This window comes from Georgenia sp. Z1491, from assembly GCF_057652395.1.
In genome coordinates this window covers 2906991-2961344 of record NZ_CM172729.1, presented here as the reverse complement: position 1 = coordinate 2961344, position 54354 = coordinate 2906991, and the positions used below count along the sequence as shown (strand labels likewise).

The window sequence follows — 54354 nt, the reverse complement described above, 5'->3', positions numbered from 1 at the left end:
GTCTGTCCGGTCATCGGACGCTCCTTGGTCGTCGAGCGGCGTCGGGTTGTCCGGCCTGCCGGTGAGCGTCCTCGAACTCTACGGGCGGTAGGTGCGCGATCGCGGGCGGGTCGATGGTGGGCGTACCCGGGGATCCATCGGGCGATTCGCCAGGGCTCTCACCCGGGGGGCCGATCATCAAACCGCGAGGCGCCGAACGTTCAGAGCCCGGCTAGCCCCGCCGGGCCGTCGGGACCTGCCACTGCAGGAGTGTCCCTCTGCCCGTCTCGGTCCGGCCCACCGAGAACGTGCCCCCGTGCCGGCGAGCCCGCTGGGCGAGGTTGCCCAGGCCGGAGGACCGGGTGCGGTCGGCGGGTATGCCGCGTCCGTCGTCGATCACCTCGACCAGCACGGTGCCTGCCGGGCCGGAGCCGCGCACGCGCAGGTGCACCGACACGGAGGAGGCGCCCGCGTGCCGGGCGGCGTTGGACACGCCCTCGCGGACGACCGCCACGACGTCGTCGGCGACGTCGGGGTCGACACGCTCGCGGAGGGTGTCGGACATCGGTCCGCCGAGGTCGTCGTCGGCGAGCAGCCTGCCGTCGACCTCGACGAGCAGCGACGGCGCGAACCCGAGCGTCGTGCGCGCGAGCGAGGCCTCCCGGCGCAGCCGCTCGGCCAGCAGGACCGCCTGGTCCGGCTCGCGCAGGTTGTGGACGATGGACCGGATCTGTCGCACCGAGGAGTCGACCGCGTCGACGGCGGAGTCGATGAGCTCGGTGAGCTCCCGCGCCCCGGTCGATGCGTCGGCCGGCCCGGATCCGTGGGCTGCCCCGGAACCGCTCGCCGTCCCGGATCTGCCGACGCCCCTGTTCTCCAGGTCCTCGGCCCGTGCCCGCGCCTGGGTGAGCTGCATCCCCGTGGCGAAGAGCTGCTGGATCGCGAGGTCGTGCAGGTCCCGGGAGATACGGGCTCGCTCCTCGACCATCGTCGCGACGTCCTCGACGTGCCGGGCCCCGGCGATCTGCAGTGCGAGCACGGCCTGGGAGGCGACCTGCTGGGCGATCTCTAGCTCGAGCTCGGTGAACTCGGGCCGGCCGTGGTGGCGCAGGAGCAGCAGCACGCCCTCGGCCTCGCCGCTGAGCAGCATCGGCGCGTACAGCGCAGGTCCGAACGACGCGAGCTCGGGGACGCGCATCGTGCGCGACCGGGTCAGGGAGTCGACGATCAGGCCGGAGCGCTCCCGGATGACGGTCTGCGCGCGGCCCTCCGACGGGAAGACGACGCCGAGCAGCTCGCCGGCCCGGTCGCCGCGGACGATCTCGGCCACCCAGGTGTCGCCGACCGACGGCAGCACGAGGATCACCGTGTCCGCCTCGGCGACCTCGAGCAGGCGCGTGGCGACGAGCTCGAGCGCCTCGTCCTCGTCGGACCCCTCGAGCAGGGCGGTGGTGATCTCGTTCGCGACGGCGGTCCACCGAGCGCGGGTCTGCGCCGCCCCGTAGGTGGTCGCGTTCGCGACGGCCACGCCGGTGGCGCGGGCGAGGGTGATCGCCGTCGTCACGTCGGCGGGCGTGAAGTGCCCACCCTCCTTCTCCGCCAGGTAGAGGCGCCCGTAGAGGCGGCCGCCGGCGCGAACGGGTACCCCGAGGAAAGAATGCATCGGGGGGTGCCCGGGCGGGAACCCGCCGAAGTCGGGATGCTCGGTGAGGTCGTCGAGGACGAGCGCGCCGTGCGCGGGGATCGCGCCGAGCACGCCCGTTCCGCTGGGCGGGTGCCCGAGCGCGCGCATCTCCTGCTCCGACATCCCTACCTGGATGAAGGTCTGGGTCTCGCCGTTGGAGTCGAGCACGCCGAGCGCCGCGTAGCGCGCACCCGTGAGGGCGGCCGCCGAGGCGACGAGCCCGTCGAGGGCGCCGCGGACCTCGAGGTGACCGGTGAGGGTCAGGGCGGTGCCGAGCACCTCGTCGTCGAGCTCGTGCACCGGGTGCTCCCTCCTCAGGTCGTGGCGCCCGCTCAGGTCGTGTCGCCCGCTCAGGTCGTGGCGCCCGCGTGGGCCGGGCGGTCCCCACGCTCGGCCCGCCACGCGTCAGCGTACGGCGGGTGGCCGGCGATCAGCTCGGCGTGGGTGCCGCGGGCGAGCACCCGCGCGGGTGCGGCCGGCGCGCCGGCATCGTGCGCGCCGGGTTCGCGTCCGAGGACGATGACCTCGTCGGCCGCGGCGAGCGGGGCCAGCCGGTGCGTGACGAGCAGGACCCCGCGCGGACCTCCCGCGTCCGTCGCCCCGGTCCGCGGGGTCGTCAGCAGGTCGGTGACGAGCTCGTCGGCCAGCTCGGGGTCGAGATGCTCCGCCGGCTCGTCCAGCAGGACCAGCGGTGCGCGCGACGCGAGCGCGCGGGCGAGCAGGAGGCGGCGGCGTTCGCCGCCGGAGATCGTCGTCGCGTCGCTGCCGAGCCGGGTGGCGAGCCCGTCCGTTAGCCCCGCGAGCCACTCGCCGAGGCCGACCTGCGTCAGCAGTGCGGCCGCCTCGGTCGCGGTGACGTCGCCTCGGCCCACGCGCAGGTTCTCCAGCACGCTCGTGGCGAAGACGTGGGCGTCCTCGGCGGTGAGCGTGACGGTCGCGGCGCGCAGGTCCGAGGTCAGGCCGGCCGGGTCGCGCCCGTCGATCGTCACGGCGCCCGCCGTCGGCTCGAGCAGGCCGGCGAGCGTGGCGAGCACGGTGGACTTGCCGATCCCGGAGGGGCCGACGACGGCGACCGACCGGCCCGGGGTGAGGTCAAGGTCGACGCGCGCGACCGTGGGTCCGCCGGGCCAGGCCACCTCGAGGTCCTGTGCGAGCAGCCGGGGAGCGGGTGCGCTCCTCGTCGCGGTGGTGGCCGAGGGCGCGGCTGTCGGGGGAGCGCCGGTCAGCGCCGACCCACGAGCCTCCACGGTCGGCGACCCGCCCGCCGGTGCGGACGCCGTGGATGTGCCCGACACACCGGTGGGCGCCCCCGCCGCGTCCACGAGGGAGAGCACCCGCCGGGCGGCGGCCGCGCTCGTCACCCGCTGGACGGCCGCCTGGCCGAGGATCGCGGTGCCCTCGAAGCTGGCGAGCGGCGTGAGCACGACGACGCACAGCCCCACCTCGGACAGCTGCCCGGCGCCGACGGCCGGGATGCCCAGGACGAGTGCCCCGACGACCGCCACGGCCATCCCCACGAGGTCGAGCCCGGCGGCGACCGCCCGGGCGCGGCCGATCACGTCGCGCTCGCGGGCGAGGCGGTGCTCGGTGACCTCCAGCGCGGCCATGGCCGCCCCGACCCGGCCCGCGGTCTGCAGCTCGACTGCGCCGTCGACGAGCGCGCCGGCGTGCGCCGTGAGGTCGGCCCGCGCGGCGACCTGCGCGGTGGCCGCGCGCCGTGCCGCGGTGGCCGTGATCGCCGGGGAGACCACGCCCGCGAGCAGCAGCCCGGCGGCGAGGGCCGCGCCGGCTGCGGGCAGCAGGAGGCCGACGATCGCCACGGACACGAGGCCGACGCCGAGGGCGACCGCGCGGGGGACGGTGGAGCGGACGACGAGGTCGCCGATCGCGTCGACGTCCTCGCCGGCGCGGGCCAGCAGGTCGCCGCGCCGCAGCCGGGCGACGACCTCCGTGCGGCCGCCGGCGAGCGCGCGGTAGGTGCGCTCGCGGAGCGTGGCGACGCCGTCGAGGGCGACCCGGTGGGAGGCGAGGCGCTCGAGGTAGCGGAACAGGGCCTTGGAGATGCCGAACGCGCGTACCCCGACCGCCGCGACGGACAGCGTGAGCACGGGTGGGTGCTGGGAGGCCCGGGCGATGAGCCATGCCGAGACGGCGGTGAGCCCGACGCCGGCGCCGACGGCGAGCACGCCCAGGAGCACGGCCCAGGCCACCCGCCACCGCCGGACGCCGAGCATCGCGGTCGCGCGCCGCAGCACGGTCCGGTCGCTCCTGGTCATGCCCACGTCCCGACCTCCGCCGAGGCGACCTCGACCACCTGGTCGGCGACCGAGACGAGCGCGGGCCGGTGGGCGACGACCAGCACGGTGCGCCCCGCGTCCCGCAGCGCCCGCACGGCGTCGAGGACGTGGCTCTCGGCGTCGGCGTCGAGGTGGGCCGTGGGCTCGTCGAGCACCACGAGCGCGGCGCCGGTGACGAGCGCGCGCGTGAGGGCGAGCCGCTGGCGCTGCCCGACCGACAGGCCGACGCCGCCGTGGCCCACGACCGTGTCCCAGCCGTGCGGGAGTCCGGCGAGAACCTCGTCCAGGCCGGTGGCGCGGGCGGCGGCCGCGAGCGCGTCGGCCTTCGCGCCCGGGGCGACGTTCTCGGCGACCGTGCCGGGCAGGATCGTGGGGCGCTGCGGCACGTAGGCGACCTGCTCCCACCACGAGTGCCGGTCGACGTCGGCGAGGTCGGTCTCCGTGCCGTCGGCCGACCGTACGAGGGCCCGGCCGGCGTCGGGGGCGAGGACGCCGAGGGTGGTGAGGGCCGTCGTCGTCTTGCCCGACCCCGACGGGCCGACGAGCGCCGTGACCTCCCCGGGTGCGATCTCGGCGTCGAGGTGGGCGGGGGCGAGACGGTCGCGGTCGCCGGCACGCACGCCGAGGCCCCGCAGGAGCAGGGTCGCGCCCCGCAGGTCGGGGGCGGGGGCGGTGCCGGACCCGGCGGCCGGGGCGTCGAGCACGGCGAACGCCTTCTCCGCGGCGGCGACACCGTCGGACGACGCGTGGAACTGGGTGCCGACCTCGCGCAGCGGCCGGAAGACCTCGGGCGCGAGCATGATGCACACGAGCGCGCCCTCGAGGCCGACGAACCCGTAGACGAGCCGCATGCCGACGCTGACGGCGACGAGCGCCACGCAGATCGAGGTGAGGAACTCCAGCACGGCGCCGGACAGGAACGCGAGCCGCAACGTGCGCATGGTGGCGGCCGACCATGCTCGTCCGAGCTCCCGCACGCGACGCGCCGGCCCGTGCTCGCGGCCGAGCGCGGCGAGGGTGGCCAGGCCGGCCATGAGGTCCACGAGCTGGGCGCCGAGGCGGGACATCGCGGCCAGGCGGGCGTCGGCGAACTGCTGCGTGAGCCGCCCGATGAGGATCATGAACACCGGGATCAGGGGGATCGTCACGGCGAGGAGGATCGCGGAGGTGAGGTCCGCCCCGAGCACGACGGCGAGCGTGGCGGGCGTGACCGTCGCGGCCAGCAGCAGCTGGGGCAGGTAGCGCACGAGGTAGGGCTCGAGGTCGTCCAGGCCCCGCACGGCGAGCGTGACGGTCTCGGCGCCGTGCTCCGCCCGCCAGCGGGGCCCGAGCGCGAGCGCGCGGGTGAGCACGCTCGCGCGCAGCTCCGCGACGACGTCGGTGGCCGCCCGGTGCGCGACTGACTCCTGGGCGCCGTGCACGAGCGCGCGGGCGACCAGGACGACGCCGAGCCAGATCAACGGCGTGCGGACGTCGGTGAGGGTGGCGCCGCCCTCGATCGCCGCGGCGAGGATGCGCGCGAGGAGGAGGACCTGCGCGATCACCAGCGCCGCCGTCGTGGCCCCGGCCAGGGCGACGACGACGACGTAGCGCCGCGCCGCACGGGCGTGCGCGAGGAGGCGGGGGTCGAGCGGCTTCACGCTGTCGGCGCAGCGTCGTCGTCGGACCCGGCGTCGGACCCGTCGTCGGACCCGGCGTCGCCCCTGTCCGACCTGGCGGCGACCCGGACCGGGACGGTGACCCGCCGGTCGAGGCCGGCGGGCGTGTCGGGCAGGACGTCGGCGTTGATCCGGCGGCGGAAGACCCAGTACGACCACGCCTGGTAGGCGAGGACCAGGGGGACGAAGACGAGCGCGACGATGCTCATGACGACGAGCGTCGGCCCGGTGGCCGCGGCCTCGCGGAAGGTCAGCGAGTACGCGGGGTCGACCGAGGAGCGCATGACGTCGGGCGCCATGGCACCGAAGATCAGCACGACGGCGGCGACGATCGTCACGGCGGAGCAGACGAACGACCGCCCCTCCTGCTCGCGGTGCGCGAAGAACGCGGCGCCGACCAGGCCGACCGCGGCGACGACCAGCGGTGCCCACGTCCACACGTGGGCGGAGTGGGCGAGCTGGGCCCACAGCCCCCAGGCGGCGCCGACCACGAGGGCGATCAGCGAGAGCGGCTTGGCGGCGGCGACGGCCTGGTCGTGCACGGTTCCGGCCGTCTTCCAGGCGAGGAACACCATGCCGTGGGCGAGGAACAGCACCGCTGTGAGCAGGCCGCCGAGGAGGGTGAACGGGGTGAGGAGCGAGAGCAGGCCACCGGTGAGCTGGGCGTTGCCGGCGTCGTCCCGGACGATCTCCATGCCCTGGACGAGGTTGGCGAACGCGACCCCCCACAGGACGGCGGGCACCCAGGCGGAGATCGTGTGGAGGAGGTCCCAGCGCCGGCGCCAGGCGGGGTCGGTGACCTTGCCGCGCCACTCGATGGCGCAGATCCGCACGATGAGCGCGACGAGGATGACCAGCAGCGGCAGGTACATGCCCGAGAACATCGTGGCGTACCACTCGGGGAACGCCGCGAACATGGCTCCGCCCGCGGTGATCAGCCACACCTCGTTGCCGTCCCAGTGCGGGCCGATCGCGGACAGCATGGTGCGCCGCTCCTTGTCGCGGCGCTGCGCGTCGCCGCGGGGCAGGATCGTCAGCAGCATGCCGACGCCGAAGTCGAATCCCTCAAGCACGAGGTAGCCGGTCCACAGGACCGCGATGAGGACGAACCAGACGAGGGGAAGCGCCTCGGTCATGTCGATCGGTCTCCTTGTCGGGTCGGGCGGTTCAGTAGGCGAAGGACAGCGGCTGGTCGTCGTCGGCGGGGTCCGGCTCGGGCGCGGGGGCGGGGTCGATCCCCTCGCGGACGTACCGGCGCACGAGCCAGAACCAGACGACGCCGAGCGCCGCGTACAGCAGGGTGAACGTCACCAGCGAGGTGAGGACCGTCGTCGAGGTGACGACCGTGGACACGCCGTCCGCCGTGCGCAGCCAGACCTGGTCGACCGGGTTGTCCGGGTTCGGGTGGACGACCCACGGCTGTCGGCCCATCTCGGTGAAGATCCAGCCGAACGAGGAGGCGAGGAACGGCATGGGCAGCGAGACCAGGCACAGGCGGGAGAACCAGCGCGAGCCGGTCACCCGTCCTCCGCGCAGCGCCCACAGACCCCACACCGCCAGGGCGGCGGAGAACACGCCGAGCCCGATCATCAGGCGGAAGCTCCAGTACGTGACGACGAGGTTGGGGCGGTAGTCGACCCCCTCCCCGTAGAGCTCCTCGTACTCGGCCTGGACGTCGTTGACGCCCGGCAGGTAGCTCTCCTCGCCGGCGAAGCTGTTGGTTCCCATGAACGAGGTGACGCCGGGCAGCTCGAAGAGGTGGATGGCGTTCTCGCAGTCGTTCGACAGGTCGCCGATCGCGAGGATGGACAGGGGGACGGACTCGCCGCCGTCGCAGACGGCCTCGGCGGAGGCCATCTTCATGGGCTGTTGCTCGTACATGAGCTGGCCCTGGTGGTGGCCCGTGAGGATCACGGCGACGCCGGAGATCACCACCGTGATCAGGCCGACCATCGCGCCCGGTCGCCACACGTGCCGCGCCTCGGCCTCGGCCTGGTCGCCCTCGTGGGCGAGGCCGGAGGCGGGGGAGCCCGCGCCGCGGACGGTGCGCACGATCCACCAGCCGCACACGCCGGCCACGAGCGTGCCCGCCACGAGGAAGGCGGCCGCGACGGCGTGGCCGAACGCGGCGATCGCCGTGTTGTTCGTGATGACCTCGAGAAAGCCGCCGATGCCGTCGAGCTCGGCGCGGCCCGTCTCGGCGTTGTAGACGGCCCCGACGGGGTGCTGCATCCACGAGTTCGCCGCGATGATCCAGTACGCCGACAGGTTGACGCCGATCGCCACCATCCAGATGCACGCCAGGTGCAGGCCCTTGGACAGGCGTTCCTTGCCGAAGAGCCACAGGCCGAGGAACGTCGACTCAAGGAAGAAGGCGGCCAGCGCCTCGATGGCGAGCGGGGCGCCGAAGATGTCGCCGACGAACCGCGAGTACTCCGACCAGTTCATGCCGAACTGGAACTCCTGGACGATGCCGGTGGCCACGCCGAGCGCGAAGTTGATGAGCAGGATTTTGCCGAAGAAGTTCGTCAGCTTGAGCCAGTGATCCTTGCCGGTGCACCACCAGAACGTCTGCATGAGCGCGACGAGCGGGGCCAGGCCGATCGTCAGCGGGACGAGGATGAAGTGGTAGACGGTCGTGATGCCGAACTGCCACCGGGCGAGCTCGAGGGCTTCCACTTGGCTGTCCTTCCGGGCAGGGCTGTCGCACGGGTGAGCGCGGCTGCCGCCACGGTAGGAAGCGACACCGCGTCAGTGCCGGGACCAAGGTCCTGCGAGGTGACGCGACGTCGCGATCTGTGGGCGGGGGCGGGCGGTGCGCTGGGATGCGGGACGTGGGCGAGGTTGCAGGGTCCGGACGGCCTCCGTGTGGGATACTCGCCGGGACCCTGCCGCGGGGCCGTTCCCCCGCGCGGGGTCCGACGACGAGTTCCACGTCGGTGAGCAGGACCGGTTCGCGCCGCCTCAGAGCGCCGCCGCGACCGTACTGCGCAGCCGACAGGCCGCCGGGCGCCACCGTCCGCGCGGGTGAGGGGCGCGCCGTCGGTGCGCCGGCCGTTCTCCGGTAGGTGCGCGACCCAGGACTTCCGTCCGCGCACGCCGCGGACGAACCGAAGGCCCGCGAGCCGAGGGACGGCCGGCGCGTCGGGCGGAAGGAACTGCATGACCGAGAGCTCCGAGCCCACGGCAGAAGCAGCAGAGCAGACCCCGGAGGTCCCTGCGACCACGACCCCGCGTAGGCGCTCGTCCCGCCGGGCCACCACGGCCGCGGCAGCCCCGGAGGCGACCGCGACCGAGGACGCCGGCACTGCTGCGGAGGGCACTGCCGCGGAGGGCGCGGTGGTCGCCGACGCCCCCACGACCACGGATGCCGCCTCGTCCGTCGACGGCACCGCGTCTGCCGATGCCGCCACGTCCACCGACGACGTGGCCGCCGCACCCAAGACCACGCGCACCCGTGCGCCCCGCACCCGCGCCACCTCCACGCGAGCGACCGGCACCAGGTCGACCACGGCCCGCACCTCCCGGACGCGCAAGGCCGCGCCCGCCACCGACGCCGCGGGCCCGGCCACCGCCGACGCTGCGGACCTGGCCGCCGACGCTCCCGGCGAGGCTGCCACCCCCGCGGCCACGGGCCCGTCCGCCTCCGCCGACGAGCCGGCCGTCACGGGCTCCGCCGCGGGCTCGAAGGACGCCGCGCCCACCGACGCCGCGCCCACCGACGCCGCGACCACCGACGACCCGGACGGCGGGCCCGTCGCGGAGACCACCGACCTCACGGCCGACCTCGAGGCGCTCAGCGCGTCCCGTTCCGACGCACCGAGCGACTCCGGAGCGTCCGGTCGCGGCTCGAGCACGACCCGCGGCTCCGGGCGTGGTTCCACCTCCGGTACGCGCCGTGCGACGACGCGCCGACGTGCCGCTACCAGCGCCCCCACCACTCCGGAGCCCACCGAGGCACCCGCGTCCGCCACCACCGCTCCGGCGTCCACCGCGCCCGACGCCGTCGCGGCCGAGGCCGCACCGGCACAGACAGGTTCGGCCGACCTCGCGGACGCCGCCAAGGAGAGCTCCGCCTCGGCGCGCAAGCCCCGTCGGAGCCGCCGCGCGACCGCCCCGACCCGCGAGCCCGACCAGAACCTCGACGTCCTCGCCGAGCTCGGCGTCGCCGGCGACGAGCCCGCGGCCACGACCGGCGGGCCCGGCGAGGGCGCTCCCGAGGCCGAGCGCCCGGGCATCTCCGAGCAGGACGACGAGCGCACGGACGCCGGCCAGAACGACGACGCCGACCAGAACGACGCTGCCGGTCGCACGGACGAGCGCCGGCAGGCGGACGGCACCGCGGACGACGCGACGGACGAGAGCGCAGAGGCCGACGAGGACGAGGACGACGCGACGGACGCCGAGCCCGGCGAGCCTCGCCTGCCCGCGGCGGCGCTCCTCTTCCAGGCACCGGACCCGGCTCGCGCGCGGCCCCGGCGTCGCGCCGTCGCTCCCGCCGGCACGCCCGAGGTCCGCTTCGGCGGACCGGACACCGGTGACGACTCCCAGGCCGACCACGACCAGGCCGACGACGATGTCGCGGATCAGGCGGACGACGACGAGTCCGACTCGTCGACGGGCTCGGGCGGGCGCGGCGGCTCGGGCCGGCGCGGCTCGGGACGACGCTCGGGCAGCCGCCACGGCGGCGCTCAGGCGCAGGACGACTCCTCCCGGGACCGCGCGGACGACAACGGTTCCGAACCGGGCGACGGCAACGACTCCGACGACTCGGACGACTCGGACGACTCCTCCGACGACGGGCAGAACGGCGAGGGTGGCGGCAACCGACGCCGACGCCGGCGGGGCGGCCGCGGCCGACGCAACCGGTCCGGCTCGCGGGGCTCCGGCGACGGCTCGAACGACTCGGCCGACGACGGCTCGGACGACTCCGCCGGTGGTGACTCGTCCGGGTCCCGCCGGGGCGGCCGCGGCAGCCGGGACGACGCCGACGGCGACGACACCAACGGTGACGTCACCTCCGGCGACGACGCGAACGGCAACGGCTCCAACGGCGACGACGGGCACGACGACGAGCACCAGGACGGCTCGAGCTCGCGCCGCAGGCGTCGTCGGCGCCGCTCCGGCGGTCAGGGCGACGACGACGGGGGTGCGGCGCGCGCCCGCAACGAGGTCACCGCGCTCAAGGGCTCGACGCGGCTCGAGGCCAAGCGCCAGCGCCGCCGCGAGGGACGCGACGCCGGACGGCGTCGCACGACGATCTCCGAGTCGGAGTTCCTCGCCCGCCGCGAGTCCGTCGAGCGCACCATGCTCGTGCGCGAGCAGGACGGCCTCAACCAGATCGCGGTGCTCGAGGACGGCGTTCTCGTCGAGCACTACGTCGCCCGCCACACGCAGACCTCGATGGTCGGCAACGTCTACCTCGGCCGCGTGCAGAACGTCCTGCCCTCGATGGAGGCCGCCTTCATCGACGTCGGGAAGGGCCGTAACGCCGTCCTCTACGCCGGTGAGGTCAACTGGGAGGCCGCCGGGATGGAGGGCCAGCCCCGGCGCATCGAGCAGGCACTGAAGTCCGGCGACCACGTGCTCGTGCAGGTCACCAAGGACCCGATCGGCCACAAGGGCGCCCGCCTGACGTCGCAGATCACGCTCGCGGGCAGGCACCTCGTGCTCGTCCCGTCGGGCGCCATGACCGGCATCTCCCGCAAGCTCCCCGAGGGTGAGCGGAACCGGCTGAAGAAGGCGCTCAAGGAGATCGTTCCCGCCGGCGCCGGCGTCATCGTGCGCACCGCCGCGGAGGGCGCGACCGAGGAGCAGCTGCGCAGCGACGTCGAGCGACTGACGAAGATCTGGGACGACATCACGAAGAAGTCCTCCGGCAACGCCAAGGCGCCCGCGCTGCTCAAGGGCGAGCCCGAGCTCGCGCTGCGCGTGGTCCGGGACGTCTTCAACGAGGACTTCAGCAAGCTCGCCGTCTCCGGCGACACCGCATGGCGGACCATCAGCGAGTACGTGGGCGACATGTCCCCGGACCTCGCCGAGCGGCTGCACCACTGGACCGACGAGAAGGACCTGTTCGCCGAGCACCGCGTGGACGAGCAGCTCGCCAAGGGCATGGACCGCAAGGTCTGGCTGCCGTCGGGCGGCTCGCTCGTCATCGACCGCACCGAGGCGATGACGGTCGTCGACGTCAACACCGGCAAGTTCACCGGCTCGGGCGGCACGCTCGAGGAGACGGTCACCAAGAACAACCTCGAGGCCGCGGAGGAGATCGTCCGCCAGCTCCGGCTGCGGGACATCGGCGGCATCATCGTCATCGACTTCATCGACATGGTGCTGCCCGCCAACCGGGACCTCGTCGTGCGCCGCCTGCTCGAGTGCCTCGGGCGCGACCGCACGCGCCACCAGGTGGCCGAGGTGACGAGCCTCGGACTCGTCCAGATGACGCGCAAGCGCGTCGGCCAGGGCCTCGTCGAGGCCTTCTCGACGCCGTGCGAGCACTGCCACGGACGCGGGTTCGTCGTCCACGACCATCCGATCGAGCGCGGAGACGCCGCCGAGGCGCAGATCGCCGACTCCTCCGACCAGGGCGGCAGGCGACGTCGTGGGCGCGGCGGTTCCGGCCGCGGCTCGGGCGGCGGCTCCGGCAACGGGGGCGGCAACGGCGGGTCCGGCGGCAAGGGATCGGGCTCCAACGGCTCCGGCAAGGGACAGGGTGAGAGCTCCGAGGAGTCGAAGCCCGAGCCCGATCGCGAGGCGGTCCGGCTCACGCTCGCGCAGATCGCCGCCGCGGCGGCCCACGCGCATGAACGCGAGGGTTCGGCGTCGTCGGCACCGGAGGCGGACGGCGGCGCGTCGGACGACGCGGCCTCGAAGGGACGAACCGAGGCGGACGGCGAGTCGCCGATCGGCGAGGCGTCGGAGAGCGCGACGTCGACGAGCAGCCAGGAGGACGCCGCGTCCTCGTCGGCCGACGACGGTACCGGCTCGCCGGAGCATGCTGCAGCGGTCGCCGAGCCGGCCGAGGACCCGAGCGACGCACCGGCCACCACGCCGGCACCGCGGCGTCGTCGGGGCTCGCGCCGCGCGACGAGCGCACCGGTGAGCGATCCCGCGACGTCGGAGTAGCCGCCGGCGTCGACGAGTGAGGGGGCGGTGGTCGCGAACTCGCGACTGCCGCCCTCGCTCGTGGGCCACGACCCGCACGCTCGACGAGCTCGGGCGGAGTCAGCGGACGAGCGGGTGGTAGCGCAGGGGATTGGGCCGGCACTCGGCCTCGGTCGCGATGCGCATGTCCGCGGCGATCCTCCCGTCGTCGCGCAGGGTGTAGAGCCGATCGACGATCCGGTCGCGCAGCGTCCACGGGTCGATGGTGTTGAGGTAGATCTTCGTGCCGCCCTCGAACCCCGCGAGGGTCGAGACGCGCCACTTGAGCATGATCCGCCACGGCATCGGCTGGTCGACGTCGGCGGGCTGGTGGTGCCACTCCTCGTTGGAGGGCACGAGCGTGCCGGTCGCCGCGTGGGCGGCGTGCACGAGGTCGGAGACCGCGCGGAGCTCCTCGTCGGAGTGCTCCCAGGGCGCGGTGCGTGCCGAACGGGAGTAGATCTCGACGGTGGGGTAGCGGTGGCCGAACCCGGCGAACGCGATCGCGTGGTCGTTCTCCGCCACCACCAGGTTCTGGTACTGGGCGTAGTTGACGGCCGCCTCGTTGAAGAGGTTGGGGTTGGCGCGCAGCCGCTGGAGCTCGAGCTCGGCCTGGGTGCCCCGCTCGTCGATGGCCACGAGCTGCTTGTGGAGGTGGTCGAACGATGCGCCCGCGGGCTTCAGCCAGTTCTGGAACACCGCGACGTAGCGGGCATACCGGTTGGCCTCGTAGAGCGAGTGCAGGGCGTCGACCGTGAACGCCGTGTACCGGTGGTGCTCGTCGGGGGTGAGAGTTCCCGAGGAGGCCAGGTCGGCGTCTGTCGTCGCGTCGTCGGTGAAGTGGCGCCTCGCGACGACGACGTCGTGCCCGCCCCCGAAGAACGCCGTGGCGTGCCTGAGGCGCTCGGCGGCGTCCATCGACTGCCAGGTCGTCGTCGTGTCCCCGGCGGCCCGGAGGCGCTGGCCGACCACCCGGGCGACGTGCTCCTCGCCGTCGGGCGTCGCGAGGTACGCCTCTCGACGACGCGCCACGTCCTCGGGCACCTCGTATCCGTAGTTCTGGTGCCAGTAGTCGAAGGAGAGGATCTCGAACAGGTTGGGGATGCGGCGCAGCTCCGCGACGGTGTCGAACATCCGTGCCGCCGGGAGGCCGCGGAGGAGCTCCCAGTCGTCAGGGTTGCCGCCCTTGTTTCTCCTGGCGCCCGCGGCGCCCGGCCCCGCTCGACGCACGAGCCGGGCCTTCTCGGGCGGCGTCTCGTCGTAGCGCAGGTGGCAGAACGCGCAGTGCCGACCGTGCAGGTCCGGGTCCAGCGCGACCGGCTCGGTGGCCGGCTGCCCGACCGGCCGGTGCGCACGTCCTGGGACGGTCCAGACCTCGGTGCCCGTGAACGGGGAGACCTGCTTGATCGTCCCGTCGGTCATCCTGGTCAGCGGTGCCGCGCCGGGTGCGTAGGGCTGGGGCATCCCTCCACGGTAGTGCGGCGGGCAGGCGCCTGTGCGGGATCACACAGGCGGTACGGGCCGTCGCCGCACGTCTCAGCCTTGCCGCCGGGCGGGGCGGTGCGTAACCTGGGGCGTCGGCGCGCGCTGCGCCGATCGAGAAGAACCCCCGAGGCCGACAGGCCGAGGCGCGCCCGCCACCGGTGGGCGGCAGGTTCCCCCAGCAGCGATACAGAGATGAGCAGCAACGTGGTCTACGCGATCGTCAAGGCCGGCGGCCGGCAGGAGAAGGTGTCCGTCGGCGACATCGTCGTCGTCAACAAGATGGCCGGTGCGCCCGGCGACACCGTCGAGCTGACCCCGATCCTGCTCGTCGACGGCGAGAAGGTCACCACCTCCGCCGACGGCATCTCCGCCAAGGTCACCGCCGAGATCGTCCGTGCCGAGAAGGGCAAGAAGGTCACGATCCTGCGGTACAAGAACAAGACGGGCTACAGCCGTCGCCAGGGCCACCGCCAGTCGCTCACGCGGCTCAAGGTCACCGGCATCAGCTGACCCAGCGACCGGCCCCGGCCGGTCACCCCACCACGACGCACGCGCGCGAGCGCACCACCTCTACCGAAGAGAGAGCAGACGAGATGGCAACGAAGAAGGGCGCCAGTTCCTCGAAGAACGGCCGCGACTCCACCGCGCAGCGACTGGGCGTCAAGCGCTTCGGCGGTCAGGTCGTCAAGGCCGGCGAGATCCTCGTCCGCCAGCGCGGCACCCGCCTCCACCCGGGTCTCGGCGTCGGCCGTGGCAAGGACGACACGCTGTTCGCCCTCGAGGCCGGCACCGTGCAGTTCGGCCGTCGTCGCGACCGCAGCGTCGTCAACATCGTGCCCGTGGAGGCCTGAGCACCACCCATCCACGTCGACGAGGGGCGGACGGCATGATGCCGTCCGCCCCTCGTCGTACCCGGCCCGCCCGGCCGACCGCACGTCGTCCCTCGTTCCTCGCCCGCTCCCGTCCCATCCGGAGGACCCCATGGCCAGCTTCGTCGACCGGGTCGTCCTGCATGCCGCCGGCGGCAACGGCGGGCACGGCGTCGCCTCGATCCGCCGCGAGAAGTTCAAGCCCCTGGCCGGGCCCGACGGCGCGAACGGCGGCAACGGCGGGGACGTGGTCCTCGTCGTCGACCCCCAGATCCACACGCTGCTCGACTACCACCACTCGCCGCACCGGCGCGCGCCCAGCGGCGGCCAGGGCGCGGGCGACATGCGCCAGGGCGCGAACGGCGCGGACATGATCCTCGGCGTCCCCGACGGCACGGTCGTGAAGTCCGCCGACGGCGAGGTCATCGCTGACCTCGTCGGCGCCGGCACGTCGGTCGTCATCGCCGCCGGCGGCCGCGGTGGACTCGGCAACGCCGCGCTGGCCTCCCCGCGCCGCAAGGCGCCCGGCTTCGCCCTCCTGGGCGAGGAGGGGGAGGAGCGCGACGTCGTCCTCGAGGTCAAGTCCGTCGCCGACGTCGCGCTCGTCGGGTTCCCCTCCGCCGGCAAGTCCTCCCTCATCGCGACCGTCAGCGCCGCGCGGCCCAAGATCGCGGACTACCCGTTCACCACGCTCATCCCCAACCTGGGGGTCGTCATGGCCGGGGAGGAGCGCTTCACCGTGGCCGACGTCCCCGGCCTCATCCCGGGCGCGTCCTCGGGCAAGGGGCTGGGGCTGGAGTTCCTCCGCCACGTCGAGCGGTGCGCGGTGCTCGTCCACGTCCTCGACTGCGCCACCCTCGAGCCCGGCCGCGACCCCATCTCCGACCTCGACACGATCGAGTCCGAGCTCGCCGCCTACTCCGCCGACCTCGACATCGCCGGCTCGGGCGTGCCGCTCATGGAGCGGCCCCGCGTGGTGGTGCTCAACAAGATCGACGTGCCCGAGGCGCGCGAGCTCGCCGAGTTCGTCCGCCCCGACCTCGAGGCGCGCGGCCTCAAGGTCTTCGCCGTGTCCACGGCCACGCACGAGGGCCTGCGCCCGCTGACGTTCGCCCTGTCGGAGATCGTGGCCCGGGCGCGCGCCGAGGCGGGTCCGGCGGTCGCGCCGCGCGTGGTGCTGCGGCCCACCGCGGTCGACGACGCCGGCTTCACCGTCACGCGCAAGGGCAGTGCCGACGAGCCGTTCTTCCAGGTGCGGGGCAGGCGCCCCGAGCGCTGGGTCAAGCAGACCGACTTCGGCAACGACGAGGCCGTCGGCTATCTCGCTGACCGTCTCGCGCGGCTCGGCGTCGAGACCGAGCTGATGAGGGCCGGTGCCGTGCCCGGGGACACGGTCGTCATCGGCCCCGCCGACGGCGGCGTCCTGTTCGACTGGGAGCCGACGATGACCACCGGCGCCGAGCACCTCGGACCGCGCGGCACCGACCTCCGGGTCGAGGACGAGCGACGCCGCCCCACCCGCGCCGAGAAGCGCCGCGAGTTCCACGAGTCGATGGACGCCAAGACCGCCGCGCGCGAGGAACTGTGGACCGAGCGCAGGGCCGGCCACTGGGCCGACCCCTCCGACCACGAGTGAGCGCGGTTCTGCCTCGCGAGTGAGCGCATATCGGTCCGGGCGGCTGGACGCGCGCCGGGAGCCCCCGGCCCCCGCGGCACAATGTCCCGGTGAGCTTCCCGACCGTCCACCGACCCCTCGCGAACCGTGCGCTCCTCGCGCGGGCGGGGTGCGTCGTCGTGAAGATCGGATCGTCCTCCCTCACCAGGAGCGACGGCGCGCTCGACCTCGAGCGCATCGGCCAGCTCTCCACCCTGCTGGCCACGCGCGTCGCGCAGGGCCGGCAGGTGGTGCTCGTCAGCTCGGGCGCCATCGCCGCCGGCATCGCGCCGCTCGGGCTCAGCGCCAGGCCGAAGGACCTCGCCACGCAGCAGGCCGCCGCCTCCGTCGGTCAGGGCATGATCCTCGCCCGCTACACGGAGGCGTTCGCGCGGCACGGGCGGCGGGTCGGTCAGGTCCTGCTCACCGCCGAGGATCTCGTGCGCCGCCAGAGCAACGTCAACGCCGCGCGTGCCCTCGACCGGCTCCTCACCCTCGGCGTCACGCCGATCGTCAACGAGAACGACGCCGTGGCCACCGACGAGATCCGCTTCGGCGACAACGACCGGCTGGCCGCACTGGTGGCCCACCTCGTGCGGGCCGACGCGCTCGTGCTGCTCACCGACGTCGACGGTCTCTACGACGGCCACCCCGCCTCGCCCACCTCCTCCCTGATCCCCGTGGTGTCCGGGCCCGAGGACCTGGCCGGCGTCCAGGTCACGGCCCGCGGCTCGGCCGTCGGCACCGGGGGCATGGTGACGAAGCTCGAGGCGGCCGCGATCGCCACCGGCTCGGGCATCCCGGTCGTCCTCACCGACGCCGACCACGCCGCCGACGCCCTCGCCGGCCGGCCCGTCGGCACCTGGTTCTCGGCACGTGGACGCCGGATGTCGGCCCGGCGCCTCTGGCTCGCGCACGCGGCCCGCCCGCGCGGCAGCGTCGTCGTCGACGCCGGGGCCGCCGCCGCCGTGGGGGAGCGCCAGCGCTCGCTGCTGATCCCCGGCATCACCGAGGTGGTCGGCGACTTCGAGGCCGGGGACGTCGTCGAGATCCTCGGTCCGGACGGGCTCGTGGCCCGGGGCGTCACCGGGTACGACGCCCGCGAGCTCGCTGCGCTCGTGGCCGCGCCGGCCGAGGAGCGGGCGAAGCTGCGGCCCGCCGTGCACCGCGACGACCTCGCCGTCATGCGGGACGTGGGCGGGCGCGCGCAGGGCCGCTGAGGCGGCTCCTCCGCCGCCATGGGCCGCGTCCTGGCAACGAGTGCGGGGACAGGTGGACGAGGTCGGGGATCTAGTCCCCGCACTCATGGTCTTTCCCCCGCACTCGTCGCGGTGGGCGTCGCCTGTCCCTTCACCACAACCGCCCGACGTCCGACAGGTGAGACGTGACCGCTCCCTCGTTGACGGACGCCCGTTGCGGTGCCTACGGTCCATCCAGGTCTTGAGAACCAGTGCGAAGCCCCGGCTCGCTGGTCGGCAACCCCCCTCGTGTGGCGGGGGTGCTCCGGGTGATGACCTGGCTCCACGTCCGTGGAGCAACGCCCGGCGCAGCAGGCGCCCTTGCACGAAGGATCCGGACATGATGCAGCAGGTGAGCACCCACCGATCCAGCTCCACCCTCCTCCCGGCGATGATGTGCATGCGCCCGGGCTGTCGGCGAATGTCGGCCTGACAGCCCGGAGACACCAGCGACGCCGCGCTCCCGCGCCGCGTCACACCGGTCGAGGTGCGGCCTCCCGGGACGAGTGACACGTCCCGCCCGCACGACTCCCGGTCATCGCACAGCCGTCGGCGCAGCCGCCGACGGCGGGAACCCGTGAGGACCCTCCTGCCATGAGCACCACACTGATCTCTGCCCGAACCGCCACGTCCACGACGACGAACGGCCCCGTGACGACCAGCCCGACGACCACCCCCGCGACGACGGGCACCGCGATCCGCCGGACCCCGGCTGCGCAGGCGCGGCCCACGACGCCGACCGCTCCGGCACAGTCCGGCGCCCGCCCGGCATCGGGACGGATCGGCGGCGCGATCGTCGTCGACCTGTCGGGCCTCGGCGCGGCCGTCACCGACCCCGAGGCCGACCTGCCCGTCGACACCGCCGACCTGCCCCGGCTCGCCCGGCATGCCCACGCGGCGCGCCAGACGGGCCTGACCGAGGTCGCGCTCTCGCCCGCGTTCCACCTGCGCTCGGACGCGCCGTGGCGCACCGACGCCGGATCCGACGCCCGGCGCACGGGCGAGCGCCTCACCGATGCCGGCGTCGACGTCCTCCTGCCCGGAGGCACGGACGCGCACGGCGCCGGGTCCGTGCCGGCCGGCGCGGGCCTCACCGCCGACTCGGCGCGCCACGCCGCCGCGACACGGGCCTCCGCGAGCCGTGCGCGCACCGCGGGCGTCACCCGGGCGCCGGCCGGTACCCGCGTGCGTCCCGCGCCCTACGTCAACGCCGTGGACGAGGGCCTGGCCGCGGGGCGCGCCGGCGGCACGGTCGTCGTACGGGCCGTCCACCACGAGCGGGTGCGCGAGTTCGTCGCCGCCGTCCGGCGTGGCGCGGCCGAGGCCGGCGCGGAGGTGCGCGTGCTCGTGGAGCTCCACGTGGCGATCGCCGATCGCCGCGAGCGGGCGCTGGCCCGGACCGAGCTCGTGGCCGACATCGCCGCCGTCGAGCAGCGGGACCTGCCCTGGACGGGATCCGCCGCCATCATCGGCTCGCCCGAGGACGTGCTGGCGGAGGCGCGCGGCTTCGCCGACCTCGCCGATGGCCTGGTCCTCGTCCCGATCTCGGTGCCCGCCGACCTCACGGCAATCCTCACCCACCTCGCCTGATCGGCATCCGCCCGCCCTGTGTGGCGAGTGAGCGGAGTTCTGTCCGGTGACGGGCGTGCCGAACTTTGCTCGGCGAGTGAGCGCGGTTCTGTCATGTGTGCAGCCGCGGTGGGACAGCTGTCCGTCCGACGAACGACGAAGCGCCGTCCCTCCGGTCGTGGAACCGGAGGGACGGCGCTTCGTCGTCAGGTCGGTCGCGCGGCAGAACCGCGCTCACTCGCCAGGCGGAACCGCGCTCACTCGTCGGAGTGGCCGGCCTCGTGCTCGGCGATCTGCTTCCTGATCTCGTCCATGTCCAGCTCACGGACGGCGGTGAGGATCTGCTCGAGGTTCTTCGCGGGGACGGCGCCCGGCTTGTTGTAGACGAGCACCCCGTCGCGGAACGCCATGAGCGTGGGGATCGACGTGATCTGCAGCTGGGCGGCGAGCTCCTGGTTCGCGTCCGTGTCGACCTTTGCGAAGGTGACGTCCGGGTTCTCCTCGGAGACCTTCTCGTAGACCGGGCCGAACTGCTTGCACGGCCCGCACCAGTCGGCCCAGAAGTCCACGAGCGTGATGCCGTCGCCGGTGATCGTGCTCTGGAAGTCGTCCTGCGTGATCTGAGTGGTCGCCATGTGGCGCTCCCTTCGTCCGTGGGCGTGCCCGCCGCGGGCGGAGCACGTCTTCCACCCCGTCCAACCGAGGAGACCCCCGGGCCATTCCCGGGCCCTCGGAGGTAGTTTGCGCACATGACTTCTCCCACCGACGTCGACGTCCGCGAGGCCGTCCGCGCGATCTGCGCCGAGGCGAAGGAGGCCGGTCGTGCGCTCGCCACCGCGACGCGCGCCACCAAGGACGCCGCGCTCGACGCCATGGCCGACGCCCTGGTCGCCGGCTCCGCCCGGATCGTCGCCGCCAACGCGACCGACCTCGAGCGCGGCCGCACCTCCGGCATGAGCCCGGGCCTCCTCGACCGCCTCGCCCTCGACGAGACGCGCATCGCCGCGATCGCCGATGCCCTGCGCGAGCTGGCCGCCCTGCCCGACCCGGTCGGCGAGGTCGTCCGCGGCTCCACGCTGCCCAACGGACTGCGCCTGCGGCAGGTGCGCGTGCCCATGGGCGTGGTCGGGATGATCTACGAGGCACGCCCGAACGTCACGGTCGACGCCGCCGGGCTGGCCGTGAAGTCTGGCAACGCCGTCGTGCTGCGCGGCGGCTCGGCCGCGGCGTCCTCCAACGAGGTCATCGTCGAGATCCTCGGCGAGGCGCTGCTCGCGGTCGGCCTGCCCGCCGAGGCCGTGCGGTCCGTCGACGCCCACGGGCGGCAGGGCGCCGTCGAGCTCATGCGCGCCCGCGGCCTCGTCGACGTCCTCGTCCCGCGCGGGGGAGCGGGCCTCATCCAGACCGTCGTCGCCGAGGCGTCCGTGCCGGTCATCGAGACCGGCGTCGGCAACGTCCACGTCTACGTCGACGCGAGCGCCGATCTCGACCAGGCCGTGCCGATCATCCTCAACTCCAAGACCCAGCGGGTGGGCGTGTGCAACGCGGCCGAGTCGCTCATCGTCCACCGCGACGTCGCCGAGGAGCTCCTTCCCACGCTCTACGCGGCGCTGGCGGAGAAGGACGTCACGGTCCACGGCGACGAGACAGCGCACCGGCTCGCGGAGGGCGGCACGGTGCGGTACGAGCCCGCCACCGACGAGGACTGGGGCACGGAGTACCTCTCGGCCGACCTGGCCGTGCGCGTGGTCGACTCCCTCGACGAGGCCCTCGACCACATCCGGCGGTGGTCCTCGGGCCACACGGAGGTCATCCTCACGCGAGACACCACCTCGGTGCACCGCTTCACCACGGAGCTCGACGCCGCAGCCCTCATCGTCAACGCCTCCTCGCGGTTCACCGACGGCGGCCAGTTCGGCCTCGGCGCGGAGATCGGGATCTCCACGCAGAAGCTGCACGCCCGCGGCCCGATGGGCCTGGGCGAGCTGACGACGACGACGTGGATCGTCGAGGGCCAGGGCCAGATCCGTGAGTAAGGGCCAGGGCCAGATCCGCGAGTAGCAGGCCCGGCCAGCAGGCCCCGGCGCGTCGGCGTCGTCGGCCGTCGGCGAATCCGGCGGCCGCGGGCGACGCCGTCCCCGTATCCTGGTCGGGCAGCCGTCCGGTCACACGCCGTCGGCCGTCCCGCCCACCCGCAACGTGCAGGAGATCAGATGCCCGAGGTCGTCGAGGTCCTGCTGTGGATCGCCGGCATCGGCGCGGCCACGACCGCGGTCGGGGTGGGCAGCGTCTGGTACGGCGTGCGGCGGCTCTCACGCAGCAAGGGCATGCGGCGCCGTATCGAGCAGGGCGAGCTCAACGTCCGGGCACTGTCCTCGGACCCGACCGTGCGCGAGGTCGCCAAGCACCGCCTCGCGATGCGCCGCTCGACCGACGCGACCGACCGGGCCCTGGAGGCCGCGCGCGAGGCGGGCCGTACCGTCGGGGACCTCCCGCAGGTCGCCGCGGACCTCGAGCGCGCCTACCGGGAGATCGACGACGACCTGCGGGTCGTGGAGAACGAGCCCGACGCCGGCATGCGGCACCGCCTGCTCACGGACCTCCTGCCGGACATCCGGACGCACGAACGACTCTCCGGGGACCTGCGCCGCTCGCTGCTGCACTCGCGCTCGTCGTCCTCCACCCCGGCCCTGCGCCGCGCAGCCGACGACCTCATGCTCGAGGCCCAGGCGCTCGGCGCGCTGGGCGACGGCGAGGAGCGCCGCACCGAGCACGAGTCGGACCGCGTGCGGCGCTCGCGCCGCCGCTCCGAGGACGACTGATGGGCGTCGGCCGGCGGATCTTCGGCATCGGCCGGGCCGAGGGCAACGACCGCCGCCGGCGCCGCCGCGAGGCGAAGAACCCGCCGCCGGACCCCGCCACCGAGATCGCCGAGGCCGTCCGCCGCCAGCGCGCCGCCGTCGACGACGCGCGTCGGGCCGTCGGCGAGCTGACCGTCCAGCGCCGCCGCACCGAGCTCCTCCACGAGCGTGCCGAGCTCGAGGTCGAGGGGCACGAGCGGGCGGCGGCCATCGCCGTCGAGCAGGGTGACGACGCGGCGGCGCGGGCTGCGCTCGGCCGCGCGCTCGAGGCCGCGGCGCCGCGCGACCGGCTGGCCGACCAGCTGGCGGTGCTGCGCAACAAGGAGGAGGACCTGCGGGCCGGGGTGGGCCGGCTCGAGGCGCAGGTCCATGAGGTCGAGTCCCGGCGTCGGGCGCTAGCGGCCGACCGGGAGGCTGCCCGCGCCTCCGCGACCATCGCGCAGGCGATGCGCACCGACGTGCCCGGCTCGACGGCGGAGGCCGTCCGCGCGGCCGAGCGCGAGGTCCACGAGCTCGAGGGTCGCCAGGCCGCGTACGAGGAGCTGGCCTGGACGGACTCCGGCTCGCACCAGGTCCACGACGCCTTCGACCGGCTCGGCCGCGAGGCCCGGATCGAGGCCGAGCTGCGGCGCCTGCACGGCTGGGACCACGGGGGAGACCGCAGCGGCGACCACGGCAGCGACCACGGGCCGGGCCACGGGAGAGACCGCGGCGGCCAGCGCGGGGGAGGGCCGGGCGAGATCGGCCGAGGACCCGCCTGACAACCCCGCGCGAGCTGCCGTGCGACACTGGCTCCCGAACTCGAACGAAGGAGACCTCCGATGGCCAGCTCGCTGGTGCGCACGTCCGCCCACACCGCTGCGGAGCCGATGGCGACCGACCTCAACGCCTACGTCGGCGGCGTGATCATGCTCGCGATCCTGCTCATGCTCCTGCTCGTCACCTGGGCGTTCCGCTCGATCAGGACGCGCCACTGACGTGAACGCCCGCTCCCACCGGGGACGCCGACGCCGCGTCGGCCTCATGGGCGGAACGTTCGACCCGATCCACCACGGCCACCTCGTCGCCGCCTCGGAGGTCCAGCACCTCCTCGACCTCGACGAGGTGCTCTTCGTGCCGACCGGCGTGCAGCCGTTCAAGCGGGACCGCAAGGTCACCGAGGCCGAGCACCGCTACCTCATGACGAACATCGCGACGGCGTCGAACCCGCGATTCACCGTCTCGCGCGTGGACATCGACCGCGGCGGCGACACCTACACGATCGACACCCTGCGGGACGTGCACGCGCAGATGCCCGACGCCGAGCTGTACTTCATCACCGGCGCCGACGCCCTGTCCCAGATCCTGGCCTGGAAGGACGCGGACGAGCTGTGGGAGCTCGCGACGTTCGTCGGCGTCACCCGGCCCGGTCACGACCTCGTGGCGGAGGGCCTGCCCGAGGATCGCGTCAAGCTCCAGGAGGTGCCAGCCATGGCCATCAGCTCCACCGACTGCCGCAGGCGGGTCCAGGAGGACAAGCCCGTCTGGTACCTCGTGCCCGACGGCGTGGTGCAGTACATCGCCAAGCACCGCCTGTACATCGACCCCTCGACGGTGGCGTGATGAACGAGGGACCGGTCACGCGTCGCTGGCTGCGCGAGCAGGCCGCGCGGGAGGCCGCACAGATGGCCGAGGACGCCAAGCGGGACGCCGCGGCGCAGCGCACCGGCAGCCCGGAGGACCGCGCGCGGGCCGCGCTCGACGCCTCGGCCGCGAGGGCCCCGGCCGGCCGGGAGGACTCGGAGCGTGGCACCGCTGCACACGGCTCAACCGGGCCGACCGACGCCGAGGTGCAGCCGGCGGGCACCGACCCCGGCGCGACCCACGAGCCCGAGGGCAGGCACGACCTCGGGGCCACGCACGAGCCCGAGGACACCTGGACGCCGGGACCGGCCGTGGGTGCCGGCGCCGGCCACGGGACCGCGCCGGCCCAGGGCCAGGCCGCGAGCCGGGTGCGCGCCGCGGACGGCGAGAGCGCGGCCGACATGCCCGTCACCGCCGGACCGGAGGGAACGGCGGTGCGTCCGTTCGCCGCCGTCCCGCCGGAGCCCGCGCCCTCCGACGGGGCCAGCGGCGATGGGGCCCGCGGCGACAAGACCCCCGGCGATGAGGCCCGCGGCGACGGGGCCGCCGCGGCGGCGCCGCCGCCCCCGCCGGCTCCGGAGGACGAGGTCCTCGCGACGGCCGTCCGTCCCGCCGTCGCCGGAGGCGCCGCGGGTGCTGTGGGTGCTGTGGGTGCCGCGGCCGCCGGTGCGGCCACCGGCACGAGGCCCGACGACGTGCGCGCCGACGCCGGGCCGGCCGGCGGCGGGCCTGGCCGCGATGCGCCTGGCGGTGACGAGCAGGCCGGTGACGAGCCGGTGAGCGGCAGCGACGAAGGGACACCGGTGGCGACCACCCAGCGCGGACGGGCCGCCGGTGCAGCGCCGGCGACGAACGGCCGTACGACGACGAAGGGCCCGCGCGGCAAGCGCCCCGTCCGTCGCGTGCGGTGGTGGCGCGGGCTCGCCATCATCGTCCTGCTGGCGGCGATCTTCTTCGGCGTCGGTGCCGCCGTCGGGCTCTACCTGTTCGGCCGCTGAGGGACGGGCGGGCGCAGCCCCGCGCAGCGCCGACACCGTAGGATCGGGGCCACCTGTTCCCGAACCGAGGAGATCCGTGGCCGCCGACGAGCGATCCCGCCACCTGGCGAACGTAGCCGCACGAGCCGCCGCATCGAAGAAGGCCGAGGAGATCATCGCGCTCGACGTCTCCGAGCGCCTCGTCCTCACCGACGTTTTCCTCGTGGCCTCCGGCTCGAACGAGCGCCAGGTGCGCGCCATCGTCGAGGCGATCGAGGAGGCACTCGCCGCCGAGGGGGCGAAGCCCGTCCGCACGGAGGGTCTGACGGAGTCCCGCTGGGTGCTCGTGGACTACACCGACGTCATCGTCCACGTGCAGCACACCGAGGATCGCCAGTTCTACGCGCTCGAGCGCCTGTGGGGCGACTGCCCGGTCGTGCCCGTCGACGTCGAGGACGTCGTCGTCGACGAGACCACCCCGGGAGCCGAGGACGGACCGTACCGGGCGACCGGGCTCGGGACCGGCCAGTGACCGCCCGCGCGCTCGTCCTGCTGCGGCACGGGCAGACCGACTACAACCACGCCATGCGCATGCAGGGCCAGATCGACATCCCGCTCAACGACACCGGGCGGCAGCAGGCCGAGCGTGCCGCCGAGGTGCTCGGCGGCGCGGACCTCACCCGGATCGTCAGCTCCGATCTGTCGCGCGCGCTCGAGACCGCACAGATCCTCGGGCGGGCGGCCGGGCTGGACGTCACCACCGACGAGGGCTTCCGCGAGCGCGGCTTCGGGCTGTGGGAGGGCCACACGCACGAGGAGCTCCAGGCCGGCTGGCCCGAGCAGTACGACCACTGGCGGGCGGGCCGGGATCCCGAGGGGATCGGCGTCGAGTCCCGGGCGGGCGCGGGGGAGCGGGTCGGGCTCGCTCTGCGCGCGGTCGCCGAGGCGGCCGACGACGGCGAGATCGTCGCGGTCGTCGCGCACGGCGCCGCGATCACCCTCGGCATCGCCCACATCCTCGACATGGGTGCGCACTCGTACTGGCTCGGCGGCATGGGGAACTGCCACTGGTCCGTCGTGGCGCAGAACCCGGGGCGCGAGCCGGCGTGGCGCCTCGGCGTGCACAACATCGGCGTCGACCTCGTGCCGCGGCCGCACCGCACGATCCTCGACCGCGCCTCCGAGACCAAGGACCACGGGGACCAGCAGGTCACCGGCGGCTCCGGCCGCCCCACGCAGGCCGACCAGACGGGCGTGCCCGGGCGCTGAGCGTCAGCCGGCGGTCCGGGCGCCGTCGATCACCCAGAGCTGCCCGGACACGTGCGAGGCCTCCTCACTGGCGAGGAACGCCGCGACGTTCGCCATCTCCGACGCCTCGCCGACGCGCCCCTGCGGGACCTGCGCCGCGAGCGTCGCGTTGAGCTCGTCGCCGAGACCGTCGAGCCACGGGGTGCGCGTGACGCCGGGGCCGATGGCGTTGACGCGGATGTTCTGCTGCGCGTACTCGAGCGCGGCCGTCTTCGTCATCATGACGACGGCGCCCTTGGAGGTGATGTAGGCGGCAGCGGACGGGGTGGCGAGGACGCCGCCGATCGAGGCCGTGTTGACGATCGAGCCGCCGCCGCGCTCGACCATGAGGCGCAGCCCGACCTGCAGCACGCGGAAGAACTGGCGGACGTTGATGCGCATGACGCGGTCGAAGTCCGCCATCGGGTACTCGTGCGTGAGCAGCGCGGGTCCGTTGACGCCGACGTTGTTGGCCAGCACGTCGATCCCGCCGTGGTCCTCTCGGAGGTAGGTCTCCAGCGCGTCGATCGCGTCGTCGTCGTCGACGTCGAGCTGGTAGGGGAGAGCGAGCTCGCCCAGGCGCGCCGCGACCTCGTCCTGCCGGCCGCTGACGTCCGCCAGGACGACCGTCGCGCCCTCGGCGACGAACTTCGTGGCGATCGCCTCACCGATGCCTGATCCTGCTCCCGTCACGAGTGCGGTCCTGCCCTCGAGCCTGCCGGTCATGATGCCGTCCCTTCGTGGAGTGGTAGCTCCAACCTATGCCGCTGACCTGGTCGGATACCGGGACGAACGACCCAACCCGGGGCTGACCGACCGCGCGTGCGCGTGACGGCGGCGTGCGCGGGATCACGCACCGAGGGGACGTCGTGATTGGCTCGCCGGCCGGGCGGTGACATAGACTCGTCCTCGCCCTTCGGGGCCCCGGGGCTATGGCGCAGTTGGTAGCGCGCTTCCATGGCATGGAAGAGGTCGGGGGTTCGAATCCCCCTAGCTCCACCCTGTGTGATGTCCCAGGACATCGAGAACGGCTGAACCCCCGGTGTCGGGGGTTCAGCCGTTTTTTCGTTGGTAGGTGTGTGCGGGGTTCAGGGTGTGTTCGCTGAGGATCTCGCCAGTGGAGGCGTCCAGCACGGTGGCGTGGTCGTTGTGGACCAGGCAGGTGATCTCGGTGCGGGCGTGGGCGCGGCCGATGCCGAGGTGCAGCATGCGGCCGCTGTGGCGCAGGCTGATCTTTCCGTCGCGGTCGACGGTGTCGTAGCGCACTCGCCACAGGTCGGGGTCGCCGGGCGGGGTGGGGGTCGCCGGGGGGATGAGCTGGTAGGCGTGGGCGGGGGTCTGTCGGCCGATGCCGCGATGAGGGCGGTCGTTGTTGTAGTAGTCGCGGAAGTCGTCGAGTTCGTCCTGGAGGTGGGCGAGGGTGTCGGCTGGCCGGGTGGCGAGGCGCTTGTTCAGGGTCTGCCAGAAGCGTTCGATCTTGCCCTGGGGGGTCTGCTGCACGGATAGGTGACACCTGATCTGTGGTGCCGGAAGGTGCTGCTGGAAGGATGTCGATCGTGCCCAGACCTCATCCCAAGGAGTTCCGCGACGATGTCGTGGCCGTGGCCCGCCGCGGGGACGCTCCGATCAAGGACATCGCATGAGACTTCGGGATCAGCGAGTCCTGCCTGCGTAACTGGCTACAGGCCGCCGATGTCGAGGACGGCAACCGCCCCGGCGTGACCCGGAGCGAGTCGGCCGAGCTGCGCGAAGCGAAGAAGCGTGTCCGCCTGCTCGAGCAGGAGAACGAGGTCCTGCGCCGCGCAGCGGCCTACCTCTCTCAGGCGAACCTGTCGGGGAAATGATGTACCCGCTCGTAAAGGAGCTCGCCGCTGACAGGATCCCTGTCGCGGTGACGTGTCGGGTCCAGGGGCTCGCCCGCCAGCCCTACTACCGCTGGCTCGCCACCCCGGTCACCGACCGTGATCTCGAGCAGGCCTACCTCGCGAACGCCTTGTTCGATGCTCACCGGGACGATCCGGAGTTCGGGTATCGCCTGCTGGCCGACGAGGCCCGCGAAGCGGGGCACGTCGCGTGTGATCGCACGGTCTGGCGGACCTGCCGGGACAACCGGTGGTGGAGCGTGTTCGGCAAGAAGCGCAACGCGAACGGCAAGCGGCCCGGCCCGCCGGCCCATGACGATCTCGTCGAGCGGGACTTCACGGCCACCGCTCCCAACGAGCTGTGGCTGACCGATATCACCGAGCACCCCACCGGTGAGGGCAAGATCTATCTCTGCGCGACCGGGGACGTCTACTCGGGACGGATCGTGGGGTACTCGATCAGCGATCGCATGAAGACCCGCCTCGCGGTCGACGCTCTGGTATCGGGGGTCTCCCGCCGCGGCGGTGATGTCGCCGGTTGCGTTGTGCATTCGGACCGCGGCTCCCAATTCAGGTCGCGCCGATTCCTGGCCGCCCTACGCTGCCACGACCTCGTGGGCTCGATGGGCCAGGTCGCCTCCGCGGGGGACAACGCCGCGATGGAGTCCTTCTTCTCGCTCCTGCAGAAGAACGTCCTGAACCGCCGTCGTTGGGCCACTCGGGCCGAGCTGCGGATCGCGATCGTGACCTGGATCGAACGGACTTACCACCGCCGAAGGCGACAGGACCGGCTCGGTCGCCTGACCCCCATCGAGTACGAGACCATCATGACCACTCAGATCGCACTCGCGGCCTGAGAACACCTGTCACGTATCCGTGCAGCAGACCCAGTCACCACCAGTAGCCTGCGTTCATTCATTCAGAAGAAACAGGGCGTGCTCGTTCTCAGGATGCGGGAGTCTGGGTCTTGACTTCGATACGTTAGTAACTAACATTATGAACATGGGTCGTTGGGAGAGGACGCACGAGGCGTTGAGACAGGCAGCGTTGGAGCTGTTCGTCCAGCGTGGGTATGACGCGACGGGAACCGCGCAGGTTGCTGAGCGTGCGGGCGTGAGCGAGATGACCCTGTTCCGGCACTTCCCGACGAAAGAGTCCCTTGTGGTGGCCGACTCGTTCGATCCACTCATGGCTGACGCCGTGCGGGTGCGCCCTGCCGATGAGTCGTTGATGCGTGCGCTGGCTGAGGGGGTCAGGGCCGCGTGGACGCAGGTGGAGGACGCGGACGTCGAGGCGTTGCGTGAGCGGCTGCGGATCATCGCTCAGACCCCGACACTGCGCGGAGCAATCGAACGCGGCAGCGAGGCCACGATCACGGCCCTGGCGGGTGCCCTGGTGGATCGTGGAGCGAACGAAGTGCGGGCTCGCGTCGCGGCAGCGGCAGTGATCGCCGGGCTGAGCACGGCACTGTTGGAATGGGAGCGGACAGAGCAGACCGGACTGGACGCCGCGCTAGGTTCCGCCCTCGATGTGCTCGGAGGTGGATGACATGCTCGCCTTCGAGAACGTCACCCGCCTGTTTCAGGGCGGGGCGGGCGTGAGTGACCTGACCTTTCGGGTTGAGCCGGGCGAGATCGTCGCTCTGATTGGGCTGAACGGTGCGGGCAAGACAACACTGATGCGGCTTGCGCTCGGGATGCTCCGCCCGCAACAGGGCGCATTACAAGTACAGGGTCACACATTGGATCGGGTTCCTGCGGATGGGTGGGCGCAGGTAGGTGCGCTGATCGAGGTTCCACTGGCCTACCCGGAACTGACGGTGCGCCAGAATCTCCGTATCGCGTGCCTGCTGCACGCGGGCGACCCTGAGCGTGTCGAGGACTCGGTCGTGGTGTGGCGTCTTGGCCCGGTCGCTGATCGCCGGTTCCGTCGCCTCTCGCTGGGGAATCGGCAGCGGGTCGGTCTTGCCGCCGCGTTGCAGCACGACCCTCGGTTGATCGTGCTGGACGAGCCGAGCAATGCGCTGGATCCTGCTTCGGTCATCTTGCTGCGCGAGCAACTGATGCGTCGGGCACGCGCGGGAGCGGCGATTCTGGTCAGCAGTCACCATCTGGACGAGGTGGCGCGGATCGCTGACCGCGTGCTGTTGATGAACGCGGGCCGGTTGATCGGTGAACTCGATACCACGGGTAGCGACCTCGAACGCGCGTTCTTCGAGCGCATCCGCCAAGACGATGAGCGGCGCGGGGCTGCGGAGGCGCCTCGATGAACGCCGCATTCCGTGTGGAAACGCTCAAGCTGACCCGCTCGCTGGTTGGTGTGATCGCCACGCTCGCGATCGTGCTCGGCATGGTCGGCTTGCTCGGCGGGATCACCGCTGGTGTTGCCGGTGGGAACCCGGAGATGATCGCGCAGGCTGGGCCAGCGGCCTCGTTGGATTGGGGCGGTTTGCTCGCGGGCGCGGCGCAGATCACGGCTGTTACTGCGCTCCTCGGATTCGGGATCGTGCTGGCCTGGATGTTCGGGCGTGAGTTCTCAGATGGCACCATCACCGGCCTTTTTGCCCTGCCTGTCGGCCGCACGCGCATCGCACTTGCCAAGCTGACCGTGTACCTGCTCTGGGCGATGCTGGTCAGCACCGCCGCTGTGCTTGGCGTGTTCGTCCTCGGGCTGCTGATCGGCTACGGGGCACCGGATAGCGGCACCTGGGCTGCGCTCGGGCGGCTGTGGGCGTTGGCGATGTTCTCCGCTGGCCTCGCGATCCCGGTCGCGTGGATCGCCACTGTCACCCGTTCGCTGCTCGCCGGGGTTGCCAGCACGATCGCGCTGATCGTCCTCGCGCAAGTCGGTGCCCTCGCCGGGGCCGGGGGCTGGATGCCGCTCGCTGCTCCCGCACTCTGGGCCATGTCGGACGGCACCGCCGTACCTCCGACGCAACTCGCCCTCACAGCAGGGTGCGCTGTCGTTTTCATCGCACTGGTGTGCTGGTCGTGGTCACGCCTCCAACTCGACCGCTGATCCCCGGACGATGGTGCGTCATGGCGACGGAGGATAGGCCAAGAGTCGTCGCAACTCGCACGAGTACGAGTCGCCGCGAGACACCGCCAGTCGCCTACGACCATGTGCGGCTGGTCTTCATCCGTGACGGTTCAGTAATCCCCCGCAATGAGTTCACACTTGAACCGATCACGGTGGGTCATGTCGCGCTGATCGCCCCCAACGCGCGTTTCGGGTATGAGCCCGAGGGCTGGGCAACCGTGACGACGCTGCTATTGGACACGGACTACCTGATCGAGCATCTGTTCTGGCAGCACCTCGAACTGATCCCTGACCGCGAAGCTGCACGCGAGCTGGCGGCAAAGCTCTATCCCAACGAAATCCAGATGCTCCATGTGGGAGAGGCAGAAAACACACGACTGGGCTTGCTCCTTGACGAAGTAGCCGACCTCACCGAAGCAGCCCCCTCGGCCAGTGGCTACTTCCGAACTCACGCCCTCGTGTTCACGGTACTCGCCACTCTCGCCCCGTACATCCGTCACGCGCCCGTCCCGGTGCCGCCGCTCACCTCACGACAGCGGGCCGTGCGGGTAGCGCCTCCGCGCTGGCGAGCGTTCCAACCTGTGCGCCGAGAGATTGCGCGCACGGCGGCGCTCATCCAGAACGACATTGCGCGGCGCTGGTCACTGTCCGAGCTCGCGGCGCACGCCTGTCTCTCCACCAGTCGGTACGGCCAACTGTTCAAGGAATCGTTCGGGGTAACACCGCTCACCTATCTGTCGATCCTGAGGGTGCAGGAAATGGCGCGCCTGATCCGCGAGACAGACCTGCTCATCGGCACAATCACCGATCGAGTCGGATGGTGCCAGCATTGCGGACACGCGACGCTCGTGTTCCGCCGCTACATGGGAGTGACACCATTCGAGTACCGGCACTACGGCCCACCGACCGCGAGCCACGAGGGGCCGGGCTTGGGAGCTGTCACCGGGTCTTCGCCCACACCGTGCCCCGGTGAACCTCGAAGCGACGCGCCAGCGCGTTCACGCTCACGCCCTGGGCGCGGGCTGTTCGCATAGCGTCCACTTCCTTCTCTGTGAGGCGTGTTCGAGGTCGTTTCTTTGGTTCCGTCGACGCTCCGATCAACGGGTCATTGGCCCCGTCCTCGGACTCCGCATCGCCACAGATGCCCTGATTCCACGCGGAAACAAGCCTCTCAACCCGCGGTCGCCTGTTCCCGCAGCGTTCCATTGCGTCCACCCGATCGCTTGAGCCGCGACACCGTCGACAGACGGGGTCGCGGCTCTCGTCGTTCCACGACGTGCTCGTCGCCGGGGCCGCGCAGATCAGGCGGACAGCTCGCCGGCCGCCCGTCGGTAGGCGCCGGGCGTGATGCCCGTGGCGGCGCGGAAGTCGCGGGTGAGATGCGACTGGTCGGTGTAGCCCAGATCGCCGGCGATCACGGCCAGATCGTCACCGGGCCGGGTCAGCAGCGCGCGGGCGACCTCCTGGAGCCGGATCCGGCGACTCAGCCATTTCGGGCCGTGCCCCAGCGTGTCGACGCAGGCGCGCTGGATCGTGCGCTCGCTGCACGCGAACCGCTCGGCGAGGGTGGCTCCCGTCCTGTGGTGGACGCGCTCGCGCAGCTCGTCGAGGACGTCGTTCGCCAGCAGGCCCGCCGCGGTCGGCGCTCGATCCGTGAGCGCCCACGTGATCGCCTCGTCCGCGGCCCGCGCCTGCTCGCGCGGAGCGGTGCCGCCCGCGATGCTCCGGGCCCGCGCGTGCAGGCGCTCGTCCAGCTCTGCCGTGAGCGGCACCGTCGCGTCCGCCACCAGCGCGGGGGAGAAGTCGCCGAGCACACCGAGTCCCGCCGGTCGCAGCCTGACCGCGAACACCCGCCCTGTTCCGCGGATGGTGCGCCGCCACGCACCGCCCTGCACCCCGGTGACCACGAGCGGGGCAGGCACGTCGCCCTCCTCGACGGTGAGCGTCACTGCCGGCAGGTCGATGATCGGCTGATCCAGCTCCTCGCGCTCGTCCAGCGCCCAGGAGACGTGCCAGTACTGGTCGACCACCGCCGACACGGCCGGATCCGGCGTGATCCACCCCGCCGCATAGCGCGCCAGCCGGTCCGGGTAGAGCACGCCGGACCGCTCCGAGGAGGCGATCGGGTCCTCCCGTGGATCACCCGCGACGGTCATGGCGTCCATCCTCCCAGGCAGCCCCCGGAGTCTGTCGCTTTCCTGCTATCGCTGCCCGTCCGTGCCGACGACACTGACGCCATGGGAAGCACCAACTACGCCGGAACGTTCATCCAGGTCGCGGACGACTGCCCGGTCGATACGGCCGAGCGACCACCGTCGGGCGGCCGGGCGCCGACCGTCGCGGCACTGCAGTACGAGCTGATCTCCGAGCATCCGTACGAGCTCACCAGCGACGATGTCGTGTTCGAGGTGCACGGGATCCGGCAGTCCGTCCCCGCCGAGTCGCGCGCGGAGGCGCGGGCCGCGTTCTTCACCAAGGGGCAGCCGTGCCTGCGGTCCTCCCCGCTGGGCAAGCGCTACGGGTGGGGCATCCACCACGACGCCGACAGCCGCGTGGCCCTCGTGCCGCTCGGTTCCGACGAGTACGCGGCCCTCGCCGCCGACCCGGCGCTGAAGCAGGTCAAGGCGATGCGTTCGAAGCGTGCCTGACCCTGCCCTCATCGGTGGGCCGCCCCGGTGCCGCCTACTGTGGGGCGGAGCGATCGAGGAGGCCGCATGACGCACCATGTGCCGGAGACCGAGGCGACGCGCACCGGCGGGCCGGTGCCGGGTGGAAGCTCGGGGCGGATGACACGGGACGACGATGAACGGCCCGGTCGGCTGATCCGGCCGCTGGAGCCCGCGCGTGACTTCGACTCGCCCCTCCACAGTCAGGGCGCGCTGGTGGTGGGCGCCGATCGCCTGGCGTTCGTGTCGGGGCAGGTGGGTGTGCGGCCGGGCGGCTCGATGGGCGCGGACCTCACGGAGCAGACACTCATCGCGTTCGAGAACGTCGAGCGGGTGCTGGCGGAGGCGGACCTCGGCATGCCCGATGTCGCCTCGTTGCGGATCTACCTCACCTCGCACGACGCGATCCCCGAGTTCACGGAGACGGCGCGAGGCTGCCTCTGTGGGCACCGGCCGGCGTCGACGCTCCTCGTCGTCGAGCACCTGGCGAACACCGCGCTGCTGGTCCAGGTCGAGGCGATCGCGGCCGGCCGCTGACCGGTTGCCCGGTCGCGCGCCCGGTCCGCCACCGGCTACGCGATCTCGCGGACGGCGTCAGCGACGGCCGCGGACTCCCGCCGCAGGATCTTGGCGTGGTTGGTGGGCACCGTCGCGAAGACAGCGATGTTCGGCCGACGGTCCAGCACCGGGTCGAGGGTGGCGCGCACCTGTGCCATCTCCTCGTCGTCGGTGCCGAGGTGACCGCCGGTCGCGACGACGTACCTCACGGGAGCCTCGATGCCGTCCAGCACGGGCTCGAGGGTGCTCAGCAGCTCGTTGACCTCGATGTTGACCTCGGCGTGCTGCTCGGCGCTCATCCGCGCCGCGAGTCCCATCCGGCTCGCGACCGGGAGGATCCACCGCATGCGGCGGAAGAGCCGGCGGAGGCGGGCACGTGCCTCGTCGTCGATCCAGTCGTAGGGCATGGCCCCGTCGACGGCGACCACCCCGGCGGTGCGGTCCGGGTGGCGATGCGCCCAGTGCACGGCCAGCGTCGCCCCGTAGGACCATCCGGCCAGCACGGGGCGTTCCACGCCGGTCGCGTCGAGCACGGCCTCGAGGTCGCGCAGGCAGGCCTCGAACGAGTAGTCGGCGGAGCGCCGCGAGCGGCCGCGTGCCCGCTCGTCGTAGCGGATGTGCCGCCAGTCCGTGGTCCCGAGCTCGGCGACCACCCGGTCCCAGTGGCGCAGGTCGGCGTACGCGCCGTTGAGGTAGACCACCGGCGTGCCGGGTCCGCCGGTGTCGGTGGCGAACAGCGCGGTGTCCTCGACCGGGATCATGCCGGTCCACGGTGCGTCCGGGCGCGTCATGAGCGGTGCTCGTCGTCGTGGGTGGGTGCGTGGACCCGGGTCGGGACCGAGCGACGGCGGTGCGCCCGCAGGAGGCCGTCGAGGCTGTCCCAGATCGCGACGACCGCGACGAGGAGCAGGAACAGCTCGGTGAGGTCGGACAGGTCGCCGAGGCTTTCGTCGCTCGCCCCGAACCGCCCGGGCGGTGTCGGTGCGAAGAGGGCGCCCGCCACCGCCAGCCCGATGAGCGCCGCGGCCCCTGCGGCGTTGACCGCGGTGTTGACGAGGGCCACCGGCATCGTCCACCGACGTCGCGCCCAGGCCACCGCGCTGCAGGCGATGCTGCCGGCGAGCGTGGCCACGAGGACGGCCTTCCAGACCGGGTGGAGCTCCGGGTCGAGGACCTGGAGCTGCTGCCCGTCGTCGGCGACACCGACGAGCTGCCACAGGAGGACCGCCAGCACGGCGGTGCCGAGGACGATCGACATCACGAGGCCGGGCGGACGCGGGTCGATCTCGACGGGGGACCGGCCCGACGGCGGGGCGGGGTGCTGCGTCGTCCCCATCGTCACGCCACCGTCCCGGCAAGAGCGGTGAGCGCGGCCGCCAGGGCGAAGGCCCCGGCCGTGAGCCCGACGGCCGCCAGGACCGTCAGCACGACGGTCGACGCCGTCCAGCTGACCGGGGGAAGAGCCCGGGCCAGGACCACCCCGAGGGGCACGAGCAGGGCGACGCCGGTGACGACCCCGGGCATCGGGCTCCACGAGAGGAGGCTGAGCAGGGCGTGGCTCGCGCCGTTGACCGCCAGCGCGCAGGTGAGGCACACGAGGGCGGTGGCGCTCCATCGCGGCCGGGTGAGGACGGCGACGGCGGCGAGCCCGAGAACGGCGAGCGTGACGAGGGCGAGCACGAGTGCGAACTCGGCTCCGTCGCCGTGCAGCGATCGTCCTGGCAGCCAGGGATGACCGGCGATCCACCCGGTCATGTCGAGGTACCACTCCTCGGTGTTGTGCAGCACGACCACGAGCGCCGTCGTGATCCACGGCAGCGTCAGGCGGTGCTGCCCGACCTCGGTGGGTGCGTCCTCGGGTGCAGGTGCGGCGAGCATCTGTCTCATGAGCCAGCCTTACGTTTGTATGGGTAGGTCATACGACTGTAAGGTGGTGGCATGGCAGATGCAAGGGACGGCAGGGAACGCCTGGCCGAGGCGCTGACCCGGGTGGTGGCCCGGGGCGGTGTCGCGGGGGTGAGCGTGCGAGCCGTGGCGTCCGAGGCCGGCGTCAGCGGCGGCACCGTGCAGCACTACTTCCGCACCCGCGCCGAGATGATCCGGTACGCGATGGAGTGGATCTCCGGCCGGGTCGAGCACCGCCTCTCCGGGGTCTCTCGCTGGGGGGACGTGCGGGTGTGGACCCGGCAGATCCTGCTCGAGCTGCTGCCGTTGGACGAGCAGCGGCAGCGCGAGCACGCGGTGTGGCTGGCGTTCGTCGCGCACGCCGGGACCGACCCCTCGCTCGTCGGGCTGAGGCGCCGCACCGACGAGAAGCTCGTCGAGCTCTACGCCCGCATCGTGCGTGCACGGCGCTCGCTCCCGCCTGCCGCCGACGTCGGGGCCGAGGCAGTTGTCGCCCAGGACGCCCTGCTGCTGCAGGCGTTGCTGGACGGTCTCTCGCTGCGCCTCACCGTGATGCCGCCCGACGAGGCGCGGCGCCGCGGTCCGGTCCTTCTCGACCGCTACCTGGAACTGGCCGTCGACGTATCGGAGCAGGCCTGAGCCGGCCGACCACGCCGTGCCCGGCGCAGGCCGCCGGCTACGGCCAGATCCAGCCCTGCGTAAGGACGATGTTTCCGGCGACGAGCGCGGCCAGCAGCACGAGCCCGCCCACCGGCGGCCAGCCGATCGCGGGCGGGGTCTCGGCGTCGGCCCGCTTCGCGCGGAACATCATCGACATCGGTGCGAACACCCCGAGCGACACCGCGGCAGCCAGGACGGCGACGACCGTCGCGGGGTCGTCCACCGCTGCCAGCAGGACGTAGCCCGCCATGAGGACGAGGAAGCCGCCGGTGCCGATGAGCCAGGGCCAGACCGTCATGTCGGTCCGGTCCTGGACCGTGGCGGCGAGCCCGCGGATCGGCACGGAGAAGGCCCAGGCCGTCAGGGGCAGGCACGCCCACCCGACGACCGTCGCGGCGACGTAGGCGGCGGGCGGTGCGTTCAACAGCTCGAACGCCTGCGCGGTGTCCCCGACGTCGAGGATCGCGGTGACCTGCAGGTATCCGAAGGCCTCCTGCAGGCTGGTGAACACCGTCCACAGCCACACCAGGCGCCAGAACGGCCGCGTGCGGAACGGGGTGTAGACCCGGTCGACGACGACCCCGGCTACCCCGGTGAGCAGGCTGAACGCCGGGCCGGCGAGCAGCTCGACGACGGCCTGGTTGGTCGACAGCTCCGGGGTGAAGCTGACGGCGAACGGCAGCTGGGTCGGTCGGCTCCCGTAGAGGGCGCCCACGACGGCGTGGCTGGTCTCGTGCAGGGCCACCATGATCGTCGTGCCGATGACGAACGCGAGGCTGGTGCCGAGGATGAGGTGGGCGCGGCTCACAGTCCGGGCTCGATCCATGTCGAGATCCTTGCACGTCGGAGACGCAAACGACACAGGTTGACGGACCAGGATCGTGAGGGGCCTGGATCTCGCGCAGGTTCAGCCGGCCTCGGACAGGCGTGCGTCGAGGTGGCGCCGGGCGGGCGGGCCGAGCACCTCGTGGACCTGGCCGAGGAGCGAGGTGAGCTCGGGCTGACGCCACCCCTCGGGGAGCAGCTCGGCCGGCAGCGGCGGCACGACGACGAGTGCGCGGTAGACCGGCAGCGTGAGCCCGGCCAGCCGACGCATCGCCGCCGCCCCCGTCGGCCGGCCGTCCCGGTCGCGGGCAAGGGCGTTGCTCAGCCGCGTGACCTGCCGGCCCAGGTGACGGTCGAGGGAGGCCAGCTCCCACGCCTCGGCGGCGGCCGCGCGCGCCTCGGCCGGGCGGAGCCGGAGCGTGACCGGGTAGACCGTCATCGCCTCGGGCAGGGTCGCGGTGAACGGCTCGAGGGTCTCCCACCGGTCGTCGACGCCGATGAGCAGGCCGGGCCGAAGGGTGGCGTAGCCGGCGAGCACTGCCTTGGTGCGCAGCCTGTCGCGGTGGTTGCGCAGCCGTTCGGGCGCGCTGTAGAGGATTCCGGCGAACTCGCCCGTCCACTCCCGTTCCGCCGGCCCATGACCGGGGTGGCCGAGGCTGCGTGCGTGCCGGAACCCGCTCGCGGTCAGCCCGGCCAGTCGGTAGTCCGTGATGCGACCGGTGCGCGCTCCCGTGATCTCGCCGGCGGCCCGCATCCGGGCGATCGCGCTGCGCGTGGCGCTCGCGCCGATGCCGAGGTCGGCCAGCAGCGCGACGAGCGCCGGGCCGGGGAGCGAGTCGCGGGCCGAGAGCCCGAACAGGAAGCTGATGAGCGAGGCGATCGACGGTGCGCGCTGCGCGGGCAGCCCTCGCCGGTCGGACATCCGCCCACTGTATTCGGGGCGCGCCTACCGGTAGGCGCGCTCGTAGGCCCCGGGGACGAGGCCGGCGTCGTGCCCGAGCTCGTGCGCGGCGCGGATGGCGAAGTTCGGGTCGCGCAGCATCTCGCGGGCGAGCAGCACCACGTCGGCCTGCCCGGTCGCGAGGACGTGCTCGGCCTGGACGGGGGAGGTGATGAGCCCGACCGCACCGGTGGGGATGCCGGTGCGCTCGCGGATCCGGGCGGCGAACGGCACCTGGTAGCCCGGCCCGATCGGCACCCGCGCCGGCAGGTTGCCGGCGGTCGAGACGTCGACGAGGTCGACCCCGTGCTCGCGCAGCCGGGCGGCGAGCCAGGTGGTGTCGTCGATGTCGAGGCCGCCCTCGGTCCAGTCCGTGGCCGAGACCCGCACGAGGACGGCTACGTCCTCGCCAGCCTCGGCCCGCACGGCGTCGACGACCTCGAGCAGGAACCGGTCGCGGTTCTCCGGCGAGCCGCCGTAGTCGTCCGTGCGGTCGTTGCTCAGCGGGGAGAGGAACTGGTGGAGGAGGTAGCCGTGGGCGCCGTGGATCTCGAGGAGGTCGAACCCGGCGTCGAGCGCCCGCCGGGCGGAGGTGACGAAGGCGGCCGTGATCTCCGCGATGCCGGCCGCGTCCAGCGCCCGGGGAGCGGTCAGGCCGGGATACGACGACGACGACGGGCCCACCGTCTCCCAGCCGCCCTGCTCGAGGGGGAGTGAGCCCCGGTGCTCCGTGCCCCATGCGGGCCACACCGACGCCTTCCGGCCGGCGTGGGCGAGCTGGACGCCGGCGAGAGCGCCGCGCTCGTGGACGAACCGCACGATGGGTGCCAGGGCGTCGCGCTGCTCGTCGTTCCACAGCCCCAGGTCCTCCGCCGAGATGCGGCCCTCGGGCGTGACAGCGGTGGCCTCGGTGAGGACCACCCCCGCGCCGCCCCTGGCGAAGGAGCCGAGGTGCACCAGGTGCCAGTCGGTGGCGACGCCGTCGTGGGCGTGGCAGGAGTACTGGCACATGGGCGCGACCCAGATGCGGTTGCGGGCGGTGGCGCCGCGCAGCGTGAGCGGCGTGAACAGCTCGTGGGACACGGGCGGAGGTCCTCCTCGTAGGGGGCGGTGGCCGGTGGCGCGCTCGCGCGTGCACGCGGCGGGACGGCACCCGCGGGTCGATCGGGTTCGCGGCCATCCTCGCACCGGTGCACCGGCGTCGATCAGCGAGTACCTCACGCGGATGTGTGCCTCGCAGGCGGACAGGTCCGGCGGTGAGCACTGCACGGCGCAGGAGGTCTCCGAGGTGCTGGCCCGGAGCACGGTCCACGGCAAGGCGCGTGTGCGCAAGGTCGACGCCCCGGCCGCCGGGTCAGCGTCGTTGCTGCTGAAGTTCGCGACGGTGCTCGGGCACTGCAACGCCGGGCGCTTCCGCGGTCAGGAGATCAACCTGACGACGTACGACCTCGCGCGGATCAACATGTTCCCGTACGACGTCACCTTCGAGTCGTTCAGCATCGCCCTCGGCGACACCCTCACCGATCCCCAGCACCGGGACGACGAGCCGTTCGAGGCGCTCGTGTCCACCCCGCCCTACTCGATCAGGTGGGCCGGGGACGCCGACCCGCTGCTCATCCACGGCGAGCGGTTCGCCCCCGCGGGCGTGCTGGCGCCGAAGTCGAAGCCAGACCTCGCGTTCACCATGCACATCCTGTCCTGGCTGGTCGTCGACGGCACGGCACCGACCGTTCGCCACCCTGGCCATCACGCGCCACCTCACCGAGGTCTCGGCCATGTCGACCGAGAAGCTCGTCCGCACCCCACGAGCCGTCCGCTCAGCAACCATCGAGATCAACGGCGAGAAACTCACCCTCGACCAAGAACCAGCACTCGAGATCCGCGCGCTGCTCGTCCGACTCACCAGCAGTCACGCAACCACGTGGCACGAGTCAGGCGGGCTGGCCGCCGCGCCCTTGCGGGTCCGGTGCGGCACGCAGGCGATCCGCCTCGTCCTCCTCCGGGCGCGGTGCGACGTCCTGATCGAGCTCGATCACCGGCACGACGGAGGCCCACCTGACCTGCACGTCGCCAGCCGAGTCACCCGCGACCTCGTCGCGGGCTCGGCCCGACCTGCGGTGCGCCGCTCGACGCGCGACGAGCGGCGCTTGCCCGTACCGTCGGGACGTTCGCCATCGATCGAGTGGACGCACCTACCCGGAAGGACAGCGCCATGGCTGAGATCTCCGACCTGACCCAGGCCGACGTCGTCAAGCTCCTCCGCGGCAGCCGAGTCGTCATGCTGACGACCGCTCTCGCCGACGGGAAGCTCCTGGCCCACCCGATGTCCCCGCAGGAGGTCAGCGACGACGCCGACGTCTGGTTCTTCCTCAGCCTCGCGAGCGGTCAGGCCGACGCGCTGCGGCGCGGGCCGAACGCCAACATCGCGGTCGCCGAGGCCGGCTCCTGGCTGTCCGTCGCGTGCCGCGTCGAGCTCGTCGAGGACCGCGCCAAGGTCGAGGAGCTGTGGAGCGACGGCGCCGAAGCCTACGTCGAGGGAAGGGACGACCCGAACCTGACTCTCGTCAGGGCGGTCGGGGAGTCCGCGCAGTACTGGGGCGTCCCCGGCGGGAAGGTTTCCGCTCTCGCGCAGCTCGTCAAGGCGAAGGTGTCCGGCGAGCGGCCCGCGGGCGGCACATCGACGACCGAGCTCTGAGCCCGGAGATCGGCCCGACGCCAGGCACGCACACGCAGGCCGACCCTGCCGGTCGCGGGAGCACAGAGGTGACGGACACCGAGCGCTACGTCGTGGTGCGGGGTCGGCGGTGGCGCCGTGCCGACCCGCGGCTGCCCGAGGAGGTGCGCGCCGCGCTGGTTTCCGCGCTCGGCCGCGCACGCTCTGCCGTCCGTACCGCCCCCGACGACGACGCCCGGACCGCGGCCAGGCGTCGTGTGCAGGCAGCGAAGGAGGGGCTGGGGGAGCGGGGCACCGCGTGGTGGGACCTCGGTGAGCACGAGGCGATCGGCCGGGCGAGAGACCGGCTGGCGCGATTGCGTGAGCTCGAGGACGAGGCGTAGAGGCGGGGCCGTCCATGGGTGCTCTGCACCACTACCCGCCGCAGGAAGTCTCCGAGGGACTGGCCCGGATCACGGTCCACGGCAAGACGCGCGTCCGCAAGGTCTACGACCCCGCCCCAGGGTCGGGTTCCCTGCTGCTGAAGTCCGCCAAGGCGCTGGGGCGCCGCTCGGGGGCTTCTGCGGTCAGGAGATCAACCTGACGACGTACGACCACGCTCGCATCAAGAAGTTCCTGCACGACGTCGCACATGCGCAACATCTACGCCGGAGTGCGAGCTCGACGAGGCGGTTACTCACAAGGATCTCTTTTCGGTTCGACGTGAGGGCACGCGACGTCCACCGTCCCCTCACGTACTGCATCACTGGCGCGGGCTGTTGGAGCGCATCCGCGCGCCCCCTCGTGTCTGCGGCCGGCGGCGCGCTCTGGTCGGGGCGCTTCGCGACCATCCGCGCACCGGCGCGACGAACCAGGTGAGTGGCGTGGGAGACGGCGCTCTCGCGCGGAATTGTGTCGTCGTCATCGTGCTACGGTCGCCCGGTGATGAACGACCGTGCGATTCATGTCCTGCGCGAGTTCGTCGCCGAACGCGAATGGACGCAGTTCCATTCGCCGGAGAATCTTGCGAAGAGCATCAGTATCGAATCGGCAGAGCTGTTGGAATGCTTTCAGTGGGGCGCCCCGGGGGAGTTCGATGGGGTGCGTGACGAGCTCGCCGACGTCTTGACGTACTGCTTGTTGCTCGCGGACGCGCTGGGCGACGAGCCGGAAGATCTTGTGCTCCGAAAGCTGGCCAGGACCCGCGAGAAGTATCCGGTCGACAAGGCGCGAGGAACGAGTCTGAAGTATGACCAGCTGGAGGATTGAGCGACTCGATTTCGACTCCGGCTCCGTGGATGAGTGGAGCCGGGTCGATCCTCGTCACAGCAACTGGCCGGTGGTCTACAGCATCAACGGGCCACGCTCGATCTACGTGGGCGAGACCGGCAACGCGATGGGCAGGATGCGGCAGCACCTGGGCACCAAGGACGGCCTCGACACGGTGCGGGTGGTCATCGACGAGACGTTCAACAAGTCCGTCTGTCTCGACCTGGAGTCGACGCTCATCAGGCTGCTCGGGGGCGATGGCAAGTTCGAGGTGCTCAACAGGAACGACGGGATCACTGACGCCGAGTATTTCGACCGTGCGTGGTACCGGTTGCGGTTCGATGAGATCTTCGACGAGCTCCGCGCGGCGGGGTACTTCGACCGCAGCATCCCCGAGATCGTCAACAGCGACCTCTTCAAGTTGTCCCCGTTCAAGGCGCTCACCCATGATCAGGCGATTGTCGTCGAGAGCATTCTCGATGGTCTGTTCGAGGACCTCGCCGCCGACCTGTCGAGCGCGAGTCTCGTCGAGGGGCACCCGGGAACGGGTAAGACCATCCTTGCCATCTTCATCGTCAAGCTGCTCGTTGACATTCAGGTCGCCGACGACGACGAGCTGTCCTCGGACTCGTTCCTGTCCGACTACTTCACGCCGGGCCATCGCGAGCACCTTGAGGGATTCCGGATCGGTCTCGTCGTCCCGCAGCAGTCGCTGCGGGACTCCATCCAGAAGGTCTTCAGGAAGACACCCGGGCTGCGACCGGACATGGTGCTCACACCTTTTCAGGTCGGTCGGAGCAAGGACGACTTCGACCTGCTCATCGTCGACGAAGCTCACCGGCTGACGATCTACTCCGCTCAGGCGATGGGCACGCTGACCAAGCAGTACCGGGAGATCAGTCAGGGGTTGTTCGGGGAAAGCTGGCAGACCAAGACCCAGCTCGATTGGATCGCCGCACGCAGCAGGCACCAGATTCTCCTGGTGGACGCCGGTCAGCGGGTCAGGCCGGCCGACATCCCGGAGGAGACGTTGCACGGGCTGGTCGCCAGGGCGGGCGACGATGATCGGCACTACCGGTTGCTCACGCAGATGCGCGTCGGCGCAGGCATGGACTACGTCGGGTACGTGCGCAACGTCCTGGCGGGAGCGCAGGATCAGCGACTCACCTTCGACGACTACCACCTTCGGCTCTTCGACGACTTCGACGCGATGTACGAGCTCATCAGGACGAAGGACGCCGAGGCCGGGTTGGCGCGGCTCGTCGCAGGCTATGCCTGGAGATGGAACAGTCGCAGCGGCGCGGTCGCGCACGACATCGAGCTCGGTAGTCACCGGCTGCCGTGGAACCGGCAGACGCGCGACTGGATCAATTCTCCCGGATCGCTGGGCGAGGTCGGCTCCATCCACACCGTCCAGGGATACGACCTCAACTATGCGGGCGTCATCATCGGCAATGACCTGCGCTACGACCCTGACGAGCGACGCCTCTACATCGACCGCGACTCGTACGTCGATGCGAAAGGGAAGGCCAACAACGGTCTGCTCGGCATCATGTACACGGACGACGACCTTCGTCGACTCATCACCAACATCTACGGTGTGCTGCTGACGAGGGGAATGCTCGGGACGTTCGTGTACGTCTGCGACGACGAGCTCCGTGAATATCTTCGGAAGTACTTCTGAGGCCGGCGAGAACATGGCCAACCCGAACATGGCCGGGGACCTGCGGCGGCGTCCCGCGGTCCCTCACGCCAGGTCGGCCAGGCACTCCTCGTCGCCGATCGTGAACGGCACCTCGACGGTGCGCAGGTCCGAGCCGTAGTCGCTGTCCGGGCTGTAGTCCACGAACGCGATGAAGTCCCCGCACCCGTCCGTGTGGTGGAAGCCGAAGCCCGTGGTCAGCGACGTCCCCGCCGGGACGTGCGCGGTGCCCAGGCTGTACTCCAGACTCTGCCGGAGGATGAACGGATCGCCCGGGTCGGAGACCTCGGTCACCCGCACGTCGTACCTCCGCGTCACAGGCTCATCGCTCTCGTTCTCGATCGTCAGCTCGAGATCGAGCGCGTACGGCTCGCTGGGCCAGTCCGCCCGCCAGCCCCGGTCGCGCAGCTCCCCGACGAGCGTCACCCCGACCCCGTCGACCAGCTCGGCACGGACCTCCTCGCCGCGGACGGTCGCCCCCTCGCCCCCGCCGCGCGGCAGCAGGACCAGCCCGGTGCTCAACGTCGCGAACATCGCGACTCCGGCGACGCCGAACACCGCCCGCGCACCTCTGGGCGGGACCAGGGCCCGCGAGAGGCCGGCCATCACCGGCCACCTTCCGTGAGGACGAACGTGTAGTCCGCGCCGTCGACCGTCAGCTCGAGCTCGTAGTGCTCGACCTGCCCCTCGCCGGGCTCGTGGACGAGCCAGAACCGGTAGGGATCCCGGCGCTGGATCGTGCCGCCGATCCGGTCCGCCGCCCGCTGGCCCCGTTCCGTGAGCGCCAGCTCGGTGCGGGCGCCGTCGGCGTCGACGGCGAACAGCGTCGTGTCCAGGTCGGACAGGTCGATCGTCTCCCGGCCGTCGTCGCCGTCGGCACCCCACGTCCAGGTCAGGCTGCCGGTCAGGGAGACGTACCGGTCGCCCCAGGGGGAGGCGAGGGACGGTACCGCGGAGGGCTGGCGCACGTCGTAGACCCAGAAGCCCACGGTGCGCAGGTCGCCGGTGCCCGTGGTGTCGGACAGGCCGTAGGTCGTGACGAGCGGTTCGGCCGCGTCGCGCCGCAGCAGGCCGACCGCCCCGACGAGCAGCACGGAGGCGATCACCCCGAGCAGGGCGCCCTGCACGAACCATCGTCGTCGGGAGATCGGTGGTCTCGGGGGAGCGTCGGGGGACATGACCGCACGCTAGGACGAGCGCGCGCCCCGGACCAGGGCAGGAGTACCCCTGCCCGGGACCAAGGGCTCAGCCGGACGACTCCGCGCGTGCTTAGGCTGGCCTTACCGCAACCGTCACCCGTGCATCGCGCCGGCGCGCCCGCGCCGCAGGAGGAGATCACCATGGCCTTCGTCAACATCACCGCCCTGACGTTCCCCGAGGGCGCGCAGGCCGAGATCGAGCAGCGCTTCGCCGCCCGTAGGAAGGCCGTCGACGCCTCGCCAGGGTTCCTCGGCTTCGAGCTGCTGCGCCCCGTCGTCGGGGAGTCCCGCTACTTCGTCGTCACCCGCTGGGAGAGCCGCGAGGATTATGAGGCCTGGTCCGCCGCACGCCCCACCGGCGGGCACGAGAACGACCAGCGTCGCGGCATGGACGTCGAGGTCCTCGGCTTCGAGGTCGTCCAGCAGGACGGCTGACGCCGCACGCGGTTCTTCACCCGCGCTGCCGACGGCCGATCTGCCGGCGGCAGATCCCGGCTCCCCGGCCACCTCACCGGGCGCAGGGTGCCTGCATGAGCGATCAGCCCCGACCACCACTGTTCAGCGAGTCGGCGCGCCGCGACCTGTTCGAGCGCCGCGTCCTCGTCCTCGACGGCGTCCTCGACGACGACAACGGCACCCTGCTGGCCACCCAGCTCATCGCCCTGTCGGCCGAGGACCCCGCCGCGGGCATCGCCCTGTGGATCCACTCCCCGGGCGGATCCGTGCCCGCGATGCTCGCCATCCGTGACGTCATGCGGATGATCCCGAACGACGTCGCGACCCTCGCCCTCGGCATCGCCTGCAGCGCCGGCCAGTTCCTCCTGTCCGCAGGCACGCCCGGCCACCGGCGCGCGCTGCCGCACGCGCGGATCCTCATGCACCAGGGATCGGCCGGCATCGGGGGTTCCGCCGTCGACGTCGAGCTGCAGGCCGACGACCTGCGGCACACGCGCGACACCGTCCTGCGGCTCGTCGCCGAGGACACCGGGCAGAGCATCGAGAGCGTCTTCGAGGACTCCCTGCACGACCGCTGGTACACGGCACGCGAGGCGCTGGAGTACGGGTTCATCGACGAGATCGCCGACTCCTTCGACCAGATCCGGCCCCGTGCCCGCACCGCGGCCGGGTTCGTCGCCGCGGAAGGTGCGCGATGACCAGCTACACGGTTCCCAACGTCATCGCCCAGCACCCGCGCGGAGAGCGGATCATGGACGTCTACTCCCACCTGCTGACCGAGCGCATCATCTACCTCGGCACGGGCATCGACGCCGGCGTCGCCAACACCCTCATCGCCCAGCTCCTGCACCTGGAGTCCGACAAGCCCGACGGCGACATCCACCTCTACGTCAACTGCGAGGGCGGCGACCCGAGCGCCATGCTCGCCGTCTACGACACGATGCTCTACATCCGACCCGAGGTCGCGACCACCTGCGTCGGTCAGGCGGTGGGGCCGGGTGCCGTCCTGCTCGCCGCCGGTGCCCCGGGCAAGCGCGCCGCCCTGCCGCATGCCCGCATCGTCCTGCACCAGCCCACCGCCCAGGGGCGCGGCACGATCCCGGACCTCATCCTCCAGGCCGACGAGGTCGTCCGGATCCGCTCCGACATGGAGGAGGCGCTGGCGCGGCACACCGGCCAGAGCGTCGCGCGGCTGCGAGCCGACACCGACCGCGACCGCGTGCTCACCGCCGCGGCGGCCCGCGACTACGGCCTGGTCGACCACGTCATCGATGGCCGCTGAGCTGTCTGGCTGCGCGGGACGGGCCGGGTGGGAAGGGCGTCGCGCGGTGGCGTGCCGCACCGTCCGTTGCCCGCGAGGAGCCGGCGACGGTGCCGCGACGTCAGGCGGCGAGGGCGAACGCGCCGCGGCACGTGGCCCCGTCGCGCGTCGACCCGGCGTGGGGGAGCGCGGCCGGCGTGGCGCCGAGCCGCTGGGCCACGGACAGCGCGAGGTCGACGAGCGTGAGGTCGAGGGCACCGCCGATGGCGGCGATCATCTCGCTCGAGGGCTCCTTCCGGCCGCGCTCGACCTCGGAGAGGTACTGAGGTGACAGGCCGGCACGCTCGGCGACGTCGGTCAGCCGCTCCCCGCGCTCGTGCCGCGCGACCCGCAACCGGTCGCCGACCATGTGCCGCCACAGCGGCTCGGGCACCCCCGGAGGCGTACGGTCGCGTTGTCCGGTGACGCCGGACCTCCAGGCGGGTCGTCCGACGTCGTCGCCCGGTTCCGCGTGCGTCGTCGCCTCGTCGTCCCCGGCGCTGCTGCTGTCGGTCATGTCCGCGAGCGTAGGGCGCCCCGCTGCGCGCGGCCCAGCCGATCCGCTCTCGGCAGAGCGAGCCGGTGACGCTACCGTGGTGGACACGCGCGTCCTGCCGACGGACCGGGCCGGACCCGGACCGCGGCGCCGCCCGCCCCACCGAGAGGCCCGACCGATGTCGTCGACCACCACCAGCGCCGAGCTCGTCGTCGAGGACCTGCTCCTCGTCCTGTTCGACGAGCGCCACCACCTCTTCCGGGGCGAGGGGCAGCGCCTGTTCCATGCGCTCGCCGGCGCACTGCTCGTCGACCTGGCCGAGCAGGGGCTCGTCACGCCCGACGCCGACGACCCGCGCGACGCGGTCCGGGCGGCGTCGGAGATCCCGCCAGGCGACGAGCTGCTGCGCATCGGCTGGGACGTCGTGGCCCGCCGCCCGGTCACTGCGCAGTCCTTCGTCCTCCAGGTCGGGCCGCGCCTGCGGGCGCCCGTCATCGACCGGCTCGTCGACCGCGGCCACCTGGGGAGCGAGCGGCGCAAGATCCTCGGGTTCGTGCCCTCCACGCGGCTCACGGCGGGGGAGTCGACCCGGCGCGAGCAGCTGGTGGAGACGATCCGCGGCGTGCTCGTCGACGGCGACCAGGCCGGCACGCACGACTCGGCCGTGGCGGCGATCCTCTTCGCCGCCGGCGCCGCGCCGCTCATGCACCCGGAGATCCCCTGGTCCGGTGCCGTGCACGCGCACGGCACCGAGCTGGTGTCCGCGAGCCGCGCGGCCACGGGCACGGCCGAGGTGGTCCACCAGATGATCGCCACGCTCGTGTCGACGTCGGTCTTCGTCTCCCTCGCCGCAGGATCGAGGGACTGACCCGGATCGGCCGGGCCGCCGGGGCACCTCCGGCGAGTCTGGCGGCGTGACCCGGGCATGGCCCGGCCTTCCGCCCGCCTCCAGGGGACGATCACCCGACCCGCCCTCGCGGGATCCGGCCCGCGTTGCGACCATGGCCGGATGGCGACGCACCGCAAGACCGACGAGCCGACCACCCTGGCGTTCGAGACCGCGGGCCTGCGCTGGCTCACCGACGCCGAGTCCGACGGCGGAGCACCGGTCGTGGGGATCCTCGCCGAGGGGGAGGGCTGGGTCGACCTCGACCGCCTCGAGCACGCCCCCGCGACGCCCGACGCCGCGGCCGCCTTCGGCAGGGCGCTCGCCCGGACCCACGCGGCCGGCGCGCCGTCCCTGGGCTGCGCGCCGCCGGGCTGGTCAGGCGAGGTGCCCCGCAGCTCGGGGGTGATGCCGCTGCACGGCCACGACGACGCGCCCGTCTTCTCCTCGTGGGGCGAGTTCTACGCCGAGTACCAGATCCGGCCCTACGTCCCGCGGGCGCTCGCGAACGGCTCGATCGACGAGGGCGGCGGCCGGGTGCTCGAGCAGCTGGCCGACCGCCTCGCGGCGGGGCAGTTCGACCACGCACAGCCCGCGCTCGTCGGCGACGGCGACGGCACTGGCGACGGCGCCGCGCGCCTGCACGGCGACCTGTGGGGCGGCAACGTCGTGTGGACCGGCGGGCCGCGTGGCTCCGAGGGGCGTGGTGCGGCCGGAGCCGGCCCCGGGCGCGGCTGCCCCGAGCGCGGCGGCCCCGGCGTCCGAGGTGTGCTCATCGACCCCGCGGCGCACGGCGGCCACGCCGAGACCGACCTCGCGGCGCTCGACCTGTTCGGGATCGCGCACCTGCCGGAGATCCTCGCCGGCTACGACGAGGTCTCGCCGCTCTCCGACGGCTGGCAGGAGCGGGTGGGCCTGCACCAGCTGACGATGCTCGTCATGCACGCGGTGATCTTCGGCGGCTCCTACGGCCCCGAGACGGTGCAGGTCGCGCGACGGTATCTGTGACCGCTGTATCCGAGGGCGTCGTTCAGGCGACGGGTCCGCCGCGGCCGCCCGGGTCCGGACGGGCACGCAGCTCGTCGGCGACCTCCTCCTCCGGGCGCGGCGCCACGCTCTGGTCGTCCTCGAGCTCGGGCACATCCGGCCCGCCGTGGCCCGGGACGTCGCCGGGCCCGTCGACGACCGCGGCGACGGCCTCGATCTCGACGAGCTGGTCGTCGTACCCGAGCACGGTGACGCCGAGGAGGGTGCTGGGCACGTCGTGCTCGCCGAACGCGTCGCGCACCACCTCCCACGCGGTCACGAGGTCGGCCTGCCGTGACGAGGCCACGAGGACGCGGGTGCTGACGACGTCGGTGAGCCGCGCGCCTGCGGCCTCGAGGGCCTGCGTCAGCGTCAGGACGCACTGCCGGGCCTGGCCGGCGTAGTCGCCGACCGCCGCCGTCGATCCGTCGATCTCCAGCGGGCAGGAGCCGGCGAGGAAGACGAGCCGCGCGTCGGCGGGGACGGTGGCCGCGTAGGCGTACTCCGCGGCGTCGGACAGCGAGGCCGACCGGATGAGCCGGACGGCGCTCTCGCGGCTGTCCGCGTTGCCGGACGATCCCGGGCCGGCCGTGGGCTGCTCAGGACCTGGGTGGGGCATCGGTCTCTCCTCGTCGCTCGGCGTTCTTCGGGGAGAAGCGCTGCTGCGCCCCCTGCTTGGTCAGGCCGTAGACGGCGCCGATCTTCGACCAGGACACCTTGGCGGAGCGGGCCGCGCGCACGGCGTCGGACTCGATGGCCTCGGCGGTCTCCCGGAGACGACGGGCGCCGTCGAGCACCTCCAGCGGCTCCGTCGCGGAGGTGAGGGCCGCGAGCGCGGTCCGCGCATCCTCGGCCGCGCGGGCTCGCTGCCTCTCGCTGCTCGCGTTCTGCGCGGCGCCGGGATCGGCGGCGTCCACCACGTCGCTGCGCTTGCCCATGCGGCCATCGTATCGAGCGTCGGGGCGGCGTTCGGCCAGGTGCCCGCCACGCCGGCGTCAACGACAGGTTGACACCCCGCGTCAACCGATGGTTGACTTCGTGTCAACATCCAGTTGACGAACGAGGAGGTGCACCGTGGCGAAGAAGTCGAAGAAGGACAAGGACGACGAGAAGAACAAGAAGGCCAAGAAGAACAAGAAGAAGTGACTCCTGGGTGATCACGGGGGCGGGGTGCCGATCCGGCGCACCGCCCCCGAGTCGTGTTCGGGACCGGCGTGGCCCGGCGCGCGCGTCGGGACACAGGACGGCCGCGGCGCGGCCCTGAGGGGTGGCCGCGGCCCGAGCCGACGGGCCGACGGACCGGCCGCATCGATCCCACCGTCCTGACCGGTGGACACCGCGACCGGTCGCGGTGCGCCGTCGAGGCCGGGTGCGAGCATGTGTCCCGTGCGGATGGCCGTGGTGTGCGCGTTCGGGGCGACGGCCCTGTGGGGACTGGCCTTCGTCGCCCCCGAGCTCGTCGCCACCGACGGCACCGAGCTGGCCCTCGGCAGGTACCTCGTCTTCGGCCTCTCCTCGGTGCTCGTCCTCGCGGCCCGGGGCTTCGTCGCGGTCCGCGACCTGCGGGCCCGCGACTGGCGGCGCATCATCCTCCTCGGCCTGCTCGGCAACTCCCTGTTCTACTCGCTCATCTCCGCGGGCATCGTCTCCGCGGGTTCCGTCCCCGTCGCCCTCGTCTTCGCCGTCCTGCCGCTGATGATGGCCGCCGTCGGCAACGTCCGGCGCCCCGTCTTCCGCTGGCGCAGCGTCCTCGGACCGTTCCTGCTCGTCGCCGCGGGTCTCGCGGTCAACGCCGCCACCGCGCTCGCCGGCGACCTCGCCGTGCTCGGCCCGAGGCCGGTCCTGGGCCTGGTCCTCGCCGTGCTCGCGCTGCTCAGCTGGCTCGTCTACGGCATCTGGAACAGCGAGTACCTGCACGACCGGCCGCTGACCAGCAGCGTCTCCTGGGCCTCGCTCACAGGCCTGGGCACGCTCATCACGCTCCCGGCGATCCTCGCCGTCGACGTCCTGGTCCGTGGCGGCATCGACCTGCCGGCGGCGGGGGACCTGCCCGCGCTCGTGGCGTGGTCGATCGTCCTCGGCATCGGCGCGTCCTGGGTCGCCACCTGGCTGTGGGCGCGGGCGAGCATGAGCCTGGGGGCCTCCGTGCTCGGGCTGCTCATCGTCACCGAGGCGGTGTTCGCGGTCCTCTACTCCTGCCTCGTCGACCGGCGGCTGCCGAGCCCGGTGGAGTCCCTGACGGCGGCCCTGACCATCGGCGGGGTCGCCTGGGGACTGGTGAGCATCATGCGGGCGCGGGCCAGGGCGCGCGGCCGCGTCGCGGCAGCCCGACCGCGACCGCACGACCACGACCCACGACTCACGACCCCTGACCGCTGACCCCTGACCCCTGACCCCTGACCCCTGACCCCGGTAGTACCCGCACGGGGCCTGGTACCGCCCGGACGGCCGGTGCACAGTGCGACGAGGCCCCCGTGCGCCTCGCGACCTCGACCAAGGAGACGACGATGACTCAGACGACCACCCACCCCGCCGCCGTCACCGACCTGGTTCGGTCGATCGATCCCGAGCGCGGCGTGTGGATCGACGGGCGGGGTGCCGCGGCATCGTCGGGTGCGACCTTCTTGGTCGCCGACCCGGCCACGACGTTGGAAATCGCCGCGATCTCGGACGGCACCCCCGACGACGCACGGCGCGCCGTCGACGCCGCGGCCACCGCTCTGCCGGCCTGGTCCGCGACGGCCCCGCGCGCCCGGGCCGACGTCCTGCACCGGGCGTTCGAGCTGATGACGGGGCAGAAGGAGGCGCTCGCCGGTCTCATCGCCGCGGAGAACGGAAAGGCCATGGCCGATGCCCGGTCCGAGGTGACCTACGCGGCGGAGTTCTTCCGCTGGTACGCCGAGGAGTGCGTCCGTGGTGCGGGGGAGTACACGGTGGCGCCCGCGGGCGGGGTGCGCACCGTGGTCACGCACCGGCCGATCGGAGTCGCCGCGCTGGTGACGCCGTGGAACTTCCCCGCCGCGATGGCCACGCGCAAGATCGCCCCCGCGCTCGGCGCAGGATGCACGGTCCTGCTCAAGCCCGCCTCGGAGACTCCGCTGACCGCGCTGGCGATCGCGCGGATCCTCACCGAGGCGGGCGTGCCCGACGGCGTCGTAGGCGTCGTCCCGACGTCGTCGGCCTCCTCGGTGGTCACCACCTGGCTCAAGGACGAGCGCGTCGCGAAGATCTCCTTCACCGGTTCCACCGGCGTCGGCAAGATCCTGCTCGAGCAGGCGGCGAAGCGGGTCGTGAGCGCGTCGATGGAGCTCGGGGGGAACGCCCCGCTCGTGGTCGCCGCCGACGCCGACCTCGACCAGGCGGTCGCGGGCGCGATGCTCGCGAAGTTCCGCAACGGGGGCCAGGCATGCACCGCGGCGAACCGGTTCTACGTCCATGCCGACGTCGTCGAGGAGTTCACCGAGCGGTTCGGCGCGAAGGTCGAGGCGCTGCGGGTCGGCCCTGCGCAGGACGACGCGACCGAGATCGGCCCGCTCATCAGCGCGAAGGCGCTCGCGGGCGTGACCGAGCTGGTCGACGACGCGGTGGCCGCCGGCGCGCGGGTCACCCAGCGCGCGGATGTCCCCGGCGGCCTCGACGGGCATTTCTACGCGCCGACCGTGGTGCGCGACGTGCCGGCCGACTCCCCGCTGGTCCGGAACGAGATCTTCGGCCCGGTCGCGCCGATCGTCACCTGGACCGACGACGAGGAGATGCTCGCGCAGGTCAACGGCACCGAGCTCGGTCTGTCCGCCTACCTCTTCTCCCGTGATCTCGGCTGGGCGATGCGGATCGCTGAGCGCTTCGAGACGGGGATGGTGGGGCTCAACCGCGGGCTGGTGTCCGACCCTGCGGCGCCGTTCGGCGGCGTCAAGCAGTCCGGCCTCGGCCGCGAGGGCGGCCACGAGGGCATCCGCGAGTACCAGGAGGTCCAGTACCTCAGCGTCGACTGGAGCTGAGCTGAGCTGAGCTGAGCCGACCGGCCGGCCGGTCGGCGGGCGAGGGCCGTCTCGGCGACGACGCGACCGACCCCGGTCACCATCCACCGGCCTGGACAGCACGCGCAACCGTGTAGATAATTGTCTGGACCCGGAGGTGTGTATGAGCAAGACCATCAGCATCGGTGAGTTGCGCCAGAATCCGACGAGAATGCTGCGCGAGGTCAAGGGTGGTGCGACCTACACGATCACCGATCACGGCGAACCGGTGGCGGAGGTCGCAGGCCATCGCAGGCCACGCTGGGTCGCCAGCGAAGCGATCGACTCGTTGCTGCGAGAGTTCGGCGCCGACGACGCCTGGGCGCGAGAGATCGCAATCGACCGTGCCGCAGTCGATCCCGCCGACCCGTGGGAGCAGGCGGAGTGAGGGCGATTCTCGACACCAGTCTGCTGGTGGCGGAGTCGCTCTCGCACCCCGGTTACGACGTCGCCGTCTCGTCGCTGTCGTGGGCCGAGCTCGGCTACGGTCTCCGAAAGACCGTCGACCCGGTCGAACGGGCGCGTCGCGAGGCACGGATCACGCGGCTTCGAACGGTCCTGGGCGCTGG

55 protein-coding genes, 1 tRNA gene, 5 pseudogenes and 1 riboswitch (2 of these 62 running past the window's edge) are annotated in these 54354 nt (G+C 72.6%); of the genes and pseudogenes, 39 read left to right on the top strand and 22 right to left on the bottom strand.

What is annotated here, in order from left to right:
- The 6 genes from AC24HA_RS13700 to AC24HA_RS13675 all read right to left on the bottom strand — a co-directional run.
- Positions 1–14 carry the beginning of a DUF4260 family protein gene (locus AC24HA_RS13700; protein ID WP_425708406.1) on the bottom strand. It extends 421 nt beyond the left edge of the window, so the window shows 14 of its 435 coding nt (coding positions 1–14); the start codon lies at positions 12–14; its stop codon lies off the left edge, out of view.
- A 197-nt stretch (positions 15–211) separates the two neighbouring features.
- Positions 212–1963, bottom strand: coding sequence for a GAF domain-containing sensor histidine kinase (locus AC24HA_RS13695; RefSeq protein WP_425708405.1), 1752 nt, complete (start codon positions 1961–1963; stop codon positions 212–214).
- Between the two features lie 50 nt (positions 1964–2013).
- Complete coding sequence (cydC, locus tag AC24HA_RS13690) at positions 2014–3939, bottom strand: thiol reductant ABC exporter subunit CydC (protein ID WP_425708404.1); 1926 nt, start codon at positions 3937–3939, stop codon at positions 2014–2016.
- On the bottom strand, positions 3936–5600 hold the full coding sequence (gene cydD / locus AC24HA_RS13685) for a thiol reductant ABC exporter subunit CydD (RefSeq protein WP_425708403.1): 1665 nt from the start codon (positions 5598–5600) through the stop codon (positions 3936–3938). The genes cydC and cydD overlap by 4 nt, the downstream gene beginning before the upstream one ends.
- Positions 5597–6754, bottom strand: a complete 1158-nt coding sequence (gene cydB, locus AC24HA_RS13680; protein ID WP_425708402.1) for a cytochrome d ubiquinol oxidase subunit II — start codon at positions 6752–6754, stop codon at positions 5597–5599. Before cydB ends, cydD begins: the two co-directional genes overlap by 4 nt.
- A 31-nt stretch (positions 6755–6785) precedes the next feature.
- A complete protein-coding gene (locus AC24HA_RS13675) occupies positions 6786–8297 on the bottom strand; it encodes a cytochrome ubiquinol oxidase subunit I (RefSeq protein ID WP_425708401.1) in 1512 nt (503 codons plus the stop codon).
- Positions 8298–8780: 483 nt separating this feature from the next.
- On the opposite strand from AC24HA_RS13675, the gene AC24HA_RS13670 reads away from it, so the two are divergent.
- Positions 8781–12746 carry an Rne/Rng family ribonuclease gene (locus AC24HA_RS13670; RefSeq protein WP_487563521.1) on the top strand — a complete coding sequence of 1322 codons (3966 nt, stop codon included), beginning with the start codon at positions 8781–8783 and terminating at the stop codon, positions 12744–12746.
- Between the two features lie 99 nt (positions 12747–12845).
- Here AC24HA_RS13670 and AC24HA_RS13665 read toward each other — a convergent pair whose 3' ends face one another.
- Positions 12846–14228 carry a DUF4921 family protein gene (locus AC24HA_RS13665; protein ID WP_425708400.1) on the bottom strand — a complete coding sequence of 461 codons (1383 nt, stop codon included), beginning with the start codon at positions 14226–14228 and terminating at the stop codon, positions 12846–12848.
- A 213-nt stretch (positions 14229–14441) separates the two neighbouring features.
- On the opposite strand from AC24HA_RS13665, the gene rplU reads away from it, so the two are divergent.
- The 5 genes from rplU (at position 14442) to AC24HA_RS13640 (ending at position 19600) form a co-directional block, all read left to right on the top strand.
- On the top strand, positions 14442–14759 hold the full coding sequence (gene rplU / locus AC24HA_RS13660) for a 50S ribosomal protein L21 (protein WP_425708399.1): 318 nt from the start codon (positions 14442–14444) through the stop codon (positions 14757–14759).
- A gap of 83 nt (positions 14760–14842) precedes the next feature.
- Complete coding sequence (gene rpmA, locus AC24HA_RS13655; RefSeq protein WP_425708398.1) at positions 14843–15100, top strand: 50S ribosomal protein L27; 258 nt, start codon at positions 14843–14845, stop codon at positions 15098–15100.
- Positions 15101–15230: 130 nt separating this feature from the next.
- Positions 15231–16754 (top strand): GTPase ObgE, encoded by a 1524-nt coding sequence (gene obgE / locus AC24HA_RS13650; RefSeq protein WP_425708397.1) that lies wholly within the window; start codon positions 15231–15233, stop codon positions 16752–16754.
- Positions 16755–16843: 89 nt separating this feature from the next.
- Positions 16844–17992, top strand: coding sequence for a glutamate 5-kinase (gene proB, locus AC24HA_RS13645; protein WP_425708396.1), 1149 nt, complete (start codon positions 16844–16846; stop codon positions 17990–17992).
- 216 nt (positions 17993–18208) lie between these two features.
- Positions 18209–18320: riboswitch (SAM riboswitch) on the top strand.
- 284 nt (positions 18321–18604) lie between these two features.
- Entirely contained in the window at positions 18605–19600 is a 996-nt protein-coding gene (locus tag AC24HA_RS13640; RefSeq protein ID WP_425708395.1) for a hypothetical protein, read from the top strand.
- 236 nt (positions 19601–19836) lie between these two features.
- Here AC24HA_RS13640 and trxA read toward each other — a convergent pair whose 3' ends face one another.
- Positions 19837–20214 (bottom strand): thioredoxin, encoded by a 378-nt coding sequence (trxA, locus tag AC24HA_RS13635; RefSeq protein WP_425708394.1) that lies wholly within the window; start codon positions 20212–20214, stop codon positions 19837–19839.
- Between the two features lie 114 nt (positions 20215–20328).
- Here trxA and AC24HA_RS13630 point away from each other — a divergent pair, with 114 nt between their 5' ends.
- The 8 genes from AC24HA_RS13630 to AC24HA_RS13595 all read left to right on the top strand — a co-directional run bounded on the left by AC24HA_RS13630 (position 20329) and on the right by AC24HA_RS13595 (position 26309).
- Positions 20329–21615: a glutamate-5-semialdehyde dehydrogenase gene (locus AC24HA_RS13630; RefSeq protein ID WP_425708393.1), complete on the top strand. Its 1287-nt coding sequence runs from the start codon at positions 20329–20331 to the stop codon at positions 21613–21615.
- Between the two features lie 177 nt (positions 21616–21792).
- The gene (locus AC24HA_RS13625) at positions 21793–22401 is read left to right on the top strand and encodes a hypothetical protein (protein WP_425708392.1); all 609 of its coding nucleotides are present in this window, start codon (positions 21793–21795) and stop codon (positions 22399–22401) included.
- A complete protein-coding gene (locus tag AC24HA_RS13620) occupies positions 22401–23201 on the top strand; it encodes a PspA/IM30 family protein (protein ID WP_425708391.1) in 801 nt (266 codons plus the stop codon). The genes AC24HA_RS13625 and AC24HA_RS13620 overlap by 1 nt, the downstream gene beginning before the upstream one ends.
- Positions 23202–23261: 60 nt before the next feature.
- On the top strand, positions 23262–23417 hold the full coding sequence (locus tag AC24HA_RS13615) for a hypothetical protein (protein ID WP_425708390.1): 156 nt from the start codon (positions 23262–23264) through the stop codon (positions 23415–23417).
- Between the two features lie 46 nt (positions 23418–23463).
- The gene (gene nadD / locus AC24HA_RS13610) at positions 23464–24042 is read left to right on the top strand and encodes a nicotinate-nucleotide adenylyltransferase (protein WP_487563641.1); all 579 of its coding nucleotides are present in this window, start codon (positions 23464–23466) and stop codon (positions 24040–24042) included.
- The gene (locus AC24HA_RS13605) at positions 24042–25061 is read left to right on the top strand and encodes a hypothetical protein (RefSeq protein ID WP_425708388.1); all 1020 of its coding nucleotides are present in this window, start codon (positions 24042–24044) and stop codon (positions 25059–25061) included. The genes nadD and AC24HA_RS13605 overlap by 1 nt, the downstream gene beginning before the upstream one ends.
- Positions 25062–25137: 76 nt before the next feature.
- Positions 25138–25572 carry a ribosome silencing factor gene (rsfS, locus tag AC24HA_RS13600; RefSeq protein WP_425708387.1) on the top strand — a complete coding sequence of 145 codons (435 nt, stop codon included), beginning with the start codon at positions 25138–25140 and terminating at the stop codon, positions 25570–25572.
- The gene (locus AC24HA_RS13595; RefSeq protein WP_425708386.1) at positions 25569–26309 is read left to right on the top strand and encodes a histidine phosphatase family protein; all 741 of its coding nucleotides are present in this window, start codon (positions 25569–25571) and stop codon (positions 26307–26309) included. Before rsfS ends, AC24HA_RS13595 begins: the two co-directional genes overlap by 4 nt.
- Before the next feature lie 3 nt (positions 26310–26312).
- Here AC24HA_RS13595 and AC24HA_RS13590 read toward each other — a convergent pair whose 3' ends face one another.
- A complete protein-coding gene (locus AC24HA_RS13590) occupies positions 26313–27053 on the bottom strand; it encodes an SDR family NAD(P)-dependent oxidoreductase (protein WP_425708385.1) in 741 nt (246 codons plus the stop codon).
- 200 nt (positions 27054–27253) lie between these two features.
- On the opposite strand from AC24HA_RS13590, the gene AC24HA_RS13585 reads away from it, so the two are divergent.
- Positions 27254–27326 (top strand) — tRNA-Ala (locus tag AC24HA_RS13585).
- A 54-nt stretch (positions 27327–27380) separates the two neighbouring features.
- Here the strand turns inward: AC24HA_RS13585 and AC24HA_RS13580 are convergent.
- Entirely contained in the window at positions 27381–27827 is a 447-nt protein-coding gene (locus AC24HA_RS13580; protein ID WP_487563520.1) for an integrase core domain-containing protein, read from the bottom strand.
- 56 nt (positions 27828–27883) lie between these two features.
- Here AC24HA_RS13580 and AC24HA_RS13575 point away from each other — a divergent pair.
- The 6 genes and pseudogenes from AC24HA_RS13575 to AC24HA_RS13550 all read left to right on the top strand — a co-directional run bounded on the left by AC24HA_RS13575 (position 27884) and on the right by AC24HA_RS13550 (position 32262).
- A pseudogene (locus tag AC24HA_RS13575) lies at positions 27884–29046 on the top strand (IS3 family transposase).
- Positions 29047–29185: 139 nt separating this feature from the next.
- Positions 29186–29299 (top strand): annotated as a pseudogene (locus tag AC24HA_RS13570) (TetR family transcriptional regulator); the annotation flags it as partial.
- A 12-nt stretch (positions 29300–29311) separates the two neighbouring features.
- Entirely contained in the window at positions 29312–29737 is a 426-nt protein-coding gene (locus tag AC24HA_RS13565; RefSeq protein ID WP_487563640.1) for an acyl-CoA-like ligand-binding transcription factor, read from the top strand.
- 1 nt (position 29738) lies between these two features.
- Complete coding sequence (locus AC24HA_RS13560) at positions 29739–30458, top strand: ABC transporter ATP-binding protein (protein WP_425710299.1); 720 nt, start codon at positions 29739–29741, stop codon at positions 30456–30458.
- Positions 30455–31207, top strand: a complete 753-nt coding sequence (locus AC24HA_RS13555; protein WP_425710298.1) for an ABC transporter permease — start codon at positions 30455–30457, stop codon at positions 31205–31207. Before AC24HA_RS13560 ends, AC24HA_RS13555 begins: the two co-directional genes overlap by 4 nt.
- Before the next feature lie 104 nt (positions 31208–31311).
- Positions 31312–32262: a helix-turn-helix transcriptional regulator gene (locus tag AC24HA_RS13550; RefSeq protein ID WP_487563519.1), complete on the top strand. Its 951-nt coding sequence runs from the start codon at positions 31312–31314 to the stop codon at positions 32260–32262.
- 267 nt (positions 32263–32529) lie between these two features.
- Here AC24HA_RS13550 and AC24HA_RS13545 read toward each other — a convergent pair whose 3' ends face one another.
- Entirely contained in the window at positions 32530–33384 is an 855-nt protein-coding gene (locus AC24HA_RS13545; RefSeq protein ID WP_425710254.1) for a helix-turn-helix domain-containing protein, read from the bottom strand.
- Positions 33385–33465: 81 nt separating this feature from the next.
- Here AC24HA_RS13545 and AC24HA_RS13540 point away from each other — a divergent pair, with 81 nt between their 5' ends.
- Positions 33466–33876 carry a DUF6157 family protein gene (locus tag AC24HA_RS13540; RefSeq protein WP_425710253.1) on the top strand — a complete coding sequence of 137 codons (411 nt, stop codon included), beginning with the start codon at positions 33466–33468 and terminating at the stop codon, positions 33874–33876.
- 66 nt (positions 33877–33942) lie between these two features.
- The gene (locus AC24HA_RS13535) at positions 33943–34431 is read left to right on the top strand and encodes a RidA family protein (protein WP_425710252.1); all 489 of its coding nucleotides are present in this window, start codon (positions 33943–33945) and stop codon (positions 34429–34431) included.
- 35 nt (positions 34432–34466) lie between these two features.
- On the opposite strand, the gene AC24HA_RS13530 is transcribed toward AC24HA_RS13535, so the two are convergent.
- The 3 genes from AC24HA_RS13530 to AC24HA_RS13520 are packed head-to-tail and all read right to left on the bottom strand — an operon-like array spanning position 34467 to position 36339.
- Entirely contained in the window at positions 34467–35243 is a 777-nt protein-coding gene (locus AC24HA_RS13530; protein ID WP_425710251.1) for an alpha/beta fold hydrolase, read from the bottom strand.
- A complete protein-coding gene (locus AC24HA_RS13525) occupies positions 35240–35788 on the bottom strand; it encodes a hypothetical protein (protein WP_425710250.1) in 549 nt (182 codons plus the stop codon). The genes AC24HA_RS13530 and AC24HA_RS13525 overlap by 4 nt, the downstream gene beginning before the upstream one ends.
- 2 nt (positions 35789–35790) lie before the next feature.
- Positions 35791–36339 (bottom strand): HXXEE domain-containing protein, encoded by a 549-nt coding sequence (locus AC24HA_RS13520; RefSeq protein ID WP_425710249.1) that lies wholly within the window; start codon positions 36337–36339, stop codon positions 35791–35793.
- 51 nt (positions 36340–36390) lie between these two features.
- On the opposite strand from AC24HA_RS13520, the gene AC24HA_RS13515 reads away from it, so the two are divergent.
- Positions 36391–36996, top strand: coding sequence for a TetR/AcrR family transcriptional regulator (locus tag AC24HA_RS13515; RefSeq protein ID WP_425710248.1), 606 nt, complete (start codon positions 36391–36393; stop codon positions 36994–36996).
- 37 nt (positions 36997–37033) lie between these two features.
- On the opposite strand, the gene AC24HA_RS13510 is transcribed toward AC24HA_RS13515, so the two are convergent.
- The 3 genes from AC24HA_RS13510 to AC24HA_RS13500 all read right to left on the bottom strand — a co-directional run bounded on the left by AC24HA_RS13510 (position 37034) and on the right by AC24HA_RS13500 (position 39865).
- On the bottom strand, positions 37034–37843 hold the full coding sequence (locus AC24HA_RS13510; protein WP_425710247.1) for a hypothetical protein: 810 nt from the start codon (positions 37841–37843) through the stop codon (positions 37034–37036).
- 81 nt (positions 37844–37924) lie between these two features.
- Positions 37925–38764, bottom strand: coding sequence for a PaaX family transcriptional regulator C-terminal domain-containing protein (locus AC24HA_RS13505; protein WP_425710246.1), 840 nt, complete (start codon positions 38762–38764; stop codon positions 37925–37927).
- 24 nt (positions 38765–38788) lie between these two features.
- The gene (locus AC24HA_RS13500; RefSeq protein ID WP_425710245.1) at positions 38789–39865 is read right to left on the bottom strand and encodes an NADH:flavin oxidoreductase/NADH oxidase; all 1077 of its coding nucleotides are present in this window, start codon (positions 39863–39865) and stop codon (positions 38789–38791) included.
- Between the two features lie 127 nt (positions 39866–39992).
- Here AC24HA_RS13500 and AC24HA_RS13495 point away from each other — a divergent pair.
- The 6 genes and pseudogenes from AC24HA_RS13495 to AC24HA_RS13470 all read left to right on the top strand — a co-directional run.
- A pseudogene (locus AC24HA_RS13495) lies at positions 39993–40526 on the top strand (N-6 DNA methylase); the annotation flags it as partial.
- A gap of 468 nt (positions 40527–40994) precedes the next feature.
- Positions 40995–41477, top strand: a complete 483-nt coding sequence (locus tag AC24HA_RS13490; RefSeq protein WP_425710243.1) for a pyridoxamine 5'-phosphate oxidase family protein — start codon at positions 40995–40997, stop codon at positions 41475–41477.
- A 68-nt stretch (positions 41478–41545) separates the two neighbouring features.
- Entirely contained in the window at positions 41546–41839 is a 294-nt protein-coding gene (locus AC24HA_RS13485) for a biopolymer transporter Tol (RefSeq protein WP_425710242.1), read from the top strand.
- Positions 41840–41841: 2 nt separating this feature from the next.
- Positions 41842–42083 (top strand): annotated as a pseudogene (locus AC24HA_RS13480) (N-6 DNA methylase); the annotation flags it as partial.
- A 297-nt stretch (positions 42084–42380) separates the two neighbouring features.
- Entirely contained in the window at positions 42381–42704 is a 324-nt protein-coding gene (locus AC24HA_RS13475) for a nucleotide pyrophosphohydrolase (protein ID WP_425710256.1), read from the top strand.
- A 25-nt stretch (positions 42705–42729) separates the two neighbouring features.
- Positions 42730–44388: a DNA/RNA helicase domain-containing protein gene (locus tag AC24HA_RS13470; protein WP_487563518.1), complete on the top strand. Its 1659-nt coding sequence runs from the start codon at positions 42730–42732 to the stop codon at positions 44386–44388.
- A gap of 63 nt (positions 44389–44451) precedes the next feature.
- Here AC24HA_RS13470 and AC24HA_RS13465 read toward each other — a convergent pair whose 3' ends face one another.
- Both AC24HA_RS13465 and AC24HA_RS13460 read right to left on the bottom strand, forming a co-directional pair.
- Complete coding sequence (locus AC24HA_RS13465) at positions 44452–45012, bottom strand: hypothetical protein (protein WP_425709913.1); 561 nt, start codon at positions 45010–45012, stop codon at positions 44452–44454.
- On the bottom strand, positions 45012–45584 hold the full coding sequence (locus AC24HA_RS13460; RefSeq protein WP_425709914.1) for a hypothetical protein: 573 nt from the start codon (positions 45582–45584) through the stop codon (positions 45012–45014). Before AC24HA_RS13460 ends, AC24HA_RS13465 begins: the two co-directional genes overlap by 1 nt.
- A gap of 162 nt (positions 45585–45746) precedes the next feature.
- Between AC24HA_RS13460 and AC24HA_RS13455 the strand changes: the two genes are divergently transcribed.
- The 3 genes from AC24HA_RS13455 (at position 45747) to AC24HA_RS13445 (ending at position 47343) form a co-directional block, all read left to right on the top strand.
- Positions 45747–46040, top strand: a complete 294-nt coding sequence (locus AC24HA_RS13455; RefSeq protein ID WP_425709915.1) for an antibiotic biosynthesis monooxygenase family protein — start codon at positions 45747–45749, stop codon at positions 46038–46040.
- Positions 46041–46135: 95 nt separating this feature from the next.
- Positions 46136–46759 (top strand): ClpP family protease, encoded by a 624-nt coding sequence (locus AC24HA_RS13450; RefSeq protein ID WP_425709916.1) that lies wholly within the window; start codon positions 46136–46138, stop codon positions 46757–46759.
- Positions 46756–47343, top strand: coding sequence for a ClpP family protease (locus tag AC24HA_RS13445; RefSeq protein WP_425709917.1), 588 nt, complete (start codon positions 46756–46758; stop codon positions 47341–47343). Before AC24HA_RS13450 ends, AC24HA_RS13445 begins: the two co-directional genes overlap by 4 nt.
- A 100-nt stretch (positions 47344–47443) precedes the next feature.
- Here AC24HA_RS13445 and AC24HA_RS13440 read toward each other — a convergent pair whose 3' ends face one another.
- Positions 47444–47878, bottom strand: coding sequence for a helix-turn-helix domain-containing protein (locus AC24HA_RS13440; protein WP_425709918.1), 435 nt, complete (start codon positions 47876–47878; stop codon positions 47444–47446).
- Between the two features lie 157 nt (positions 47879–48035).
- Between AC24HA_RS13440 and AC24HA_RS13435 the strand changes: the two genes are divergently transcribed.
- Both AC24HA_RS13435 and AC24HA_RS13430 read left to right on the top strand, forming a co-directional pair.
- Positions 48036–48725, top strand: a complete 690-nt coding sequence (locus AC24HA_RS13435) for a GOLPH3/VPS74 family protein (protein WP_425709919.1) — start codon at positions 48036–48038, stop codon at positions 48723–48725.
- Between the two features lie 141 nt (positions 48726–48866).
- A complete protein-coding gene (locus AC24HA_RS13430; protein WP_425709920.1) occupies positions 48867–49751 on the top strand; it encodes a fructosamine kinase family protein in 885 nt (294 codons plus the stop codon).
- A 169-nt stretch (positions 49752–49920) separates the two neighbouring features.
- On the opposite strand, the pseudogene AC24HA_RS13425 reads toward AC24HA_RS13430, so the two are convergent.
- Both AC24HA_RS13425 and AC24HA_RS13420 read right to left on the bottom strand, forming a co-directional pair.
- Positions 49921–50304: pseudogene (locus AC24HA_RS13425) on the bottom strand (RidA family protein); the annotation flags it as partial.
- A 64-nt stretch (positions 50305–50368) separates the two neighbouring features.
- Positions 50369–50707, bottom strand: a complete 339-nt coding sequence (locus AC24HA_RS13420; RefSeq protein WP_425709921.1) for a hypothetical protein — start codon at positions 50705–50707, stop codon at positions 50369–50371.
- 439 nt (positions 50708–51146) lie between these two features.
- On the opposite strand from AC24HA_RS13420, the gene AC24HA_RS13415 reads away from it, so the two are divergent.
- The 4 genes from AC24HA_RS13415 to AC24HA_RS13400 all read left to right on the top strand — a co-directional run.
- Complete coding sequence (locus AC24HA_RS13415; RefSeq protein WP_487563517.1) at positions 51147–52148, top strand: DMT family transporter; 1002 nt, start codon at positions 51147–51149, stop codon at positions 52146–52148.
- Positions 52149–52276: 128 nt separating this feature from the next.
- The gene (locus AC24HA_RS13410; RefSeq protein WP_425709922.1) at positions 52277–53767 is read left to right on the top strand and encodes an NAD-dependent succinate-semialdehyde dehydrogenase; all 1491 of its coding nucleotides are present in this window, start codon (positions 52277–52279) and stop codon (positions 53765–53767) included.
- 142 nt (positions 53768–53909) lie between these two features.
- A complete protein-coding gene (locus tag AC24HA_RS13405; RefSeq protein ID WP_425709923.1) occupies positions 53910–54173 on the top strand; it encodes a type II toxin-antitoxin system Phd/YefM family antitoxin in 264 nt (87 codons plus the stop codon).
- Positions 54170–54354, top strand: the 5' portion of a protein-coding gene (locus AC24HA_RS13400) for a PIN domain-containing protein (protein WP_425709924.1). Its footprint extends 199 nt past the window's final position; the window shows 185 of its 384 coding nt (coding positions 1–185); its start codon is at positions 54170–54172; its stop codon lies off the right edge, out of view. Before AC24HA_RS13405 ends, AC24HA_RS13400 begins: the two co-directional genes overlap by 4 nt.

What these genes read in the sequence shown, in the direction of transcription:
- cydC (WP_425708404.1), bottom strand. Translation starts at nt 3,939, where the DNA reads ATGACCAGGAGCGACCGGACCGTGCTGCGGCGCGCGACCGCGATGCTC.
- cydB (WP_425708402.1), bottom strand. Translation starts at nt 6,754, where the DNA reads ATGACCGAGGCGCTTCCCCTCGTCTGGTTCGTCCTCATCGCGGTCCTG.
- AC24HA_RS13670 (WP_487563521.1), top strand. Translation starts at nt 8,781, where the DNA reads ATGACCGAGAGCTCCGAGCCCACGGCAGAAGCAGCAGAGCAGACCCCG.
- AC24HA_RS13665 (WP_425708400.1), bottom strand. Translation starts at nt 14,228, where the DNA reads ATGCCCCAGCCCTACGCACCCGGCGCGGCACCGCTGACCAGGATGACC.
- rplU (WP_425708399.1), top strand. Translation starts at nt 14,442, where the DNA reads ATGAGCAGCAACGTGGTCTACGCGATCGTCAAGGCCGGCGGCCGGCAG.
- rpmA (WP_425708398.1), top strand. Translation starts at nt 14,843, where the DNA reads ATGGCAACGAAGAAGGGCGCCAGTTCCTCGAAGAACGGCCGCGACTCC.
- obgE (WP_425708397.1), top strand. Translation starts at nt 15,231, where the DNA reads ATGGCCAGCTTCGTCGACCGGGTCGTCCTGCATGCCGCCGGCGGCAAC.
- AC24HA_RS13640 (WP_425708395.1), top strand. Translation starts at nt 18,605, where the DNA reads ATGAGCACCACACTGATCTCTGCCCGAACCGCCACGTCCACGACGACG.
- trxA (WP_425708394.1), bottom strand. Translation starts at nt 20,214, where the DNA reads ATGGCGACCACTCAGATCACGCAGGACGACTTCCAGAGCACGATCACC.
- AC24HA_RS13630 (WP_425708393.1), top strand. Translation starts at nt 20,329, where the DNA reads ATGACTTCTCCCACCGACGTCGACGTCCGCGAGGCCGTCCGCGCGATC.
- AC24HA_RS13625 (WP_425708392.1), top strand. Translation starts at nt 21,793, where the DNA reads ATGCCCGAGGTCGTCGAGGTCCTGCTGTGGATCGCCGGCATCGGCGCG.
- AC24HA_RS13620 (WP_425708391.1), top strand. Translation starts at nt 22,401, where the DNA reads ATGGGCGTCGGCCGGCGGATCTTCGGCATCGGCCGGGCCGAGGGCAAC.
- AC24HA_RS13615 (WP_425708390.1), top strand. Translation starts at nt 23,262, where the DNA reads ATGGCCAGCTCGCTGGTGCGCACGTCCGCCCACACCGCTGCGGAGCCG.
- nadD (WP_487563641.1), top strand. Translation starts at nt 23,464, where the DNA reads ATGGGCGGAACGTTCGACCCGATCCACCACGGCCACCTCGTCGCCGCC.
- AC24HA_RS13605 (WP_425708388.1), top strand. Translation starts at nt 24,042, where the DNA reads ATGAACGAGGGACCGGTCACGCGTCGCTGGCTGCGCGAGCAGGCCGCG.
- AC24HA_RS13590 (WP_425708385.1), bottom strand. Translation starts at nt 27,053, where the DNA reads ATGACCGGCAGGCTCGAGGGCAGGACCGCACTCGTGACGGGAGCAGGA.
- AC24HA_RS13565 (WP_487563640.1), top strand. Translation starts at nt 29,312, where the DNA reads ATGACCCTGTTCCGGCACTTCCCGACGAAAGAGTCCCTTGTGGTGGCC.
- AC24HA_RS13560 (WP_425710299.1), top strand. Translation starts at nt 29,739, where the DNA reads ATGCTCGCCTTCGAGAACGTCACCCGCCTGTTTCAGGGCGGGGCGGGC.
- AC24HA_RS13555 (WP_425710298.1), top strand. Translation starts at nt 30,455, where the DNA reads ATGAACGCCGCATTCCGTGTGGAAACGCTCAAGCTGACCCGCTCGCTG.
- AC24HA_RS13545 (WP_425710254.1), bottom strand. Translation starts at nt 33,384, where the DNA reads ATGACCGTCGCGGGTGATCCACGGGAGGACCCGATCGCCTCCTCGGAG.
- AC24HA_RS13540 (WP_425710253.1), top strand. Translation starts at nt 33,466, where the DNA reads ATGGGAAGCACCAACTACGCCGGAACGTTCATCCAGGTCGCGGACGAC.
- AC24HA_RS13535 (WP_425710252.1), top strand. Translation starts at nt 33,943, where the DNA reads ATGACGCACCATGTGCCGGAGACCGAGGCGACGCGCACCGGCGGGCCG.
- AC24HA_RS13530 (WP_425710251.1), bottom strand. Translation starts at nt 35,243, where the DNA reads ATGACGCGCCCGGACGCACCGTGGACCGGCATGATCCCGGTCGAGGAC.
- AC24HA_RS13525 (WP_425710250.1), bottom strand. Translation starts at nt 35,788, where the DNA reads ATGGGGACGACGCAGCACCCCGCCCCGCCGTCGGGCCGGTCCCCCGTC.
- AC24HA_RS13520 (WP_425710249.1), bottom strand. Translation starts at nt 36,339, where the DNA reads ATGAGACAGATGCTCGCCGCACCTGCACCCGAGGACGCACCCACCGAG.
- AC24HA_RS13515 (WP_425710248.1), top strand. Translation starts at nt 36,391, where the DNA reads ATGGCAGATGCAAGGGACGGCAGGGAACGCCTGGCCGAGGCGCTGACC.
- AC24HA_RS13510 (WP_425710247.1), bottom strand. Translation starts at nt 37,843, where the DNA reads ATGGATCGAGCCCGGACTGTGAGCCGCGCCCACCTCATCCTCGGCACC.
- AC24HA_RS13505 (WP_425710246.1), bottom strand. Translation starts at nt 38,764, where the DNA reads ATGTCCGACCGGCGAGGGCTGCCCGCGCAGCGCGCACCGTCGATCGCC.
- AC24HA_RS13490 (WP_425710243.1), top strand. Translation starts at nt 40,995, where the DNA reads ATGGCTGAGATCTCCGACCTGACCCAGGCCGACGTCGTCAAGCTCCTC.
- AC24HA_RS13475 (WP_425710256.1), top strand. Translation starts at nt 42,381, where the DNA reads ATGAACGACCGTGCGATTCATGTCCTGCGCGAGTTCGTCGCCGAACGC.
- AC24HA_RS13465 (WP_425709913.1), bottom strand. Translation starts at nt 45,012, where the DNA reads ATGGCCGGCCTCTCGCGGGCCCTGGTCCCGCCCAGAGGTGCGCGGGCG.
- AC24HA_RS13460 (WP_425709914.1), bottom strand. Translation starts at nt 45,584, where the DNA reads ATGTCCCCCGACGCTCCCCCGAGACCACCGATCTCCCGACGACGATGG.
- AC24HA_RS13455 (WP_425709915.1), top strand. Translation starts at nt 45,747, where the DNA reads ATGGCCTTCGTCAACATCACCGCCCTGACGTTCCCCGAGGGCGCGCAG.
- AC24HA_RS13450 (WP_425709916.1), top strand. Translation starts at nt 46,136, where the DNA reads ATGAGCGATCAGCCCCGACCACCACTGTTCAGCGAGTCGGCGCGCCGC.
- AC24HA_RS13445 (WP_425709917.1), top strand. Translation starts at nt 46,756, where the DNA reads ATGACCAGCTACACGGTTCCCAACGTCATCGCCCAGCACCCGCGCGGA.
- AC24HA_RS13440 (WP_425709918.1), bottom strand. Translation starts at nt 47,878, where the DNA reads ATGACCGACAGCAGCAGCGCCGGGGACGACGAGGCGACGACGCACGCG.
- AC24HA_RS13435 (WP_425709919.1), top strand. Translation starts at nt 48,036, where the DNA reads ATGTCGTCGACCACCACCAGCGCCGAGCTCGTCGTCGAGGACCTGCTC.
- AC24HA_RS13430 (WP_425709920.1), top strand. Translation starts at nt 48,867, where the DNA reads ATGGCGACGCACCGCAAGACCGACGAGCCGACCACCCTGGCGTTCGAG.
- AC24HA_RS13420 (WP_425709921.1), bottom strand. Translation starts at nt 50,707, where the DNA reads ATGGGCAAGCGCAGCGACGTGGTGGACGCCGCCGATCCCGGCGCCGCG.
- AC24HA_RS13415 (WP_487563517.1), top strand. Translation starts at nt 51,147, where the DNA reads ATGTGTCCCGTGCGGATGGCCGTGGTGTGCGCGTTCGGGGCGACGGCC.
- AC24HA_RS13410 (WP_425709922.1), top strand. Translation starts at nt 52,277, where the DNA reads ATGACTCAGACGACCACCCACCCCGCCGCCGTCACCGACCTGGTTCGG.
- AC24HA_RS13405 (WP_425709923.1), top strand. Translation starts at nt 53,910, where the DNA reads ATGAGCAAGACCATCAGCATCGGTGAGTTGCGCCAGAATCCGACGAGA.